The sequence below is a fragment of the Streptomyces sp. XH2 genome (assembly GCF_049725035.1).
GTDB lineage: Bacteria > Actinomycetota > Actinomycetes > Streptomycetales > Streptomycetaceae > Streptomyces > Streptomyces roseoverticillatus.
The window spans coordinates 205,083-262,753 of record NZ_JBMMMZ010000001.1; the positions used below are offsets into that span (position 1 = coordinate 205,083).

The following is a 57,671-nucleotide window of genomic DNA, read 5'->3' on the forward strand; positions in this document are numbered from 1 at the left end:
GTGGTCGCTGTAGCACAGGCCGACGACCGAGCTGGACGTGCTCGCGGCGGCGCGGATGCGCACGCCCTCGCCCGTGCAGTGGCCGTAGACGTCATCGGCGTACGCCGGCGCCGCCAGAGCCGCGCCACCGAGCGTCGCGGCGATCATCAAGCCCGCCACGGCACCGGCACGCTTGCCCGTGCTCTTCCCCCGAAATGCAGAACTCACTTGTTGCTCCTCAATGATGGTCGAGCCGAGTGCAGATGATCTTGGACTCGGCGAGACGGAAAGCTATCAGCGAGATGATCTTGAAGAGCGCCCCGAGACGATTTCAGGACATGTCCATGACCGATCGGTGACAGAGCCGCGCCGCAGGGTGACGGGCGAGCCGGACACCCCGCGGTGCACCTACCGGCGTGGTGCACCTGCCGGCGTTCGGGATGGCACCGCTGGCGCAGATGACACAGACAGCACAGGAGCGCATGAGGGCCGTCCGGGTGGTTCCGGGACGCCTCTGACGCACCGGCAGGATGTCCGCCGCCGCGCCGGCCATGTCGCACATTACGATCCACAGCATTTACTGCGTACTGCCCGTATACACATATGCACGTATGCGCTATGCGTGTGTGCACGCAACGCACTAGGGAAAGCACATGACACTAGCGCGTCCTGTCAGCTATTCACCCGATGTCGAGCCTCCCGAGCCACGATTCGAGGAAAGCCAGCAGGAAGTCATCGACACCATCATGGAGTTCGAGCGGAACTCCCTGCGCTCAGAGGGTGAGAACCGCGCCGTACGTTTCGCTCACGCCAAGGCGTACGGGCTGGTCAGGGGCGTGTTCGACATTCTGGACGGGATCCCGCCGGAGTACGCCCAGGGCGTCTACGCCCGCCCCGGGACCCACGACTGCCTGGTGCGGTATTCCAATGGCCTCTCTCACCTGGGATCCGACGGCGGCCTGGGCAATGTGGTCGGCATGGCGACCAAGGTCTTCGGCATCGAGGCGGAAACCGCGCTGGAGGACGAGCCGCGGACCAGGACCATGGATTTCAACATGATCAACGCCCCGGTCTTCTTCTGCAATACCGCCGCGCACTACCGGTTTCTGGCCAAGGTGTTCATCGACCTTCCGAAGTACCGGGCGGGCGGGAAGAAGGGCAACCACCAGTTGTTCCACGACTGGGTCACCGGTTACGGAACGCTCCCGCCGGAGGACTGGGCGTGGGACGAGCTCGGCGCCCTGCTGCGCGTCGGCATGCAGGCGCGCTGGCAGAACCTGCTGCTGTCGACGTTCTGGTCGATGGGAGCCGTGCGCCACGGGGACCACATCGCCAAGCTGCGCATCAGACCCACCGACGCGTCCGCGGCCGCGATCGGGCTCCGTGACCTCAACCCGTCGGACGATGCCGAGGTGTTCCGGCCCGCGCTGGTCGGGGAGCTGGCCCGGCACGGTTGCGAGTTCGACTTCCAGGTGCAGCTGTGCAGGTCCCTGGAAGACATGCCGATCGACGACCTGACCGTCGAGTGGCCCGAGCATCTGTCGCCCTTCGTCACCGTCGCCCGTCTGCGCTTTCCGCAGCAGGACATCGGCGGTGACGACAACCTTGCGGCAGCCGACGGCATCTCGATCACGCCGTGGCGGTGCGCTGCCGAGCACGCCCCGGTCGGGAGCATTCAGCGACTCCGCAAGGAGGTCTACCGGCGGTCGTCCATCGAACGGCACCGCCTCAACGGACAGGTCCGCGCCGAGCCGGCCGATGCCTCCGATCTGCTCGCGCCGCCCGCCGGCGCAGCGCACGCAACGCCGAACGAAGGAGGATCCTCATGACCGAGCCGGACTACGTTCCGATCTCGCCCGACGTCACGGCGGCGGAGATCGGCAAGTGGACGCAGCCCGCTCGCCGGCAGACCGACGGCATGGGCTTGCGGGTCGGCAACAAGGCCGAGTTCACGCTGGTGGCGCCGATCCGGCCGGGCGGGGCGGAGATCTTCCGCGAGCGCGTCGGGAAGGCCCAGGTCGAGGCCGCCTACTGGGAGGGCCGGCTGGGTACGGTGCACGATCTGCGTGTCTGCCTGATCAACGACGACACGCAGATCCTGTTCGCCGCGACGTACAGCGACGAGTTCAATCCGTACGTGGTGGACGTCATCAACTTCGCGACGCCGTGGATCGACCACATGTTCACGGACGTCGCCGAGGGCTATCCGGGCCTGAAGTCTCCGGATGCGCTCGCCTACATCGCCAAGCACCAGGTCGAGGCCAGTGTCTGGTACGGGTCCAACGAAGACGCCACCGTGCGGGACATCGCCCGCGGGCAGAAGACCCTGACCGCCTTGGGCGACCTTCTTGACGCCGCGCAGGCATGAGCGACAGCGCACCGGAGGAGCGCCAGGCGCCCCGCCTTGACCTCGGGGACATCCAAGGGACGGTGCTGAGGCCTCCGCCGGGGGCGTGCCACGGGGTGTACCAGCTGTACCGGATCGACGACCCCGCAGCGGCCCGGCAGGCACTGCGCGACGTGATTCCCTCCGTCACCCCGGCCACCGATTCGGACGCGCCGCGCCCCTTCACCTTCAACATCGCCTTCACCTACACCGGACTGGCGGCGCTCGGCGTTCCGGAAGAGTCCCTGGCGAGCTTTCCGCAGGAGTTCCGGGCCGGCATGGCCGCGCGCAAGGACGTTCTGGGCGATGCCGGTGCCAGTGATCCCGCCTCCTGGGTGCGGCCGATGGGAAGCAAGGACGTGCACATCGGCATCGTGATCATCACCACGGCGGAGGAGGAGCTCGAAGAGCCGCTCGCCATCGCCGCCGGGCTCACCGGCGTCTCCCGGATCTATCAGCGCGATGTCTACATGCCGTCCAGCGGCCGCGAGCACTTCGGCTTCCGGGAGAGCATCGGCGGCCCGTACGTCATCGGCAGCGGCACCGAACCCCTGCCCGGCCAGGACCACGTGATGCCCGGCGAGTTCCTCCTCGGCCACGAGGACGAGTCGGGCCGGACCTCCCCCATGCCGTCCCCGGAGGTCCTCGGGCGCAACGGAACCTACGTCGCCTTCCGCCAGTTCGCCACGGATGTCGCGGCGTTCCGCAGCTATCTGCGAGAACACGCCCGCTCCCCCGGCGACGAGGAACTGCTCGCGGCCAAGATGGTCGGCCGCTGGCGCAGCGGTGCGCCCCTCGCGCTGACGCCGGAAGCGGACGACCCCGAACTGGGCGCGGACCCGCGGCGCAACAACGACTTCGCCTATCACGAGAGTGACCCCGACGGTCTTCGGGTGCCGCAAGGTGCGCACATCCGCCGGGTCAATCCGCGTGACTCCCTCACCGGGGGCATCGTCGACACCAAGATTCACCGGATGGTGCGGCGCGGCGCCCTCTACGGCCCTCCCCTGCCTGAGGGCCTGATCGATGACGACGGGGTCGAGCGGGGCCTGTTCTTCATCTTCATGGGCGCGGACCTCGCCCGCCAGTTCGAGTTCATCACGCAGGTCTGGATCAACAACGGCGATTTCGCCGGCCTGGGGCATACCAAGGATCCGTTCGTCGGCAGCAACGACGGAACGGGAACCCATGTCATTCCGGCCAGGCCGGTACGCCGTCGCCTGACAGGACTTCCCAGCTTCGTCGCCGTGCGGGGCGGCGAGTACTGCTTCATGCCCGGCCTGAGGGCACTTGAGTGGCTCGCCGCCGAGCGCTGAGCCGGTGAAGAGCGCTGATCCGTTGAAGCGGGCAGGACGGGCCACCCCGAACGGCTGAAGCGGGGTCGGAGATCGGGGAGCCGGGCTCAGTACGCGCCGCCACGGAAGTACATGCTGCGGTGCGCTCCGGGACGGTCGTCGTGCTCGTGCGCCGCGTCGGAGCGGTCCGCCGGGGACGACCGCTCGGCCAGGGCCCGGAGTCCTTCCAGGCCGGCCAGGACCTTGTCGCGGTTCTCGGCCCGCTTCATCCACGCCGGCAGCCGGGCGAGCATCGCCATCGTCGGACGGTCGGGGCCGCGCTCACGCAGGCGGGCCCCGACGCAGGCGGGCCCCGACGCAGGCGGGCCCCGACGCAGGCGGGCCCCGACGCAGGCGGGCCCCGACGTAGGCGGTCAGCTCGTGCAGGTGCGCCTCGTTGTTGCAGGTGAGCCCGGCTCAACGCGGCTTCCGGCCCGCCGATTGTCCTCGCCCCCTGACCGGCCTCGCCGCCCCAGCCCCTGGTCACGGCGTCACCGGACAGGTTTAGGGTACGGCGATGGAGATCTTCCATCTGCGCTACTTCGTGGCGGTCGCCGAGAACCTCAGCTTCTCCCGGGCCGCGCGCCAACTGCACATGGCCACCTCGCCGTTGAGTCAGCGGATAAGGGACCTGGAGCGCGAGCTCGGCCGGCGGCTGTTCGACCGGGATTCGCACCACGTGGCCCTGACCAGTGCCGGCGCGGCGCTGCTGCCCGTCGCGAAGGACGTCCTCGGCCGGTTCGACGACATTCCCTGGCAGCTGCGCCGGGCCCTGGGGTCCGAGCGGCAGAAGGTGTACGTGGGGGTGGTCCCTGCTCTGCACCCGCGGCTGCGGGAACGGCTGGAGCGCGTCGAGGAGCGCTGTGCCGAGGGGTTCGACGTCAAGCGCTGGCCCGGCAACAGCGCGAACCTCGTGAAGGCGGTGCAGCGCGGCGACCTCGCCATGGCTCTGGTGCACCTGCCGGTGCACGCCGAGGGGATCGAGGTGCTGGAGCTGCTGCGCGAGCCGCTGGGCGCGCTGCTGCCGGCCGCCGAATTCGGTGCGCGGAGTTCGGTGGCGCTGAGCGAGCTCACGGACCACACCTACGTGGCCTCGGCCACCGGGACGCTCCCGACGTATTTCGACCAGCTCCGGGTGCGTCTGAAAGCCGCGGGCATCCGAAAGGAAATAACTCTCAACATCGGGGATTACGCGAGCGTCCGCGAGATCGTGGCGAACGGCTCAGTTTTCGGCATCACTCTGCTCAGCACGAAGGACGACGAAGGCGAAATCGGAAGCGGAAGTGGAAGTGGAATCGGAAGTGGAATCGGGAAGAGAAAGGGAAAGGGCGCCAGCATCGTCCTGCCTTTTCGGGACTTCTCCCCCGCCCTCGCGACCGGGCTGATCTGGCGCCGGGACCGCGCCGAGCCGGACGGTGACCTGCACGATCTGGTGGCGGAGGCCGGAGCCGCGTTCACCGAGACAGCCTGAAAACTCGCTACCCCTCAGAACCAGCGACATCCTGAAAGCCCGTTCCAGAAAACGGCGTGACCGCTGCGGTCACGCCGTTTTTCGCGTATTGGTGTCGCTGACCGCTTGGGTTCCGACACGCCGCCGGACTAGCGTTTTCCCCAGGGCGCGGCAACACCCCACAAGGGTGCGAGTCTCCCCTTTCCGTCCCGTTTTCCGTAGTGGAGTGGTAATGGAATCAGCAGAATTCGCAGAGCCCGCGGCAGGGACAGAGCCGTCGGCCGGCCCGCTGGCCGGAGTGCGCGTCATCGACATGGCCACCGTCGTGATGGGGCCCTACGCCGCGCAGATCCTCGGCGACCTCGGCGCCGACGTCATCAAGATCGAGTCGCCGAACGACACCGTCCGCGTCGGCGCCCTGCACCGCACGCCCGGCATGACGCCGCTGAACCTCAACGTCAACCGCAACAAGCGCAGCGTGAGCCTCAACCTCAAGGACGGGGGCGAACACGCCAGGGCGCTGGAGCTGATCGGCACCGCCGACATCCTGATCACCAACATGCGCATCGACGCCCTGCGCCGCCTCGGCATGGACTACGACAGCCTCGCCGCGGCACACCCCCGCCTCGTGCACGTCCACGCCCAGGGGTTCCGCCCGGACTCCGACCGGGCCCGGCTGGCCGCGTACGACGAGACGGTGCAGGCCGCCTCCGGGCTGCTGGATCTGGCGCAGCGCGCGGGCGACGTGGGCGCGCCGGTGGTGCTGCCGAGCATCATCGCCGACAAGGTCGCCGCACTGACCATCGTCTACGCGGCGCTGGCCGCCCTCGTCCACCAGCGGGCCACCGGCCGGGGGCAGCGGGTGGAGGTGCCCATGGTGGACACGCTGCTGGCGTTCAACCTGGTCGAGCACCTGCAGGGCCGCACCTTCGAACCGCCGATGGGCCCGACCGGTTTCCCGCTGTCCATGAACAAGGGGCACCGGGCCCGTCCCACCAAGGACGGCCTGGCCATGGTCATCCCGTACAGCCCGCAGAACTTCCGCGACCTGTTCGCCGCCGCGGGCCGTCCCGACCTGGCCGAGGATCCGCGCGTGAACGGTGAGTTCATCGACACGCAGCGGGACGGCGAGGCCCTCGCCGCGCTGCTGGAGACGGTGACGCCGCGGCTGACCACGGAGGAGTGGACGGAGGTGTGCACCAAGTACAGCATCCCCGTCGGTCCCGTCCTGCGGCTCGACGACGCCCCCGAGGACCCGTACGTCCGCGAGGGGCATCTGCTGGACGTCGCCGAGCACCCCAGCGAGGGCGCGTACCGGGTGGTCGGCATACCGCTGACGTTCTCCGCCACGCCGGCCTCGGTGCGCCGGCACGCGCCGCTGCCCGGGCAGCACACGCAGGAAGTGCTCGCCGAGCTCGACCGCGGTGAGGTGCGGCGATGAGCGGCGTCCGCACCGAGACCATCGGCGGCACCCTCGTCGTCACCATCGACCGCCCTCGGGTCCGCAACGCCGTGAACGCCGAGGTCGCCCTGGGCATCGCCGCTGCCGTCGACCGGCTGGAGTCCGACCCCGGGGCGCGGGTGGGCGTCCTCACCGGCGCGGACGGTACCTTCTGCGCGGGCATGGACCTCGAGGCCGCCGCCCGCGGCGAGCAGGTGACCGTGCCCGGCAAGGGCTTCGGAGGACTCGCCGAGGCGCCCACGACCAAGCCGCTGATCGCGGCCGTCGAGGGCCACGCCCTGGGCGGCGGCTTCGAACTCGCCCTGGCCTGCGACCTGGTGGTCGCCGCCGAGGGCGCCCGCTTCGCCCTTCCCGAGGTCCGGCGCGGGCTGATCGCCGCCGGCGGCGGGGTCGTACGGCTCCCCCGGCGCGTCCCCCACCACCTGGCGATGGAGCTGCTGCTGACCGGCCGTACGGTCACCGCCGGACGCGCCCGCGAGTTCGGCGTCGTCAACCGCCTCACCCCGGACGGCGGGGCCCTGCCGGCCGCGCTGGAGCTCGCCGAGGAGATCGCGGCCAACGCGCCGCTGGCCCTGGCCGCGGTGAAGAGGACCGTACGGCTTTCCGACGGCGCGCCGGAGCCGGAGGCGTTCACCGCTCAGGCCGCCGAGGCCGGAGCCCTGCTGCGCTCGGCCGACTTCGCCGAAGGCGTGCGTGCCTTCACCGAGAAGCGCGCCCCGCAGTGGAGCGGACGATGAACCGCACCCGCGCGACGATGGACCGCGCACGCGTCCTGAAGACCCTCACCACCCCCGTCACGGCGCCCGCCTACGCCCCGGTCGTGGCCCGCTTCACCGATCGCGAGTACCTCAGCATCGTCTACCGCACCGACCCCGAGGCGCTGCGGGCCGTGGTGCCCGAGCCGCTGCGCGTCGACCCCGGCGAACCGCTGGTCCGGTTCGAGGTGATGAAGATGGGGGACGTCACGGCCTACGGCCCGTACGTCGAGGCCGGGCAGGCGATCCCGGTGCGGTTCGGGGACGAGCGCGGCGAGTACCTGCACGCGATGTACCTGGACAGTTTCGCCGCCACCGCCGCGGGCCGCGAGGTGAGCGCCTATCCGAAGGCGATGGGCACGCCGGCCCTGTTCGCGGAGCACGCCGCGCTGGTCGGGACACTGGACTACGGCAGTGTGCGGGTGGCCACCGCGACGATGGGCTACAAGCACCGGCCGCTCGACCCCGAGCTCGCCCGCGAGCAGATCGCCGTGCCCACGTACATGCTCAAGGTCGTCCCCGGCTACGACGGCACACCGCGCGTCTGCGAGCTGGTCCGCACACGGATCACCGACCTGGTGGTCAAGGAGGCGTACACCGGCCCCGCGCGACTGCAGCTCTTCGCGCACGTACTGGCGCCGCTGGCGGACCTGCCGGTGCGCGAGATCGTCTCGGCCAGCCACATCGTCACTGACCTCACGCTGGACAAGGTCCTTCCCGTCCACGACTACCTCGACCGCATCGGTCGCTTCGACCCCCTCGCCCCCCTCGACCACCTCGACCACCTCGACCACCTCACCGAGGAGGACCCGTCATGACCCCAGAGTGGAAGACCGTCACCGTCGTCGGCGCCGGCACCATCGGCCTCGCGTGGGCCGCGCTGTTCGCCTCGTACGGCATCGAGGTGACCGTCACCGATCCGCGCGAGGACCTCGACGAAGCCGTCGACGACGCACTGCCGATGCTCGCCGCCGGGCTGCCCGGCAGCGACACGACCGGACTGCGCGACCGGATCCGCTCCACCCACGACCTGGCCGAGGCCGTGTCCGGAGCGCGGCTCGTCCAGGAGAACGGCCCGGAGAACCTGGAGTTCAAGCAGCGGTTGTTCGCCGACATCGCCCGGCACGCCCCGGCCGACGCGGTGCTGGCCACCTCCAGCTCCGGGATCGTCGCCTCCCGGATCGCCGCCGGACTGCCGGACGAAGTCGCCGCCCGGTTGCTGGTCGCGCACCCCTTCAACCCGCCGCACCTCGTACCGCTCGTGGAGATCGTGCCGGGCGAGCGCACCACGGAGGACGTCGTCGAGGCGGCCGCCGCCTTCTACCGGGCCCTGGGCAAGGCGCCCGTGCGGCTGCGCAAGGAGATCCCCGGATTCGCGGCGAACCGGCTGCAGAGCGCAGTGCTCCAGGAGGCGATCCACCTCGTCCTCGCCGGGGTGGTGGACGCAGAGGAGCTCGACACCGTGATGCGGGCGTCGCTGGGCGGCCGTTACGCGGCCGTCGGCCCCTTCGAAAGCTTCCACCTGGGCGGCGGCCCCGGCGGCATCCGCCACATGATGCGGCACCTGGGCCCCGGTCTCGCCGAGGGCTGGCAACGCCTCGGCCGCCCGGAACTGGACGACGACGCCGTCGCCACGATCGTCCGCCAGACCGAGGCCGCGTACGGACACGGCCCCGAGGCGTACCGGGCACGCGCCCTGCTCCGCGACCGCAAACAGCTCGCCCTGACCGCCGCGCTGCGCCGCGCCGACCACGGCTGAATTCCTGACGAGGAGACACCGATGCCCAAGCCCGCCAACCCCACTCCCGACTTCTTCGGCTTCGCCGACCTGCTCAGCGATGCCGAGCGGGCCGAACTGGCCACCATCCGGGATTATCTGGAGAGCGAGATCAAGCCGCTGGCCCAGGACGCCTGGGACCGGGCGGAATTCCCCTTCGAGGCGGTCGGGAAGATGGCCAAGCTCCGGCTGGCCGGTTACGCCTACCCCGAATTCGGCGACGGCCGCCCGCGCAGCGAGCTCTTCTCCGGCTTCCTCAACCTCGAACTCAACCGCGTCGACCCGTCACTGGCGGTGTTCTCCGGCGTCCACACCGGTCTGGCGATGGGCAGCATCCACGGCGGCGGAAGCCCCGAGCAGCGCGAGCGCTGGCTGCCGGACATGGCCGCGATGAACAAGATCGGTGCGTTCGCCCTGACCGAGCCCGAGGGCGGCTCCGACGTCGCGGGCGGCATGCGCACCACCGCCCGGCGCGCGGGCGACACCTGGGTGCTCGACGGTGCCAAGCGGTGGATCGGCAACGGCACCTTCGCCGATCTCGTCGTGGTCTGGGCGCGCGACGTCGCCGACGGCAACGTCAAGGGATTCGTGGTGGAGCGGGGCACCCCCGGTCTCACCGCCACGAAGATCGAGGGCAAGATCGCGCTGCGGGCCGTGCAGAACGCCGACATCGTCCTCGACGGGGTACGGGTTCCCGAATCCGACCGCCTGCAGCGCATCGGCAGCTTCCGCGACACGGCCGCCGTCCTGGCGCACACGCGGGGCGGGGTGGCCTGGCAGGCGCTGGGGATCGCGGTGCGCGCCTACGAGCTCGCGCGGGAGTACGCCGTCACGCGCGTACAGTTCGGCCGGCCCATCGGCTCCTTCCAGCTGATCCAGGACCTCCTGGTGAAGATGCTCGGCAACATCACCGCGATGTTCGGCATGGTCGTCCGCCTCAACCAGCTGGTCGCCGCAGGCCGGGGCGGCGCCGAACAGGCAGCGCTCGCCAAGGCGTTCACCACCGCCCGTATGCGCGAATGCGTCGCCTGGGCCCGTGAGCTCTTCGGCGGAAACGGCATCGTCCTCGACTACGAGATCGCCAAGTTCTTCGCGGACGCCGAGGCCGTCTATTCGTTCGAGGGCTCCCGCGAGATGAACACCCTCATCGTCGGAAAGGCCGTCACCGGGCACAGCGCCTTCGTGTGACGTGTGGCGCGTGACGTGTGACGGGCGGGCGCGGTCGAGTGGGGCCCTGGCGGGAATGCCGGGGCCCCGGCCGCGCGGTCGGCGACTCGGACCGGCTTACGGACGGCGCCGTGAAGCCGGCCCGAGGGACGGCGTCGGTTCCGGGGCTACGGGGCTACGGGGCTACGGGGCTACGGGGTGACGATCGGGAACTTCGGGTCGGGGAGGGTCAGCGTGCCGAAGACGGCGTCCGCAGCCGCCTGGGCGTTCTCGCCCTCCAGCGTGATCGTCTTGCTCTCCACCGCCTGATCGAAGTTCCTCTTGAAGCCGGGGGTCTCGGCCAGCTCGTTCAGTGTCCGGCGGCTCAGCTTGATGGTGGCGTGCGGTGCCTCCAGGAGACGGTCACCGCCCTCCACGAACACCAGCACACCGTTGCGGAGCGTCGTGGTGCACTTGTCGCCGGTCTCGGCACCGGTGTTGTCGTCGATGAAGACCCAGTTGAGCGCGATCGGGCCGGTGTGCTGCGCGGCGGCCGCCGGCCCGTCCACGCTGCGGGCGAGCGCGGAGAAGTACTGCTCCAGGGTCGTGCTGCGGATCAGGTCGGCGGAGGTCTGGCTGGTGATCAGCGGCTGCGGACCGCTCACGACCTCCTGGGCACCGGTGAGGTAGGCATTGCGCCAGGTGCCGTTCGCGCTGCCGTAGCCGAGCTGGGTGAGGACCTTGGCCTGGAGCTCCCTGGCCCGCGTGACCTGTGGCTCGGCGAGCGTGCTGCCGTCTTCGGCTGCGGCCGCGAAGATGACGTGGTTGAGGAGCTCGGCGGCCCAGCGGAAACCGTCAGGGGTGTCGGTGTCATAGGCTCGCTGGGCCATGTCGACGACGGCCTCGGCGCCGCCCATCGCCTCCACGTAGCCCGCGCCGGCCTTCGTGGGCGGCAGCTCCCACAGGTGGGCCGGGTTGCCGTCGTACCAGCCCATGTATCGCTGGTAGACCGCCTTGAGGTTGTGGCTCATCGAGCCGTAGTAGCCCTGGTCGTACCAGTGGTCGTTCAGGCCGGCCGGGAGGGTCCGGAGCTGTTCGGAGATCTCGATGCCCGTGTGGCCGGCGTTGATCATCCGCAGCGTCTGGTCGTTGAGGTAGCTGTACATGTCGCGCTGCTTGCCGAGGAATTCGAGGATGCGCTCATTGCCCCGCTCGTCCCTCCACATCGGCCAGTGGTGCGAGGCGAAGAGGACGTCGGTGTCCTTGCCGAAGGTCTGGATCGCCTCGGTGAGGTACTTCGACCAGGCATGCGCGTCCCGCACCTGGGCGCCGCGCAGGCTGAGGATGTTGTGCATGGTGTGCGTGGCGTTCTCCGCGATGCACAGGGCCCTCGCATCGGGGAAGTAGATGTTCATCTCCGCCGGCGCCTCTGTGCCCGGCGTGAGCTGGAAGATCAGCTGAACGCCGGCCAGCTTGAGCTGGTACAGGCCCGGCCGCCACGGGATGACGTACGCGCTCTGGTTCCAGCCGTCCTCCGGGACCGGCGCCCGGTCCAGTCCGCCGATGTACGTGGTCGGCGGGATCAGGGTCACCTCGCCGGTGGATATGGTCGCGCCCAGGCCCGAACCGACCTGCCCCGTCGGGCTCTTGTCCAGCTGCGCCGCGTACATGTACTGCGCGCGCCGCGCCATCGCCGGACCCGCGTAGATGTTCTCGCTGACCGCGTGCTCGAGGAATCCCTCGGGCGCGACGACGTGCACGTCCTTCGGCTCCAGAGGGTCGCCCAGCTCGTGGAAGAGGCCGCGGGAGCCGCCGAAGTGGTCGACGTGGGAGTGGGTGTAGATCAGGCCCCTGACGGGCCGCTCCTCCTTGCCGCACTGCGCCTTGTCCCGGAACAGCCGCAGGGCCGCCTGCGCGGTCTCGTAACAGGCCAGCGGGTCGATGACGATCAGGCCCTCGGTGCTCTCGACGATCGTCATGTTGGACAGGTCGTAGCCGCGCACCTGGTAGATCCGGTACTCCGTACAGCTGTGGACCAGGAACAGTCCGGCAACGGCGGTCAGCCGGCCCTGCCGCTGCAGGCTGCCGTTGACCGTCGGCATTTCCGTGCGCATGCCGGGGTCGAGGAAGTCGTACGCGGTGAAGTCCCAGACCATCCTGTCCGGGTCTTTGCGGGACCGGATCGCCGTGGTGTCGGGCGGGGCGATCATCTGCCGCATGGCGTCGGCGAAGTCCTGGCCCTCCTTCTCGTCGGCGGCCACGACGGCCTGCGCGGACTTCCGGTTCGCCTCGGCGACCGCGGCCGAGGGCTCGATGGGGTCGATGGGGCCGGTACGCTCGGGCATTTCGGGCATGGCGAAATCGCCTCCACATCGCTGCGCGGGAACCGTTCCACAACGATCATGACGCTATGCACGCGCCCCATTACTCACAAGAGCGCGATCGAGTCAACGCGCTGGGCTGCTGGGCGGACCGCTCGGCAGCCCGGAAATCCACCGGGCCCGGCAGGCGCCCGGGCGCCGGGCGCGGCCCCGGCCCGGCCTTGTCTTCCTTGCCGGCGGACATGATCACCACCCTGACCCGCGTACACACCCGTCACGAGAGAAACAGGCGTAACGGAGACACGGGTGGCCCGTATCAGGGCGGCGTCAGGAAAACGGCACACCGGTTGTACGGGGGCGCGGCGTCCCCTTGGATGAATGACGTGAACAGCTCTCCGCGCCATAACGACCGGCCGCCTCATACGGCGTCGCCGAGTTCTGCGCGCTGTTCGCTTCCCGTGCTGTAAGCACGCACGCCCGAAGCACTCGGCGCAGCCCTCCGACACCGGGCTGCGTCCTCTTTTGCGCACCCCTTTCATCAGCTCATGCGCGCTCTTCGAGCCAGAGCCGGAGCCGGTGAACAGCGCATTCGTTCGCACGGCAGTCCCGCCTCCGGCGGGCCGCTGCCGCCTTTCCCAATCCCGGAGTGGATCACTATGTCTTCTGCTGTCTCGCCCGCCTCCCTGACGGTGCTGGTCACCGGTGCCAGCTCGGGCATCGGCTGGGAGACCGCGCGATTGCTCGCCGAACGCGGCGACGCGGTCACCGTCATCGTGCACGCGCCGGACCAGGCGTCGGGCCAGGACGCGATCGCCCGCCTCGTGGCGTCCGGCATCGACTCCGGGCGGCTGGAGCTCGCCACCGCGGACTTCTCCCGGCTGGACGAGGTGCGGGCCATGGCCGCCCGCATCGCCGACCGGCACCCCGTGCTGGACGTCCTCGTCAACAACGCGGCCGTCGCCGCCCCCGAACGCCGCACCCTCACCGCCGACGGCAACGAGCTGTCCCTCCAGGTCAACTTCCTCGCCGCCTACCTCCTCACCCACGAGCTCTCCGGCCCGCTCAGCGCCCGCCCCGGCAGCCGCGTCGTCAACGTCACCTCCTCCATGCACCGCACCGCCTCCATCGCCTGGAACGACCCCCACCGCGCCAAGCGCTACTCCCGCCTCGCCGCCTACGCACAGTCGCAGCTCGCCTTGACGATCTTCACGCGCGAGAGCGCTCCCTGGACGTCGGTCAGCGTCCACCCGGGCGTGTGCGACACCGAACTGCTGCCGCTCTACGCCCACGAGGGCGACTCCGCGGCCGAGGGGGCGGCGCACGTGGCGCGGCTGTGCGACCCGGCCACCGAGGTCGAGTCCGGCGCGTACTACGACCGCACTGCGCCCTCACCCGCCGCGCCGGTGGTGCTGGAGGAGCGTACGGTCCGCCGACTGTGCAAGCTCGCCGACCAGCTGGTCGCCCAGCACGTCTGACCACGTCTGACCATCCGCCCCCACCCCCCGCACCAGCAAGCGAAAGGAGAACCACCGATGTCGAAGCGAGCCCGCAAGAAACGAGCCCGCCGTAAGAAGGGCGCCAACCACGGCAAGAAGGCCTGCAGCTGACGGCCTGACGGCCTGATGCCCCTGGCAGGCGGGCGGTGCGGAGCCGGGGGACGGCTTCACACCGCCCGCCCTCGCAGGTCTGCCTCGTGTGTCTACGGAGTGGTTGTCTGTGATCAAAGAGCTTGCGCGCCGGCGCGCCGCGACCGGTGCGGGAAAGTGGATGGCTTGGTTCCCAGCGGGCATGCCCGGTCTGGGGGCGATGCCCGACCACGCGCGGTTCACCCGGACCGGGCGCTGGTGGGCCGACCGTCCGTCCGCGCCCCGGGCCGCGGCGGTCTCCTGCGCGGGGTACACCCTGATGGGCGGCGACCCGCGCGCCGTTCCTCCGGGGGCACTGGCCCCGCTGGCGTACGGCTACTTCGCGGTGCCGGACCGGTTCCTGCCCCTGCTGGGAGAAGCCTTCGAACGGATCGTGCCCTGGGAACGGATGCTCTGGGTCCGCGGCGACGACGCGCTGACGCCTCCATCGGTGACGGGCATGAACATCACCGTCCGCCGGCTGACAAGCGCGGACGCCGCAGCCGTCCATGGGCTCGGCCCGGAGCTGAGCTGGATCGCGGACACCTGGGGCGGACCGCACGGGCTCGCCGCGTCGGGCCACGGCTGGGGCGCCTTTCGCGACGGGCGGCTGCTCTCGCTGGCCTGCACCTACTTCCGCGGCAGCAGCTACGAGGACATCGCCGTCGCCACCCGCCCCGAGGAACGCGGCCGCGGACTCGCCACCGCCTGCGTACGCAGCCTGTGCGCGGACATCACCGCCCGGGGCACCCTCCCGACCTGGACCTGCTCGCGCCACAACGAACCCAGCCGCCGGCTCGCCGCCACCACCGGATTCCGCCTGCACCGCCAGTACGTGCACTACGCCGTGGGATCTCACAACTCCTCCTGCAGCCAGCAGCAGGGCGTCCACGGTCAGTTTCCCGGGCGTTGACGAGAACGCGTTCCTCTTCCTCGGACAGCTGGTCCACGATCCCCCGATCGGGGCGGGACCCGGCGGCGGGCAGGCGCCGCGTGACGGCGCGTATTTGCACTGGCACTATGCGCGCACGGTCCGTGAATGCGCCACCCCATCGAACGCCCCGCGCGTGTAATTGTCTGATCACAGTGAGTTGACGCCGGGGGCCCGGAGGGTGAGGGTCCGCACGTGGGCCCGATCACATACGATGCCGGATCGTAGCACCAGAGGTGCAAAATGGGGCATTCCAGCCATTAGCTGGGGGTGTTTTACGGCGTTACCTCGTAGGTCACACCCTTTGTCAGGCGGGTTTCGCGCCGCTAACAATGGCTGAGTCGCAGGGCGCCGTCGTTCGAGACGCGGCGCTTTTTCCGTGCCGAAGAGGCCCGGTGCGACGTCCCCGACTGGAAGAGGTTCTGCTCAGCCATGCGTTCCACCATCTCCGGCTATACCGCTCTGCCCAAGGCTCACAAGTTCTCCGCCGCCGGTCTCGTCACCGTCGCCGGTGCCGCCGCTCTGACGTTCGCGCTGGTGCCGCAGGCTTCCGCCGCTGACGTCTCCAGCGTCGGTGTGAAGCCCGTCGCGCAGAGTGCCCAGGAGTTCGGCGTGACGCAGGACGGCGAGCTGGCCAAGGCCGCCGACAAGGCCCGTGCCGACGCCAAGGCCGCCACGAAGACCGCCGCCAAGGCGAAGGCCGATGCTGAGCGTGCGAACCGTTCCACCGAGCGCAAGGCCCTCAAGCCCGCCGCTCCGGCAGCTCCGGCGAAGAAGGCTTACGCCGACAACCTGGACGGCTGGATCCAGGAGTCCCTGGACATCCTGCGCGCCAAGGGCATCCCGGCCTCCTACGACGGCATCAAGCGCAACATCATGCGCGAGTCGACCGGCAACCCGCGTGCGATCAACGACTGGGACGTCAACGCCGTCAACGGTGTCCCCTCCAAGGGCCTGCTGCAGATCATCGACCCGACCTTCAAGGCGTACCACGTCGACGGCACCTCCTGGGACATCTACGACCCGGTCGCCAACATCACCGCGTCCTGCAACTACGCCGCCGACAAGTACGGCTCCATGGACAACGTCAACTCCGCGTACTGACCGGGTTCCGACAGCGCAGAGTGCGCATCCCGCACAACAGATGGCGCATGACATGTAAAAGGGCGCGGCACCCTCGCGGGTGCCGCGCCTTTTTACATGGTCCGGGCGCAGCCAGCGAACGGACCGCTCGCATCCGTCCAGGGCAGTGACACGCCCCCTCCCTGCAGGGCCCGGGCAGGACCGGAGTCCCCCCGGGGCGGTCGACGGACCGAGAAGGTCATGGTCGTCGTAGTGAAACCTTGAGTGCCGTCCGTACGGCCACGGTTCGGTGTGACGCGTGCGCAACTCGCCGACGACGAATAGGGGTCTGTCGAGACGCTCCTGCCGGTCGGCAGGTTCGCTCCTGCCCCGCGGAGGAGGACTCGGGCCCGCCAACTGCCCACCCGTAAGAGCTAGTGGGAAACCCTCCAAGCCCGGCTGGACATCATTGTGTCCACCAAGATCACCGTGTTCATCCGCACCGCCGCAGACTTGCAGGAAGCGGCGGCCGAGACGGCCGCCGCTTCCTTGTCCGTGACGACACCTGGGACACAACACCGTGAGCGAACGCGTCATTGCGCCCAAGAGCCGGGGCTTCCTGTTCCTCGACTCCCATCCCGGCGGCTGCCGGCAGCAGGTCGACGAGATGTGGCAGGCCGTCCCCGCCCCGGTCACCGCCGTAGGCGAAGGGCCGGTGGCTCTGGTCATCGGTTCGTCCGCCGGGTACGGCCTGGCCGCTACGATCGCGGGCCTGGCACACATCGGTATCCGTGGCGTCGGCGTGTGCTTCGAGAAGGCGCCCGCCCGGCGCACCGGCACGGCCGGCTGGTACCGCACCGCCGCCACTGCCCGACTCGCCCGGCAGCACGGGCGGGACATGGTCTTCCTCAATGGCGATGCGTTCAGCGACACGGTGAAGGAGCAGGTCGCCGACCTCCTCGCCGAGCGGTTCGGGGGACGGCTCGACTTCCTGATCTACTCGGTGGCCGCGCCTCGCCGCACCGACCCGGACACCGGCGACGTGCATGCCTCGGTCCTCAAGCCGATCGGCTCGCCGTCGACCACCAAGACCCTCGTCTTCGACGAGCACGGCGCCCCGGAGGTGAAGGAGGTCACCACCGCGCCGGCCGAGGGCGACGACATCGAGCAGACCGTTGCGGTGATGGGCGGCGCCGACTGGGAGCGGTGGATCACGTTCCTGGCGGACCGGTCCCTGCTCGCCGACGGCTTCACCACCGCCGCCCTGTCCTACATCGGCTCGCCGCTCACCGCGGCGATCTACCGCCGGGGCACCATCGGCGCCGCAAAGGCCCATCTGGAAGCCACCGCACGCAGGTTGGACGAGCGCCTCGGCAAGGCCCTGGGCGGCCGGGCCGTAACCTCGGTCAATGCCGCTGCCGTCACCCAGTCCTCCACCGCCATCCCCGGCATAGCCCTGTACGTCGGGCTGCTGCGCGGCGTCCTCGGCGACGCCATGGTGGCCCCGATCGGTCAACTGGTGGAGCTGTGGGACCAGCTGACCGGCGCCCGCCCCCTCGACCTCGACGACGAGGGACGGGTCCGCCTCGACACCTGGGAACTCGACCCCGCCGTGCAGGACGCCATCGCCGAACGCTGGAGCACCGCCACCAGCGACACCATCACCGAACTCGCCGACCTCGACTGGTTCAGCGACGAGGTCCGCCGCCTCTACGGCTTCTCCGTCCCCGGCGTCGACTACACCGCCGCCGTCGAAACCGACGTCCCCTGGCCCGCTCTCACCATCTGACCCGCGCCGCGAACGCCCCCGATCGCGTCGTGAAGCGAGGTCGCCGCGGCGCCGGCCTTGGTGACCTGGGTCGTTGGTGCGTCGGCAGTGGCCGAGCGGTGGACGCCGCGCTGGAGCTTCTTGCAAGCGGGCTCGGCGAACCACCTGCTCGGCCGGAGGACAGCGCGCCCGCCCGCCGCCCGCCGCCCGCACACAGGCTGATCGACAGTGGGTCATCGCGGCGGGGAACCGCGCGTGATGGTCGAGCCACCGGCGGCCGCGACGTCGCACGTTCCCGGTTCAGGCGAACTCAGCCGGCCAGCTGGTCAAGTTGGCGGGCCAGCAGCTCCACGGTTTCCGTTGCCGCGGCCCGGTCCCCGTCGATACCCAGTTGCAGCAGCACGCCGTCCAGGGCGGCTGATGCGAGGCGGGCGGCGCCCGGGGCGACGGCGGGAGACATTCCGGCACCGACAAGCCACTGCTCCGCAGTGCGGAGGTAGGACGACGTGGCCGGCACCAACCGTTCGCGCCACAGCTCGTCCGCTTCGGCCAGTGAGGCCGCTTCCAGGTACAGCCGCATGGCCACGCGGGCCCCTGGTTCCGCGAGGGCCTGCCACAGGGCGCGTACCAGGTCGGACGGCTTGGTGACCCGCTGCCCCCGCCACATGACGGCCAAGTCCGCGAACGCCCGGTCCAGCAGTGCCACCACCAGCCCCTCGCGACTGCCGAAGTGGTACACGAGCATCCGGTCACTGGTGCCCAAGGCGGCCGCGAGGGGCCGCAGGGTGAGCGTTGCGAGGCCGTGTTCCCCTACGTAGGGCATGGCCGCGTTCAGCAACTCCTCGCGACGGGACACGTGTCTTCTCCTCGGGTGCCGTGTAGCGTATGTAGCGATCGCTACATACGCTACATACTAGGTGAACGGCGGTGCGGCTCGATGGGAAAACGACGGCTCGTGGACGTGTGGCCTGAGACTGCAGGGGCTTTCGTGATCTGGGTGGTCGCCTCAGCAGGGGTCACGGCCCTGGCGCCCGCCCTCGCGGACGCTCCGACCGCACCGGCTGCAGCGGCGGTCGCGACCGCCTTCACGGGCATCGGCGTCCTCGCCGGCCGGCTGCTCCCGACCGGACGCGGGATACGTCTCGGCATCGCCGTCGTGATCGTCGGGCAACTCCTCGACGTCGCCCTCGTCCTGGCCGCCGACGGACTCTACCCACGGACCGACGAGGGCGGTAGCGGACGCATCCTGCTGCTCCTGCTGGCCGGATACGCCGGGTTCCTGCTCGGCGCACTTGCGGGCGACCGCTCCTTCAAGGCGGCCATGGCACCGTCGCCGCCCCGGGAAACCACCCCCTGAGGACTGCCGGGCGGGTCACGGACGAAGCCCGGGGGCGAATGGCGATTCAGCGCGGCAGGGGTGCCATAAGGCCTTCGCGAGGCCGACCTCCGGGCGACCCCACACCCATCCGCACACATGTCCGGTTCTGGACGTGCGGAATCCAGGGCCTGCCGCATAGTGGCCATGTGTCAGATTTCAGTTGTGCCTCCTAGTTGTGCCTCCTGACGAAAGGCGTGTCATGAAGTTCGCGGTCATCGGCGGTACCGGGCTGATCGGATCGCAAGTCGTCGACAAGCTGAATGCCTCCGGGCACGAAGCCGTACCGCATTCGCAGTCCACCGGAATCGACGTCATCACCGGCCAGGGACTGGACGAGGCGGTGGCGGGGGCCGACGTCCTCGTGAACCTGACGAACTCCCCGACCTTCGACGAGGCGTCCCGCGCCTTCTTCCAGACCTCGATGGACAATCTTCTGGCCGCGGGCCGGAAGGGTGGTGTCCGGCACTTCGTCATCCTCTCGATCGTCGGCGTGGACCAGGTACCCGAGCTGGACTACTACAAGGCCAAGGCGCTCCAGGAGGACATCCTCACGGCCGGACCGATCCCTTACTCGATCGTCCGCGCGACGCAGTTCATGGAGTTCGTCGACGCGATCCTGTCCTGGACCGCCGACAGCGACACCGTCCGCCTGCCCGCCACGCCGATCCAGCCGATCGCCGCCAAGGACGTGGCCGACGCGGTGGCGCAAGTCGCCGCGGGCACCCCGCTCCATGGCATTCACAGCATCGCGGGCCCCGAGATCTTCGCCCTGGACGAGCTCGGCCGCCTCACCCTGTCCCACAAGGCCGACGCCCGCACCGTTGTCACCGACCCCACCGCCGGCATGTTCGCCGCCGTCAACGGCGACGTCCTCACCGACAAAAACGCCCATCTCGCCCCCACCCGCTACGCCGACTGGCTTTCCTGAACCGCTGGCGCAGCGGGTATCGAGCACCTCCGGCGCGCGATCTGGGCCACCGCCGCCGGGCTCACCGGCTTCTACACCCTGCGCTACGGGCTCGGCGCGCCCGACATGGCCCTCTACGCCCTGTTCGGTGCGCTGCCGCTGACGTTGTTCGCGCAGGTCCCAGGGCCTGCAAGGCAGCGGACGCGGACGTTCCTCGCGGTGCTGCCCGCCGGCTGGGTCCTGGTCACCGCGGGCACGCTGCTCGCAGCGCACTCGTGGAGTGCGGCCTGCGGCCTGTTCGTGCTGGGTCTCACGGCCTCGTTCCTGGGGACCGGCTGCTCGCCGGTGCCGAGGGGCCGGACCCCGGCGCCGCGCATCTGCTGGACCGTGCGACTCCTCCCTGGGAGACGGCCATGCAGCCCGGTCACCACACCGTCAGTGGCGGCGGGCTGCTCTTCGCGGCCCGCCGGGACGGGGAGGGGCCGGACGGGGAGGGGCCGGACGTGCCCGCGGAGGCGACCGCCCTGCTCATGACCCTGGCCGATCGCGTGGCGGACGACTGCCTGCGGGCCACCGATGTCGTCCGCTCGGCCGGGGCGGACGTGCCGGAGCTCTCCGGACCGTATTCCGGCGGCGGAGTCGGCGCCGTTGCGTTGTGCGGTCGCGCAGGTGCAGGAGCGCGGGCCGGACGCGGATCCTGCCGCGGTCCTGCTGATCGCCGACACCGAGGCGTGGCTGACCGGGGCCGCGCACGACGCTGCCCGGGTCGTGCGCACGGCCGCTCACTGAGCTCGACGGGCGGCTGCCGCCGCCCTCTCCCCCGCTCCGGCGACGTACCGTGGGCAGCATGAACGATCTTGCTGCCCCGTACGTCCAGGTCGACGGCCGTGCCGTCGACGCCGATCCGCTGTTCCTCGCCTTGATGGGCGGCTACGGCCACATGACCGCCATGCAGATCCGGGACGGCCGGGTGCGCGGCCTGGACTTCCATCTCACCCGGCTGGACACGGCCACCAAGGAGCTCTTCGGCGAGGGGCTGGACGGCGAGCTGGTGCGGGAGCGGATCCGGAGCGCCCTGGACGCGGCGGGAGTGCGCGATGCGTCGGCGCGGGTCTACGTGTACGCGCCGGAGCCGGGCGACCGGACGGTGACCGCGGTGATCCTGCGGCCTGCCGTGCCGGAACCCGGCCCGCAGCGGCTGCGCAGCGTTCCGTACGTCCGGCCCACCGCCCACCTCAAGCACGTGGGGGTCTTCGGGCAGGCCTACCACCTGCGGCAGGTGAAGGCGGCGGGCTTCGACGAGGCGCTGCTGGTGGAGCCGGACGGCACGGTGGCCGAGGGTGCCATCACCAACGTGGGCTTCCTCGAAGGCGGCACGGTGGTCTGGCCGTCGGCCCCCGCCCTGGACGGCATCACCATGCTGGTGCTGCAGCGGGAGCTGGACCGGGCGGGCCTGCCGTGGCGGCGGCAGGCGGTGCGGCTGGACGAGGTGGCGCGCTTCGACGCGGCCTTCGTCTGCAATTCCGTGGGCGTCTCGCCCGTACCGCTGATCGACGACGTGCGGTTCCCCCCGGAGGCGGAGCCCGTGCGCACGCTGAAGCGGCTGTACGAAGCCGCGGCGTGGGACACGATCTGACCCACGGCGGCCCAGGGGCCGGGCCGAGCCGGACGGTCGACGGGCCGCGCAGTCGGCGCGGCCCGGGGCTCGTGGCCGTCGCGCGGGTGCTCTACACACACGGTGCTTCGTCCGAGGACCATGCGCCGAACCACTGCTCGGCGCCGTACTCCTCGAACCGCTCCACCTCGGTGAACCCCAGCTTCGCCGCGAGGCGCATCGCGCGGTCGTTGGCGGTCCGGGTGCAGAGCACCACCGGCTCACCGGGGAGTACGCCGGCGAACCAGTCGAGTGCCGCTGCGCACGCCTCGGCGGCGTACCCGCGTCCCCACGCTTCCGGCAGGACCATGTAACCGAGCTCGGCCTCCCCGCCCTCCGGACGGACGTGGCCCGGACGCTCCGCACCGCGCCGGTCGAGCGTGACCATGCCGATCATCGCTCCGTGGAGATCGATCACGAACAGGCCGGGGCGCCGCCCGGGTATCTCAGGCACCCCGTCCTCGAGTTCATCACGCGATCGAGGGCCGCCGATATAGGTGCCCACCTCCGGTGATGCGAACAGCTCGATGAACGCCGCACGGTCCCGGGCCTCGGACTCGCGGAGGGCGAGCCGTTCGGTCCTGATCGGGGCAGGTGGCCAGGCGACGGGTCCGGGTCCAGTCATGGCGGGCAACTTATCGCACGCCTGCGAGAGTGATCCGGGAGACGGGAGCGAAAACCTCGCCCTGAGGATCTCGGGCGCCTCACACCGGCAGACCCGTCGCGAAATCAGGCGTTGATCGTTTGTCGGTCTCCGGGTGCTGTGCTGCAGGTGATCCACCCCACCGAGACCCCGGAGGCCTCGTGCTCGGGCACATCGCCGTTGCCGTCATCACCGCAGCGGCTCGCGCCGTGACTGCTGTCTCGACGGGTGAGCAGCCCGCGGCTCACTGACAGGCCGAGGGGAATACCCCGTTTCTTTCGTCCCTTCGGGTGGCGATGGGGAGGCACCGGGCGCCGCGCACGCCGGCCGAGGACATCCGGCGGGTCTCGAGTGCCACGATGGGCGGTCGTCAAGAGGAGTTGCCGTGGGTGACCGTTGCACCATGCCGTCCGTGCCGGCCGTGCCGTCCCTGCCTTCCGGCGCGATTGCCGTCGTGGGGGCCGCCTGCCGTCTGCCGGGTGGGATCCGCGATCTGGGCGGATTGTGGGATGCGCTGGCCGGCGGGCGGGATCTGGTGTCGGCTGCGCCGCCTGACGGGCGGTTCGACGTGGGGCGGTTTTTCGACCCGGATCCGGCGTTTCCCGGGAAGAGTTACACCTTCGCCGGCGGATATCTCGATAATGTGACGGATTTCGACGCGGAGTACTTCGGGATCTCTCCGCGTGAGGCCCAGCGCATGGATCCGCAGCAGCGGTTGCTGCTGGAGATGACGGCCGAGGCGTTCGATGACGCGGGCATCGACCCGGCGGGGCTGGCCGGTTCCGACACGGCGGTGTTCGTCGGGGTGGCCGACACGTCGTACGGGGTGCTGCAGATGCTCCGGTCCGAGGACATCGATCCGCACACGATGACGGGCGGGGCGGCCTCGATCGCCGCGAACCGGCTGTCGTACGCCTTCGACCTGCGCGGGCCGAGCATGGCGGTGGACACCGCGTGCTCGTCGTCCCTCGTCGCGGTGCATCAGGCGTGCGAGGGGCTGCGTGCGGGGCGCAGCCGGGTGGCGGTGGCGGGCGGGGTCAGCCTGCTGATCAGTCCGCAGGCTTATGTGGGGTTCTCCCGCGCGAGCATGCTCTCGCCGCGCGGGCGTTGCGCCGCCTTCTCCGCCGCGGCGGACGGGTACGTGCGCTCCGAGGGCGGTGGCGTCGTCCTGCTCAAGCGGCTGTCGGACGCGCTGGCCGACGGGGACCGTGTGCACGCCGTCATCGCGGCGAGCGGTACGAACGCCGACGGGCGGACGCCGCACCTGCCGGTGCCGAGTGCGGAAATGCAACGGCAGTTGCTGGCGGACGTGCACGCGCGGGCCGGTGCGGGTGCGGACGACCTGGTGTACTTCGAGGCGCACGGTACGGGGACCCCTGTCGGTGACCCGCTGGAGTGCCTGGCCATCGGGCAGGCCGTGGCCGCGCGGCGCAGCAGCGGTCCGCTTCCCATCGGGTCGGTGAAGTCCAATCTCGGGCATTCCGAGCCCGCTTCCGGCATGGCCGGCCTGTTCAAGGCCATGCTCGTGCTGCGGCACGGCCGGATTCCCGCCACTTTGCACAGTGTTCCGCCCAACCCGGCGATCGATTTCCGGGGGCTGAATCTCGAACCGGTCGGCGCGATGCGCCCGGTGGCCCGCTGCGGGGGTTTCGTGGGGGTGAACAGCTTCGGGTTCGGCGGCGCCAACGCGCATGTGGTGCTCGCAGGGGCTCCCGCGCCGGTTCCGCCGCCGGACCGTGCGGACCGTGCCCGGCCGGATCTGCTGCCGGACCGGATGCCGGGTCTTCTGCCGCTCGTGATCAGCGCGCGCAGCCGGCGGGCACTGGCGGAGACCGCCCGCGCTCTGGCGGACCGGCTCGCCGCCGTCTCCTCGGAGGATTTCTACGACCTGTGCTGGACGGCCTGCAGGCGGCGGGCGCGGCACCCGTACCGTGCCGCTGTGCTGGCCGGTACGCCGGAGGATGCGGCCCGGCAGCTGACGGAGCCGGCACTGCACGAAGGGGAACTGCGCGCGCCGGACGGGGCGGTGGACGGTGGCCGCGTGGCCTTCGTGTTCTCCGGCAACGGGAGCCAGTGGCCCGGCATGGCCGCCGACCTGATGGCCGCGGAGCCGGTGTTCCGGGCGGCCGTCGAGGAAGTGGACGCCCATCTCACGCCGCGGCTGGGCTGGTCGGTGGCCGGACTGCTCGCGGCCGGGGCGCAGGAGTCCGGTCACGTCTCGCGGATGGCCGACACCCGCTACGCCCAGCCCGCGCTCTTCGCCGTCCAGACCGGCCTGGTGGTCCTGCTGGCTCATTACGGGGTGCGGCCGCAGGCCGTCGTGGGGCACAGCGTGGGGGAGGTGGCCGCCGCGTACGCCTGCGGGGCGCTGGACCTGCCCGCCGCGGCCAGGGTCGTGGCCGAGCGGAGCACGGCCCAGGCTGCCACGGCCGGGAAGGGCCGGATGGCCGTGGCGGCCCTGACGCCGCAGGAGGCGGAGAAGGAGATCGCCCCGTACGCGGGGCTGCTGGAGATCGGTGCCGTCAACAGCGGCCGGGACGTGACGGTCTCCGGGGACACGCGGTCGTTGCGCGAGCTGGGTGAGCGCCTCGCCGGCCGGGGGATTCCCTTCCGCGAGCTGGACGTCGACCACGCCTTCCACAGTTCGGCCATGGACGGGATCGAGGGGCCGCTGCGTGAGGCGCTGGCGGGGCTGTCGTCGGCCGGGCCCCGGGTGCCCATGTACTCCACCGTCACCGCCCGGAGCGTGCGGCGGGGACAGCTCGGCGCAGCGTACTGGTGGGACAACGTGCGCCGCCCCGTACGGTTCGACGCGGCAGTGCGCCGGATGGCCGAGGAGGGCGGCGGGCTCGGCGCGGTCGTCGAGATCGGGCCGCAGCCGAGCCTGCGCGGCGCGCTGGCGCGGATCGCCGCCGAGTACGGGGGAAGGGCCTTCCCCGTCGTGCCGACGCTCGGCCGGGGGTGCGGGGGCGTCGACGCGGTGCGCCGGGCCGTGGCCCGGCTGGCCGCCGCCGACGTGGGCACGGACTGGGGCCGGTGGTTCCCCCGGCCCGGACGCGTCGTGGACCTTCCTGCCTACGCCTGGCAGCGGAAGCGGCACTGGTCCGGCACGCCGGAGCACTGGATCCGTACCAGCGGTGACGGCATCGTCGTCCACCCGCTCCTGGGCGAGCGGGCCCCGGTCCTCGAACCCACCTGGCACACCACGCTCGAACGGACCCGGTGCCCCTGGCTGGCCTGCCATCGCGTGGGCGGTGCCGCGGTGATGCCCGCCGCCGCGTATCTGGAGATGGCGCTGGCGGCCGGCCGCGAGGTGTTCGGCGACGCCGTCGAGCTCGACTGCGTGGACATCAGCCGGATGCTTCCCCTGGACTGGGACGCGAAGGGCATCCGGCTGCAGACCTCCCTGTCGGACGAGGACGGCGTCTTCCGGGTGGCCAGCCGGGCCGCGGACACCGACGGTTGGCGGCTGCACGCCCGCGGCCGCTCCCGCCGGCTCGCCGGGGCCGCGCCGCCCGCCCTGGACGTCGCGCGGACGCGCGAGCGTACGGCCCGGGCGGTTCCCGGGTCCGAGCACTACGCGGCGGCGGAGCGCAGAGGGCTGGACTACGGGCCGGCGTTCCGGGTGCTGCGTGAACTGCGGGTGGGCGACGGCGAGATCCTGGCCTCCTACCACCACGAGGTACCGGACGAGGGGTATGACGCCCGCGGCGGGTACGGCGGCTACGTCGTCCACCCCGCGCTCCTCGACGGCGCCCTGCAAGCCGGGATCTTCCTCCTGCCCGGGACCACGGACACCTATCTGCCGGCGGCCGTCGGCCGGCTGCGGATGTGGCGCACGCCGGACCCCGCCGGTCTGGTGCACGTCCGCGAGCGCTCCAGGACGCCGCGCGAGGTCGTGTGCGACATCACGGTCACGGACGCCGGGGGCCGGGTCTCGGTCGAGCTGGAAGGCTGCCGCCTGCACCGCTCGGCCCTGCACGACGACCTCCCGCGGGAGTACGCCACGGTCATGCGGGCGGCGACCCTGCCGGGGCGGCGCGCACTGCCCGCCTCGGCGCCCCCTCCCCCGGCGGTCCTGGCCGCGGCACGTCCGGACATCGGCACGATCCTCGGGTCCTGGGACGGCCGGCGGCACGCGCAGTGCACGGACGCGCTCGCCCGTGCCGCGGCGCACGGCGCCGCGGAGGCCTTCGCCGCGATCCTGCCGGAGCGGTCGCCCGTCGCCTTCGGCTTCGGCGACCTGGCGGCCGCCGGCGTCCTGCCCGGCTACCGCTCCTACGTGGGCATGCTGGCGCGCATGGCACAGCGGTACGGGTTGCTGGAGGAGTCCGGCGCCCAGGAGTCCGGCGGCCGGCGCTGGACGTTGCTGCGTCCGGGGGACTTCAAGGGCGCCCTGCGGGACGTGCTGCGGGAGCACCCGGCCTACCCGGCCACGGCGGCCCTCCACGGCCGGGGCGGGCTGCACCTCGCCGATGTCCTGACCGGTCGCCGCGATCCCGCGGAGCTGCTGTTCCAGGACAACGGCCCGCCGCTGATGCGGCAGTTCCACGACACCGAACCGGCCTGTGCGGTGCAGTACCGGATCGCTGCGGCCGTGGTGAGGTCCCTCGTCCGGGCGGCGCCCGAGGACGGTCCGCTGCGGGTGCTGGAAGTGGGAGCCGGGGGCGGCGGACTCACCGCCCGGCTGCTGCCGCTGCTGCCGCCGGAGCGCACGGAGTACGTGTATACGGACGTTTCCGGGGCGCACTTCTCCGCGGCACAAGAGCGCTTCACCGCGTACGACTTCGTCGACTACCGCACCTTCGACCTCGACCTCGACCTCGACCACGGCCCCGGCCTCTGCGACCACGCCGGGAACGACCCCGCCGGGAACGCACAGGGGATGCCGGCGGAGAGCTTCGACCTGATCGTTGCCGGGCATTCCCTCCACGCGGCGCGTGACGTGGCCGCCGGGGTGCGGCGGCTGGCGCGGCTCCTCGCTCCCGGCGGGAGCCTGCTGGCCGTGGAGGCCCACGACCCCGAGGCCTTCGCGCTCAGCACCGCGATGCTGCCGGATTTCTGGCGCGCTGCGGGCCCCGGCCGGCGAACCGGCTCCGTACTGCTGTCCCGCTCCCAGTGGTCGGCCGTCCTCCAGGCGAACGGATTCGGCACGCCTGCACAGGCCGGACCGGCGCACAGCCCGGCAGGCGACCGGTTCTCCGTCTTTCTGGCCCGCCGGGATGCTTGTCCGCCGCGCGAGGACGGCGGAGCACCGGCCGGGATCCGGGGCCAGGAGACACCGGCCCAGGAGGTACCTGTCCAGGAGACGCCGATCCCGGAGACGCCGTTCCAAGGAACGCCGAACGCTCACTGGCTCGTGATCGTCGAGGACGGCTCCGAACCGGCCCTGATCTCCTCCCTGGCCGCTCAGCTGTCCGACGCGCCCGGGTCCGTACGCACCGTCACCGCCGGAGAAGTGCGCGAGGGCCTGCACGCCCTCGGGCCTGCGGGGGCCGACGCCGTGCTCGTCCTGAGCGAGCAGCAGGACCGGGCCGCATCCGACGACCCCGGCGCCGCGGTCGGCCTCGCGGTGCGCCGGGTCGCCACCCTGCGGGAGCTCGCGCGTGCCTGCCCCGGGCACGGCCAAAGCGCGCTGCGGCAGCTGACGCTCGTCACCCACCCGACCGGCGCCCTCCCGTCCCCGGAGCGCGCCACGTGCCCCGGCCAGGCGGCTGCGTGGGGTGCCGCGCGGTCCCTCGCCAACGAAGTGACGCACCTGCCCGTGCGGCGCGTCTCACTGGAGCGCGGTGCGCAGCCGGAGCGGGACGCCCGCAGGCTGGCCGAGGAGTTGCTCGCGCAGGCGCCCGGGGAGGACGAGGTCGCTCTCACCCGCGGCGGCCGGTTCGTGCCCCGGGTGGTGCGGGCGTCCGCACCCGTGGTCCCGTCCCCGGCCCGTACGGATTCCAGCTACCGCCTGTCGGTGGCCGGCCTCGGACTTGGTTACCGGCTCCACTGGGACGAGGTTGCCGTGCCCCGGCCGCAGGCAGGCGAGGTCGTGGTCGCCGTCCGGGCCGCGGCGCTGAACTACCGGGACGTGATGGTCGTCACCGGTCTGCTGCCCGCGGTCGCCGAGGACGCCGTCCCCTCCGAGCAGCTCCTCGGTCTGGAGTGCGCGGGAGTGGTCACCGCGGTGGGTCCGGACGTGGAGGGTCTCTCGGTCGGTGACCGGGTCTTCGGGACGGCGGCGGGGGCCTTCGCCGGTCACGTCCGTGCCCGCGCCTCGATGGTGCGGCGGATCCCCGGGCGGCTGGCCTTCACCGAGGCCGTCACCCTGCCGACGGTCTTCCTGACCGTCCAGCACAGTCTCGAACACCTGGCCCGGCTTCGCCGCGGTGAGCTCCTGCTGGTGCACGGCGGGGCGGGAGGGGTGGGGCTGGCCGCTCTGCAGTACGCCCGGCGCGTCGGGGCGCGGGTCGTCGCCACCGCCGGTTCCCCCGCCAAGAGGGACCTGCTGCGCGTGCTCGGCGCCGACCACGTCCTGGATTCGCGCGGTGCGGACTTCGCCGACCGGGTCCGGCAGCTGACGGGCGGGCACGGGGCCGACGTCGTCCTCAATTCCCTCAGCGGTCAGGCCATGGCCCGGGGCATGGAGGTCCTCGCCCGGGGCGGGAGGTTCGTCGAACTGGGCAAGCAGGACGTGTACGCCAACCGCCGTGCCCTGCTGCGCCCGCTGGCCGGGAACACCTCCTTCTTCGTCGTGGACGTCGCGCAGATGACGGCCTCGGGCTCCGGGGCGGCCTCGGCCGCGTTCGGCACGGTGGCACGGCGGGCGGAGCGCGGCGAGTACCGGCCGCTGCTGCACCAGGTCTTCCCCGCCCACCGCATCGACGAGGCCTTCCGTTCGATGCAGCACTCGCGGCACATCGGCAAGGTCGTGGTCGCCTTCGGGGAACCCGTCCCGGTGCGGCCCGCCTGCGAGCCGCACCGCCTGGACCCCGAGGGCACCTACCTCGTCACCGGCGGCCTCAGCGGGCTGGGGGCCTCCACCGCGCTCTGGCTCGCCGAACGCGGCGCCCGGCACCTCGCGCTGACCGGGCGCCGGGGCAGCGCGACGCCGGGAGCCGCCGCGCTCCTGGCGCGCCTCGCCGCGCAGGGGGTGACCGCGGGCGCGTACGGCGTCGACGTCACCGACGCCGGAGCCATGGGGGCGCTCGTCCGGGATCTCGACGCCGGCGGCCGGCCCCTGCGCGGGGTGGTCCACGCGGCGATGCACCTGGAGGACGACAAGCTGACCGGGCTCGACGACGAGCGCATCCGTGCGGTCCTGGCCCCGAAGCTGGGCGGCGCCCTGGTCCTGGACCGTCTCACCCGGGGGCGCGACGCCGGCTTCCTCGCCTACTCCTCCCTGAACGTCTGGGCGGGCAGCATCCAGCAGGCCGGTTACTCGGCCGGGAACCTCTTCCTCGAAGCGCTGGCCCGCACCCGGCTCCAGGCCGGTGAACCCGCCCGTGCGGTGGCGTGGGGCGCCATCGGTGAGACGGGCTACGCCGCCCGCCACGGGCTCAATCCGGCGCTGGCGAAGGCCGGCCTGCGCCCGGTCACGCCCGGCGAGGCGTGCGCGGCGCTCGACACCTTCCACTCCTGGGGTACGGAGGTGGCCGGTTTCGGGCGGTGCGACTGGGCCCGCATGGCGATGATCATGCCGTCGCTGACCGCTCCCCGCTTCCGGCAGGTGATGCCGTCGGGCACTGCGGAAGCGGATCACCGGCTGGACGAGCTCCTGGTGCAGCTCGCGGCGACCCGTCCCGACGAGGCGGCCGAGCGTCTGGAGCAGGCCATCGCCACCGCGACCGCCGGCATCCTGCACATGCCGGTGGACAGCCTCGACCGGGCCAGGCCCCTCCAGGAGTACGGCCTCGATTCGCTGATGAACATGGAGCTGCTGGCCGAGCTGCGCGGACGGTTCCCGTGCGAACTGGCCGCGATGGACCTGCTGCACAGCGACGGGTCGATCCGGAGCATCGGCACGACGCTGCTGCGCCGGATGGCGGAGGCGCCCGTGGACCGGCCGCTTCCCGTGCCCCGGCCCCGGGGCTGACGCGGACGGCGGCCGGGGCCGCTCACCAGGTCCCGGGTTCCGGCCGGAGGAAGTCCGGCGCCCACTCCCCCGGTTCCGTCTCCCCTTCGTCCTCTTCACCGGCCGGGCGGGCCAGGGCTCCGTCGCCGGGAAGGGGGCTGACGGGGAGGTGGATCACGGAGTGCCGGATCGCGTCGTGGAAGATCTCCTGTTCGGCTGCCAGCAGGATCCCGCCGGTGTCCAGCAGTGCGGCGCTTCCGGTGTGCCGTGCGACGCGGGGATGGCCGCCGCTGCAGACGTGGACCCGCAGCCGGTGCCCGGCGGGGAACCGGTGTGCCGTCGGCCACAGGTCGACGGACACCTTCGTCACCCCGTCCGCGTCGCAGGGGCTGCCGGCGCCGGGTGAGACGCGGCGGATGCCTTCGCAGACGTTCATGGAAGCGCCGTCGGGATGGACGTCGCAGATCCGTACTCCGCAGTCGGTGTGGGTCCGGGAGGAGCGCAGGTGGATGTCGGCCGTCACCGGTCCGATGAGCTCCATGGGGGCGGGCAGCGGGTCGCTGGTGTAGGTGAGGACGTCGGCGCGTTTCTCCAGCGGCCTGCAGTCCTCGGGCCGGGAGTCGCCGAAGATCACCGGTCCGCGCGGGACGGGCGTGGGATCGGCGGGGTCGTAGCGGTAGCGGCGCGGCTCGCCGTGCGCGGGCGGCACGGGGCGCAGGCCCCCGTCGGCGTGCAGGTACCAGGGCCGTGCCGACGTCCCGGGTGGTGGCCAGTCGGGGTACTCGCGCCATTCCTTGGCCCCGGTGACGTGGATCCGTACGGGCTGCCCGCGCAGGGGCGGGGCGCCGGTGAGGTGGGAGCGGAAGAATTCCGCGGCTTCGCGCAGGGCGACGGGGAGCAGGCGCCGGTCGCAGTGGTACCAGGGGCCGATGGTGAGGTGGGGCCGGTGGCCGGCGGCGCGCAGAGCCTGGTAGTCGCGGAGCTGGCCGGGGAGGAAGACGTCGTGCCAGCCGGCCAGGAAGTGGACGGGCAGGGTGGTGCGGCCGAGGTGGTGGCGGGCGTCGAGCCGGGCGCGCAGGGGGCTGCCGGGTTCGCCGTTCGCGAGGAGTTCCTGGAAGAAGGGCATGGGCATGCCGCTGACCACGGTGTCGAGTTCGTGGACGGGGCGTCCGGAGTCCAGGGCGCGCTGTACGCGGCGGGGCAGTGTCAGGAGGCGGGAGCGGTCGCGGCTGGCGCACCAGTAGAGGCTCGACTCCAGGGCGAAGGCTCCTCCGGGGTAGACGGCGTCGGCGAGGGAGGAGGCGGAGATCTGCACGGACATGGCCTTGCACTCGGGCACGCCGTGGGCCAGGGCCCACTGCACGTAGCCCGTGGCGCTGGCTCCGTACATGACGAAGGTGCCGTCGAACCAGGGCTGTTCGCGCAGCCAGGCCACCGTGGACAGCCCGTCCTCCCGTTCGCTCGCGGGGTCCTGGACGGAGTAGCCGTGGGCCACGTCGCGGGTCTCCTGGACGATGACGTGGAAGCCGCGGCGGGCGAAGTACTGGCCGTAGATCAGGCCCATGGGGATGCGTCCGACGGGTGAGCGGACGAGGACGGTCGGGGCCGGGCCGCTCCTGGAGGGGTGGTAGTGGTCGGTGGGGAGGACGGTGTTGTCCGCCATGGGCACGGGGATGCCCCGGCGGCCGCCGGCGTCACCGCCCCGGTCCGTGGCGGCAGCGGTGCGGCGTCGGGTGAAGGACATGGCGGGACCGTTCACTTCAGCCAGTGCAGGCAGCGGCGGGCGAGGTCGGTGACCGAGGTGCTGTTGACGATCTCCAGCATGGGCAGGGTGCAGCCGAGCCGCTTCTGGAGGGCCGTCATGAGTTCGGCGCCCATGAGGGAGTCCACGCCCAGCTCCGTCAGGGAGCGGTCGAGGGCCAGCCGGTCGGGGGACGTCTGGAGGATGTCGGCGAGGGTGTGGGTGAGGACGTCGGTGATCAGGGCGAGGGCGGTCTCGGGGGTGGCCTCGGCCAGCCGGCGGGCGAGGGTCTCGTCGCCGTCGCAGGTGCCGTGGTCCGCGGGCAGGACGGTGCTGAAGCGGGCGGCGGCCGGCACCAGTTGCCGTGCCCGGTCCCAGTCGATGTCGGCGAGGACGGCCACGTCGTCGCCCCGGGTCAGGAGGGTGCCCAGCGGTTCGAGGAGTTCGGCGGCCGGTACGGGGGGCAGGCCGATCGTGCTGAGGTAGGCGGTCATGTCGTTGCGGGCGGCGTGGCCGGTGTCGGCGACCGCGCCCCAGCCGACGGCCAGGGCCGGCCGCCCGGCCCGGCGGCGGGCTCTGGCCAGGGCTTCCAGGTAGACGTTGGCGGCCGCGTAGTTGCTCTGATGGAGGTTGCCGGTGAGCCCGGTGACGGAGGAGTGCAGCAGGAACAGGGTGAGGTCGCGGTCGCGGGTCAGCTCGTCCAGTACGGACGCGCCCGCCGCCTTGGGGGCCAGGACGTGGCGCAGGCTCTCGTCGGTGAGGTCCATCAGGGGTCCGTCGTCGTAGACCGCCGCCGCGTGGACGACGCCGCGCAAGGGGTGTTCGCGGGTGTCGGCCTCGGCCAGGACCGCGCGCATCGCATCGGCGTCGGCGGCGTCCGCGGCGTGCGTGGTGACGTGCACGCCCTGCCGGTGCAGTGTGTCGAGGAGTGCGGGCGCCTCGGGGGTGCCGGCCCCGCGCCGGCCGGTCAGTGCCAGACGGCGTGCTCCGTGCCGGGCCAGCCACTGGGCCGTGGCCGCGCCGAAGCCGGCCAGGCCGCCGGTGACGAGGTAGGTCGCCTCCGGGTCCAGCGCGGGCGGCTCGGGCTGCTGCTCGACCTGCGGGGCGGACTCCAGGGAGATGACGACCTTGCCGATGTGGCGTGAGTGCTGGAGGGTCTCGAAGGCGTCGGTGATCCGGTCGGCGGGGTAGACGTGGTGCAGGATGGGCCCGTAGACGCCCTCGCGCACCCGCCGCGCGATCTCCGGGCCCTCGACTGCGGCGATCTCCGGGTGCTGGGTGAGGAGTTCGTGGATGTCGCCGACCGCCGACAGCGTGAGGTTGTTGAGGAAGGGTCGCAGCAGCAGCGGGGTGTTGCCGTAGAGGTCGCGTTTGCCGAGCTCGATGAAGCGGCCGCCGCTGCGCAGGGATTCCAGTCCGCGGCTGATGGCCTCGCCGGCGAGCGAGTTGAGGACGACGTCGACTCCCCGGCCGCCGGTGAGGTCCTTCACCTGGTGGGCGAAGTCCAGGGACCGCGAGTCCAGGACGTGCCGGACGCCGAGCAGGCGGAGCAGGTCCCGCTTGGCGGGGGTGCCGGCGGTGGCGATGACGTGGGCGCCGGCGTGGGCGGCGTACTGCAGGGTGGCCAGGCCGACGCCGCCGGCCGCGCCGTGCACGAGGACGGTCTCGCCGGGTTCGAGGCGGGCGAGGCGGTGCAGGCTGTGGTGGACGGTGAGGTAGACGCCGGGCAGCGTGGCGGCCTGGCAGAAGTCCATGCCGTCGGGCATGCGGCCGGTGAGGTGTTCCTGGACGGTGGCGTGCGAGGCCAGCATGTCGGCGCCGAAGCCGAAGACGCGGTCCCCGACCGCGAACCGGGTGACGCGGGATCCGACGGCCGTGACCACACCCGCGCACTCCAGGCCGAGGCCCGGCTCCTTGCCGCGCGCCTCGCCGGCGCGCGGGGTGCTCAGCGGGATGAGGTCGAGGGACTGCAGGACGTCCCGGTAGTTGAGCGCGGCGGCCCGTACGGAGACGAGTACCTCGTCCGGTCCGGGCCGGGGCGCCCGGGCGGGAACCCAGGCCAGGCGGTAGTGGCGGCCCGGTGCGCGCAGCCGCAGGGCGAAGGAGGTTCCCCGGGGTGCGGGTGCGGTGGTGGTGAGGGCGGGGCGGGCGTGGATCCGGGGCACGAAGCGTCCGGAGGGGGTGAGCAGGATCTCGTCCTCGGTGGTGGGGTCGGCGAGTTCCGCGGCCAGGCGGGCGGCGTCCGCCTCGGGGTTGCCGCCGCGTTCGAGGGAGATGCGGCGTACGGCCAGTTGCGGGTGTTCGCTGCCGATGCAGCGGGCCGCTCCCCACAGCGTCGCGGCCTGCGGGGCGAGGGGGCGTTCGGGGGCCGGCAGGGCTCCGGTCGGGGGTGTGGCCAGCCACAGGGCGATGTCGCTGCGCCGGGCGGCGGAGGTGACCAGGGCGCGCAGCGCCGCGAGACGGTGCACGGCACGGCCGGTGTCCAGGGGGGCGGGTTCCGTGCCGTCTGTGCCGGGGCCTTCGGCGTCGAGGAGCAGGACGACCCCGAGGTCACCGGGGTGCTCGTCGAGCAGGGCCGACCAGTGGGCCGGTTCCGTGGCGGGCGCGGCACGGCGGGCCCCGAGCTGCGAGGCGAGGGCGTCGGCGAGCGGGTCGCCGTCGGATTCGGCGGCGACGATCCAGGAGCCGGACGGCTGGGCGGGCACGGCTGCGGGGGCCGGTTGGGGGCGGTGCGGCCGCTGGGCGAGGAGCAGGAAGGAGTCGCCGTGTCCGATGGTGAGGGGGTGGGCGTATCCGGCTTCCGAAAGGACCTTCTTCCACGCGCCGGGGGCCAGCAGTGGTCCCGAGGGGCGCAGGCCGGTGTCGTGGCGGGTCCAGAAGCCGGGCAGGAGGCCGTAGAGCAGGGCCCATGCGGCGGGGTCGTGGGTCTCGGTCGCGAGGAGGTGGCCGTCGTCGGCGAGGAGCGTGCCGAGGTGGGCGAGTGAGCGGCGCAGGTCGCTCGCGGTGTGCAGGGCGTGTCCGGCGATCACGAGGTCGAAGCCGGCTTCGGGCAGTCCTTGCTCCAGGGGGTCCTGGTCGAGGTCCAGCGTCCGGTAGGTGACGAAGTCGTGGGGGCGGAAGTGCCGTTGGGCGCGGGGGAAGAAGGTGTCGGAGACGTCGGTGCAGACGTACTGCGTGCGGTCGGGCGGGAGGAGGGGCAAGAGGGACGCGGTGGTGCCGCCGCTGCCGGCGCCGACCTCCAGGACGCGCAGCGGCCGGTCGGCGGGCCAGCCGGCGACGACGCTCTCCAGGGCCGCGCGCAGGGCCTGGAGCCCGAAGCGCACCATGCCTCCCCCGGCGTGGAGTTCTTCCAGCAGCGGCCGGTGGGTCGCCGTGTGGAGGACGTCCGCGGCGTCGAGGCGCCCGCGCAGCACGTCGGGCAGCCGTGAGCCGCACGTGCCGAGCAGGGCGATCTCCACGGCGAGGCCGGGGTGACGGCGGCCGAGTTCGCGGACGCGTTCCTGCGGGGCCGGGGTGCGCACGATGCGCCACCGGTCTTCCTCGGTGCCCGGTGACGCCACGGGCGCGGCCAGGCCGTGGGCGCACGCCGTGTCCAGCAGCGTGTCGAGCAGCTTCGCGCAGGGGGCGATCACGCCCGCGTCGAGGAGCTCGGTCTTGGTGAAGGCACCGGGTCCGGGAAGCAGGCCCTCGACGGCGGCCGCCCCGAAGTGCGCCGTCAGTTCCCTGGCCGCGTCGAAGACATGGGCGGTCCCGTCCGCATCGTGCAGGAGGTCGCGGCACGCGTCGGCGACGGCGGCGGGGCCGGGCAGCGGGCTGGGGCCGAGGTCCTGGCCGGGGCGGCAGGCCGCCCTCATGACGGTGAGGTGGTGCCGGGCGCCGGTGGCCCCCGGCCGGTCGAAGCGGCGCAGCCGCACGCCTTCCAGGGACAGGCAGACCTGGCCGTCGGGGTCGAGGACGGTGAGGTCGAGGAGCGATTCGCGCGCGGAGCGGGCCCGGAGGCGGGCGTGGAAGTGTCCTTCGGCGGGCAGCGGCCGCCAGGCGCGTACGCGGTCGAGGGACGCGGGCAGGCAGGGCTCGCCCTGGACGGCCAGGTCCTCCAGCAGGACGAGGCCGGTCTGGACCGCTCCGTCCAGCAGGGCGGGGTGCGCCTCGTAGCCGGACAGGTCGGCGCGGGTGGTGTAGCGGGTCAGGGACTCGTCCGGGCCGATGTGCAGGTCCTCGCCGAGCACCAGGAAGTCGGGGCCGTAGGAGACGCCGACGCGTTCGATCATCCGGTAGAACTCCTCGGCGGTCCACCGGTCCGGCAGGCGGGCGGCGACGCGGCCGATGTCGACCGGTTCCGGGCGGGGTTCGAGGAGCCGGCGGACGCGTCCGCGCGCGTGCTCCTGCCAGGCGTCGCCGCCCTCGCCGCGGCCGGCGATGCGGATCAGGCCGTCGTCCGCCGACAGCGTCGTCTGGATCCGCAGCTCGCGGTCGTTCTCGAACGGCAGGACCAGCGCACGGGGGATGGTGAGGTCGGTGACCTCCACGGCGCTGTCCCAGGCCCGCCGCCCGGCTGCCAGCGCCATCTCCGTGAAGCCCGTCGCGGGCATGAGCACGGCGCCGGCGATGCGGTGGCCTTCGAGCCAGGGGGCGCGTGCGGGGTCGAAGAGGCCGTGCCAGGAGGGGTCGGCCAGGTCCGCGCGCTCGCCCAGCAGCGGATGGTCGGCGGAGCCGTCGCCGCAGCGGCGGGCCCAGGCGCCGGGTTCGCCGTTCCAGTGGCGCTCGCGCTCCCAGGGGTAGGCCGGCAGGTCCACCACCCGGCCGGGCCGGGGGAAGAAGGACGCCTCCGTGCCGGTCCCCGCCGCCACCAGGTGGCTGAGGGCGGCGCGCATCGCGGACGGGCCGGGGGCCTGCCGGCTCAGGGTGGGCACGACGGTGGGCCGGGGGCCGGCCCCCCGCCGCCGGAGGTAGCCGCGGAGCACGGGGGGGGGGGCGACCACGACGAAGACCTCCCACCCCCCGTCCCTCAGGTGGGCGACGGCCGGCGCGAACTGCACGGTCCTGCGCAGGTTCTGCCACCAGTAGTCGGCGTCCATCTCGGTGCCGGTCAGCACGGTGCCCGTGGTGGCCGACGCGTACGGGGTGTGCGCCCGGTGCGCCTTGACCCCGGCCAGGGCCGTCACCAGCCGGTCCGCGAGCCCGTCCATGGCATGGCTGTGGAAGGCGTAGTCCAGGCCCAGGTCCTGGAAGAAGATCCCCTGCTGCGTCAGTTCCCGCCCCAGCTCGGCCAGGGCGGTCTTGTCGCCGCTGACGGTCACGTCCCGCGCGGTGTTGACCCCCGCGATCTCCAGCCGCCCGGCGTACGGCTCCAGCAGCCGCCCGGCGCTGCGCTCGTCCGCGCCGACCGCCGCCATGCCCCAGTCGCCGGCCGTCGACTGCTGTGCGCGCGAGCGCTCCACCACCACCTGCGCCGCGTCGTCCAGTTCGAGCACGCCCGCGGCCCAGGCCGCCGCCATCTCGCCGGAGCTGTGCCCGACGACTCCGGCCGGACGGACGCCGCACGCCCGCAGCAGCTCGACCAGCCCCACCTGCACGGCGAACATCAGCGGCTGGGCGACGTCCGTGCGGTCGGGCGGCCCTCCCCGGGCCAGTTCCTCCCCCACGGACCAGCCGAGGAGCGGGCGCAGCGCGTCGTCCGCCTCGGCCACCGCGGCCCGGAAGACGGGCTCGGCCGCCAGCAGGTCCGCGCCCATGCCCGCCCATTGCGCGCCGTTGCCGGAGAAGGCCAGCGCGACGCTCCCCCGCTCGGCGGCGGTCGCCGTGGCGCCGGCGAAGTGCTGCTCTCCGGTCACCAGGCCGCGCAGCAGGGATGCCGCCTCGGCGGGGGTGCCGGCCAGGACGGCCGCGCGGTGGGCGTGGTGGCCGCGCCGGCAGGCGGCGGTGTAGGCCAGGTCGTAGAAGTCCCGGTCCGTGCAGGTGTCGAGCCGCTGTGCCATGCGCTCGGCCGCGGCGGCGGCCGCTTCGGGGGTACGGGCGGACACGACGACCGGCAGGGGGCTCGTAGCCGGCGCGTCTTCCCGTACGCCGTCCTGCACCCCTTCCCGTACGGTTGCGGTCTCCTGCGCGCCTTCGCGTACGGTCTCCCGCGCGCCTTCCCGTTCGCGTACGGTCTCCTGCCCGCCTTCGCGCTGTCCGGGCAGCGTGGTGACGATGACGTGCGCGTTGGCGCCGCCGAAGCCGAAGGAGTTCACGCCGGCCACGGCCCGTCCGCTGGGGGGCTGCTCCAGCACACGGTGCTCGGTGGCGGGGGCCAGCTGCAGTCCGTCGAAGTCGATCGCGGGGTTGAGCGGGAGAGCGTGCAGGTTCGCCGGGACCCGGCCGTGCCGGAGGACCAGCATGGCCTTGAACAGTCCCGCCATGCCCGATGCGGGTTCCAGGTGGCCCATGTTGCTCTTGACCGATCCCACGGGCAGCGGCCGGCCCGGAGCGCGCCGGGTGCCCAGGGCCCGCCCGACGGCCCGGCACTCCGCGGGATCCCCGATGGGGGTGCCGGTGCCGTGCAGCTCCAGATAGGCGACGTCGTCGGCGTCGACGCGCGCCCGCTCGTACACCTCGCGCAGCAGCGCTTCCTGGGCGTCCGCACTGGGCTGTGCCAGGCCGGGGGTGCGGCCGTCGGTGTTGACGCCGCTCCCCAGGATGACCGCGTGCACCCGGTCGCCGTCCGCCACGGCGCGGGACAGCCCCTTGAGGACCACCAGGCCTCCGCCCTCCGCCCGCGCGTACCCGTCCGCCGCGGCGGAGAACGTGCGGCAGCGCCCGGTGGGAGAGAGCATCGACGCCTTGGCGAACCCGACGTACTCGAAGGGGCTCAGCAGGGCGTGAACACCGCCGGCCAGGGCCGTGTCGCACCGGCCGGTGCGCAGTGACTCGCAGGCGTGGTGCAGGGCGACGAGGGCCGAGGAACAGGCCGTGTCCACCGCGAGGCTGGGGCCGCGCAGGTCCAGGAAGTGCGAGACGCGGTTGGCGACGTTCGACGTGGCACCACCCGTCATGGTGTAGGCGTCGGTGGACCGCTCCTCCAGCCCCTGCAGCACCGCGAAGGACGGGCTGGAGACGCCTGCGTAGACGGCGGTGCCGGATCCGGCGAGCGACGCGGCCGCGATGCCCGCGTCGTCCAGGGCCTCCACCGCCATTTCCAGGAAGATCCGTTGCTGGGGGTCCGTGCGGGATGCTTCACGGGGCGACATTCCGAAGTAGGCGGCGTCGAACCCGTGGATGTCGTCGAGGAATCCGCCCGCGAGGGTGTAGGTCTTCGCCGGACGCCAGGGCACCGGGTCGAACCACCGGCCCGGATCGAACCGGTCGGCAGGGAGTTCCGCGACCAGGTCCCGCCCTTCGGTGAGCGCGGACCACAACCCGTCCAAATTGGTGATCCCGCCCGGCAGCCGGCATGCGGCGCCCACTACGGCGATGGCGCCGGACGTGTCGAAGTGCGTCATGGAAAACTCCTCGCCGAGGGTGCGCATGAGATGTCCGGAGAGCGCCCGGAGGTAAATCGGGTTATCCCGGCTCACTCTCGTAGAGAAGTCAACGATTCAGAAGCGTGAGCGTTTCGGATCAACTCATCCCGATTCGGCGTGCCATTCTGTCCTGTGTTTCACGGACGGCAATCCGGGCGACGCGCGGGCCCGGTGACCCCGCATCAACCGTGCATCAACCGCACATCAGCCACGCGCCAGCCGCGCGTCATACGAAGAAACCGGAAACCGGATACGGGATACCCGGTGCTGCTGCCCGACGTCTGAACGGTGAAGCACATGCCAGCCTCCACGAACACCACGGCGAGGGAATACGGCCCGACGGGGCGGATCGGCGCCACGGCCGCCCGGCACGGCCGGCTGGTGATGTGGGTATGGGTCGCGCTCATCGCGGCGTCGGCCGTTCTTCTGCCCCTGCAGCTGGGCCGGCTGAGCATTCCGTCCACCGCCATGGGGGATTCCCCCGCCCTGCGGGCCGCCGAATTGATTACCCGGGGATTTCCGCGGCTGGGCTCCGAGCAGATGATGCTGGCCTTCGACTCACCGCGGTGGCAGAGCACCGACCCCGCCTATCAAAAGGCGGTGTCCTCGACCGCCCGCGCGCTCGTCGACCGGGCAGGGGTGGGCACGGTGTTGCCGGTGCCCACGGTCACCGGGCAGAACTCCCATCACGTCTATGTGTCCATCGGTGTCACGGGGGACGAATCCGTGCGCCAGCGGCGGCTTCCGCACGTGCAGGACGTGGCCTACCGCACGGCACGCGAAGCGTCCGGCGGCCGCGTCACCGTGGCCGTCGTGGGACTCACGCCCGTACTGGCCGAACTGATCCACGCCGATGTGCGGGACCTGCGGTTCGTGGAGATCGTCACCGTACCCACGGCCGTGCTGCTCCTCGCCTTCGGCCTCGGGTCGCTGGGGGCCGCCGTGGTGCCCCTCGTGGTCGCCGTGTCGACCATCCTGGTGAGCACGGGCGCGCTGATGGCGATGAGCCTGGTGACACAGGTCGACACGACGATGCTGACCCTGGCGTCGAGCGTCGGCCTGGGTCTCGGGCTCGACTACGCCCTGCTGATCCTGCTGCGCTACCGGCAGGCCCGCTCGCGCGGCCGGACTCCTCTCGAAGCGACCGCCCGTGCCACCGCCACGGCAGGCACCACCGTCTCCTGGTGCGCGCTGGTGGTCGTGACCACCAGCGCGGCCCTTCTGATCATTCCGGCGCGGAACGTGCGCCTGCTGGCCCTCGGCGCGATGATCGCCACCGGCATCACGCTCTGCGCCGCACTGACCTTGCTGCCCGCCCTGCTGCCGCGCCTCGACCCCTGGCTGGACCGGGGCCGTCTGCGGCGGCGGAACGGGCCCTCGCATGCGCCGAAGCCCGGGGTACGGGGAACGGCCGGGCCGCCGGCGCATCCCGGGACGGGAGCGAAGACGACCGGTGCGGAGGCGCGGACCGGCACGGACGGGTGGTGGACCCGCTGGACGCTGCATCTGATGCGACGGCCGTGGCCCTACCTCCTCTCGGCCCTCACCGTGCTGGTCCTGGCCGCCACCCCCGTCCTGGGCATCCGCCTGGGACTGCACTACGACCGCACGGCCCTCGCGCACACCACGACGGGCCAGGGCCTGCTCCGGATGGAGCACGACCACCTGGCCAGCGTGACCGTCCTCGCCCTCCCCCACCCGCCGGGTGCTCCCCCCGTGGACACCACGGCCCTGGCCACCGCACTGCACGCCGACCCACGCGTCGCTCTGGCCAGCGCGCTGGACAACGGCAAGGACCTCACCGTGCTCGCGGTCGGGGAACGCAACGCCCCCGACAGCACGGCCTCCACCTCCCTGCTGAACGACATCCACCGGCTCGCGCCGCGGCTGCTCCCCGCGGGGCAGCGCGTGCTCGTCGCCGGGCCCACCGCCGCGCTCGCCGATCTCAAGAGCGCGGCGGTCACCGGCCTGTGGCAGGTGATCGGAATCGTCCTGGCCGCCTCGTTCGTCCTGCTCCTGGTCGTCTTCCGGAGCGTACTGATCCCCCTCAAAGCGATCGCCATGAACGTCCTGGCCGTCGGCGCCGCGTTCGGTGTGCTCACCCTGGTGTCCGGAGGGACGCCGGCGGGGGGCGGGGGCACGGGGAGCGGGACGGCAGGGGACGGGATCGCAGGCGGCGGGGTCAACGTCCTGATCCCGCTGCTGGCCTTCGCCCTGGTCTTCGGCCTGTCCATGGACTACGAGGTCTTCCTCGTCCACCGCATCGCCGAGCACTACCACCGCAGCGGCGACAACGCCCGTGCAGTCGCCCACGGGTTGCAGCACACGGCGCGGACCATCACGCTCGCCGCAGCGGTCATGGTGGTCACGTTCGCAGGCCTGCTCACCACCCACCGCCAGGACTTCCAGCAGATGGGCCTGACCGTCGCCGCCGCCATCGCCATCGACGTCACCGTCATCCGCATCGTCCTGGTGCCCTCCCTCATGCGGCTGCTCGGCCACCGCAACTGGTGGCTCCCGCACGGGCTGACACGCCTGCTCCCCGCCCCGAGACGCACCGGAGCGCACGTGTTCCCGGACTCCGCGGCCTTCCCCCTCGTCTCTCCCCGCACGAACCACGCGTCACGGACAGGGGCACTCACAGAGGAGCAAGGATGACCTTTCGCGTTCCGGCCGGTCTCACCGGTCTCACCCGCAGGCCCTGGCGTACGCCGGTGGCGGTCGCCACCGCCGCGGTCGTGGCCACGGCCCACCTGCTGCTGACCACACAGTCCGCGGACGGCGCCGGCCCCCGGGCCCGCCTGCCCGAACAGCACCAGCGGCCGGCCGCCTTGACCTGCGCCGTCAGCACCCTTCGGGATCACCCGGTGACCTTCACCCCTCCCCTGAGCCAGATCCCGCGCACGGTCACCGTGAGCGGCGCGATGGCGCTGACCGACTGTGCGGCGCACGACAGGTCCGTGGCGGGCGTGCGCTCGGGCCTCTTCACCTTCCACGGCAGCGCCCAGGCCGTCTGCACCGGGGCACAGGCCGTCGCCGGTCAGGGCCTGGTCACCTGGTACGGCGCGGGCGGGCGCACCATCGGCTCCTCGACCCTGAAGCCGTCCCTCCACCACATCACCAGTTACAACCCCGGCGATGCCCTGCTGGCGGGAACCGTCGCCCGGGGCACGCTGGCGGGCGCGCGCGTCTCCGGGAGCGCCACACCCACCAGTGATGTCAGCGGCTGCGTGCTGGGCGGGCTGCGCGCGCTCCACGGCAGGGGGACGGTGGCGTTCCTGCGCTGAGACGGGCTTGCCGGTGGCACTGCGCGAGGACTGAAACCAGTTCGGCGGAACGTTCGCCAATGCGCACTGGGCGGTGGCGTCCGGGGAGGGCCCCATCGAGTGGACGGTCTTCTCGAAGCAGGACGCGCCTATGACTCGGCGGCGGCCTGGACGTCGCCGTGGACGCCGGTCGCGCCGGTCGCCCGCAGTGCCGACGCGGCCCCGGCGCGGTCGCCATGCTGTCCCGGAAGGGCCGAGATCGCCTCGGCCACGCCGGCGATCACGGCCTCGTCGACCTCCGCGTCACCGAACGCCTCCCGGAGGGAGTCGAGGCGCGACCGCAGCCTGACCGGCTCCAGAGCGAGGCGCTGCCGCGGCGTATCGAGCGCCGGGATGCTCAAGACCACGGCCTCTGCTGCCGATTCCTCGGGCTGGGAGCGTGGCGGAGCGGGTGCCGAGGCGGCGTGAGAGCGGGCTTCGGCTTCGGCCAGGTACCAGAGGTTGTCGAAGTGGTTGGACACGGCATCGACCTGTGCCGAGGAGACGTTCCGCACCCGCTCGGCCAGGTAGACGACCAGCGCGTCCACCACGCCGGACATGGGCAGTCGCTTGCTGGAGAACGCGTTGTAGATCGTGGTCCGGGAAGCCCCCGGCACGTTCTTGAGCCCCTTCACCATCGTCGTCAGCGAGGGGCACTTGGCCACCAGGTGGAGCTCGTGCAGGGCGTCGTTCAGCGCCCGGTGCATCCTGTGCGGAATGTCCGGCTTGCTCAGACGTCCGGCCCGCCCCACCGTGCACCTCCATCCGCGTCCGTTCAACTGCGTTCAGCGATGTTCTCACGTGACCTCAACTTGCGTCACACCATGGCGACTTCTTGCCTGTCACAGCCCGTGCCGGCCCGCTCCATCGGCCCCGGGTACTGCCGCGCCGAAGGTGGTCACGAGCACAGCACAGCAGCCGAATCGTGAGGAGCCGCCATGCACAGGAGATCGACGCAGACCACCCTCCGCCGTCTGGCTCGAACCGCCGTGTTCAGCGTTGTACGCGGTGCCGCGTACGCCTGCGGGGCCGCGGCGATCGCCGGCCTCGAATGGTGGGCCGAAAAGATCTTCTAGGGGGCCGGACAGGATCGGTGCCGGATCGCCCGCGGACGGGTCAGAGCTTGCGCGGGGTCTCCGTATCGACCCGGGGCAGGATGAGGACGCCCCACGTGACCAGTACCGCCCCCACGGCCTCCGGTAGCAGCCACCACCCGGTGCGGGCCCGTTCCCCGTAGACGAGCATGCCGAGGGCGAGGCTGACCAGGGCCTCGCCCAGGGTGAGGGCGGGCTGGGAGGCGATCAGCGGGCCGGACTCCATGGCATTGGCCAGGAGGAAGAGCGCGCAGGCGCCGCCGGCGACGAAGCCGTAGAACTGCCAGGCAGTGAGGAAGGCCGCGCCGCCGTCCCGGGCGAAGACATCGGTGGCGGCAGTCATGAGGGCGGCGGTGAGGGCGTAGCCGATGGCCGAGGCGGAGCCGAACAGGGCGGCACGGAGCCGTCCGCGGGGTCGGGGCAGTGCGGCCAGGACACAAACGGCCATGGCCCCTGTCGTGCATGCCAGGGTCAGGGCCCACAGGCCGCCGGCGACCTGGCTGTGCCCGCCGGAGGGAGCCGCCGCTGCGAGAGCGAGGCCGAGTCCCCCGGCGACCATGACCGAGGCCGCCCAGCCCGCGGCCGGGAGCGGCCGGCGGGAATGGGCGGCGGCGATGAGGAGGGTGAACGGGAGCTCAATCACCAGGATGGGCTGCACGAGGGACAAGGAGCCGAGGTTCAGGGCCAGCGCCTGGCAGGCCGCGGCGCCGACGATCACGGCGATGCCGGCGAGCCACACGGGGCGCCGCAGGAGGTGCCCGACCAGACGGACGCTGAAAGCGTCCCCGTGCGGCACCGTCACCGCGGCGATTCTCTGCAGCACCGTCCCCGAAGCGTTGCCGGCGGCCGCCAGCAGGGCGAACACCACGGAGAGCACGGCTGACACGGGCGGCTCCCTGCATCGTCGCTTCGGGCACTGGCCATGACGATCACACGGGTTGCGCGGCGCGGGAAGAAGGCGCGCGTGCCCCGCGCCCCGTGGGCAGACTCCCCGGGCCCCGTGGGCAGGCAGATGCCGCCCGGGTGCGATTCGGATGAACCCCGGAGAACTTACGGCGGGCCCCCGGCGCCGATGTACGGGGTCCGCCGTCGTTCATGCCGCGGCCCCGGTCAGCCGTAGGCGAGCGCCTCGAGCCTGTTGTAGGAGCCGTTGAAACGGTCGTGGTCACCGACGGTGGGTCCGGTGCTCGTGTGCTGCCAGAAGGTGTAGAACTCCCAGCCGTTCGGAAGCTCGCCGGAGGAGGAGCCGTAGTGCGGCACCCACAGCGGGTTGTACCGGCCGAATCCGCCGTGGTTGCCGGTGCACTTCTTCCACCACGCGGTCGAGGTGTAGATCGCCGCGTCACGCCCGGTGTGGTCCCGGTAGGCGTCGAGGAAGTCCTCGATCCAGTCGATCATCCGGCCCTTGCTCAGCCCGTAGCAGGCACTGCCGTAGGGGTTGTACTCCATGTCGAGCACGCCCGGCAGCGTCCAGCCGTCGTCCGTCCAGCCGCCGCCGTGGTGGACGAAGTAGTCGGCCTGTGCGCCGCCGCTGGAGTTGCCCGGCAGCGCGAAGTGGTACGCGCCCCGGATCATGCCCACGTCGTACGGGCCGTTGTACTGCTGGGCGAAGTTGGGGTTGGTGTAGCTGGTGCCCTCGGTCGCCTTGGCGTAGGCGAACCTGACGCCCTTGCGCCAGAGCTTGGACCAGGAGACGTTGCCGTTGTGGCTGCTGACGTCCACACCATCGACCGAGCCGCTCAGCGCGGAGCCCGGCAGGGAGCGGTCGCGCCGCGAGGGGTCCTTGGCGGACAGGTCGCGTTCGCCCTCGTGGGCGCGAATGGTCGAGCCCATCCAGTCCTGTTCGGGGTGGGCCGGACGGCTCTTGTCTCCTTCGACCGCGGCGGCGGTTCCGGGGAGAGTGACGAGCAGGGTGAGTACGGTCAGCAGGGAGAGGAGGATGGCCACCGCTGTGGGGGGATGCGGGCGGCCCGGGCCGGGGTGGTGCTCGGGCATGAGGTGCCTCCGAGGCCATGGTGGGGGGAGGGTGAGGGGATTCAACGGTCATCGCATGGGTATGACCACGTGATCTGTCCAGCTGCGGGAGTGGACGCAGCCCGTGGGAGAGGCCCGGGGCCGGTGGGTCACGGTGCCTCGCACTTGCCGCTCTTCTTCGTCAAGGCCTTGATCAGCCGGTCGCGGTTCATGGGGGAACGGCCGCTTATGCCTCCCTTGGAGGCTCGTGTGCCCGTCCACGGCGCCGTACAGGCTCACCGACTCGCTGACCAGGCCGGATGTGAGAACCCCCGACCAGACCGGTCCGGCCACGGCGGTCACCTCCTCCGGCATTCGGCTTTTCGGTGTACTGCACCACGCTCACACCTGGGCCCCGGCAGCGCACGAGGTGACAGGCAGCCGGATGACCCGTGGGGCACGCGCATCGTCGAGATCCTCGCGCGCGCATCACGCGATCACCTTCAGCAGCCGCTCGGCGAGGCTTCCAAAAGCTCGTGGGACTCGCGGGAGATGTTGCGACCTTGTGAAGAGCGTGCGAGAACTTGAGCACCGGGGTGAGGCCACGGCGTCCCTCCTCGATGAGCTGAAGAACAGGCCGCGCCGACTCGTTCGCCGATCATGTGCTCCACCATGCCCTACGGGGCGAAGGCGCGGCTCTCCACCACACCGGCGCCGCCCACGGGTGGGCAAGTCTGCTGTACGCGCTCATGACGTGGTGGGACGTCGCGAACCGGGACGCGGGGATCGGACGCAGGGTGGAACCACAGCCGCGTGGCGACGGCGCGGTGCCTCTCGAGACGGTCGATCCCGCACTCGACCGCGTGGTGCTCGCAAGTCGCTGTGCTGCCCGGCCTTCGCCACGATCGACGTGCGCTTCCGGCCCTGCTTGACGGCCAGGTGCAGGCCGATGGGCACGGCGCGCCGTGGAGTCAACGCCCAGCTCCCACGTGACCACCCCCTCCGCACCGGCCAGGGACCGGAGCCTGGTGAGGCCCCTGTGCCAGGTGCCGTCCCGCTGCCGTCGACGGAGCAGGCCGTAGCTCCGGCCCCAGGGCCCGTAACGATCCGCCGCCACATCATCCGGCGGAACAACCACGCCGCCGGTCAGCGCCTGCGCGAGCGCGTCAGCAGGGCGATGAGCGTTGCCTGATGCGGCAGGCTGGTTCACACCCGCGGTGAGCTCGCCGAACAGGCGTTTCGCCGTCGGCGAGGTGAACGCACGCTCCAGTTCCGCTCGGGCGATCCGCTTGCGGAACTCCCCTTCGTAGGAGGCGTCTCCGGCGTTGTGCATCATCTCGGTGATCCAGACCGCGAACGCCTGGTAGTTCCAGACGTGGCGCAGACAAGTCTCCGAGTAGTGATCGAGCAGGGTCGAATCGCTCTCCCGGATCCGGCGGATGACGGCGCGGGCGAACACGTCGGTGTCGTGGAGGGCGAGGTTGATCCCTTTCGCGCTCATCGGAGGGACGATGTGCGCCGCGTCTCCGAGCAGGTACAACCTGCCGTGGCTCATGGGGCTGTACACCACGCTCCGCAACGGCACGATCCGCTTGTCGACGATCGGGCCGGTCGGGACGGGGGTGCCGAAGCGGGCTTCGAGTTCGCTCCAGATGCGCTCGTCCAGCCATTGCGCGAGGGTGTCGCCGGTCGAGCACTGGAGGTGGAGCCGGCCGGCGTTCGCGCCGCGGGGGATCAGCCCGGCCAGGCCGCGGGAGTGTATCGCCATGGCTGCGGGATCGGCCGGCACGTCGGCCAGGACGCTCAGCCAGGCGTACGCGTACTCATGGGAGTGACGGGTGAGCGCGCCGGCGGGGACGCGGCCAGGGTCGCGGTCCGGCCGGGATCGGCGTGCAGGAGGGCGGTGACGGCTCGCAGCCGGTCGTCGCGCGGTTCGGGCAGGTGCAGGGACGGTTCGGGAGCCTCGGCAAGCTCATCGACCACCACCGTGAGCAGCCGCCGGTCGGCCCCGGGGCGGAACTCCGGCCGGTCGGTCCATGCCAGGAGCGCCTCCCTCAGCTGCGGGCTCACCTCGAACACGCCGGGGTACGCGGTGAGTTCGTCGCACATGTCGAGGGGGATGCCGAGCAGGCGGACGTCGGTTCGGCCGGAGAAGCGATGGGAGTGGCCGAATCCGGGCGGCGTCCACGTCACCCGGTTCGCCGGGGCGATCCAGGTCCCGCGTTCGGTCGTGGTGGCGAAGGCTCCGGCGGCGGCGTACACCAGCTGACCGTGGGTGTGGGAGTGGGCGTCCAGGTGGTAGCCGTGCGGGATCCAGGCCGCGCCACGAGGCATCTCCGCCGATGGCGTCACGGGCGCTGGAAAAGGCAGGGAGCGCTGGCGGGTTTCCGGCATCGGCCGCCAGCCCACCGGCGGCCGGCGCCCGCTCCCCGGAAATGGCCGGCAGAGCCGTTGAGACGGCCCTCGAAGCGGCAGGTCCGCCGGACGACGCGACGAGCACACCGCAGCGGGATCGACATCCGGTGCAGGCGCTCCCGCCCCGGGGCCGCAGATGCAGCCGGCGGAGGCAGAGCGATCAGCATCGCGACGCCGGGTCGGACTGCCACCGCGTGTTAACCTCAAACGTTTGAACGACCGTACCGGTCGGCGATGCGATCCTGCCCGTCCGGTCCCCTCGTTCATCGGGCTACTCGTTCCTGCCGGGCCTTCCTCGGTACGTTCCCCCTACGGAAGGCTCTTCGTGAACCACCCGGACCGCCCCGGCACCTCGCACGGCGACCCCACCCAGCCGCTGACCCCCACCCCGGCGGTGGACCCGATCGCTTCCTTCGCCGACCTGGCATTGCCGGCCGAGGTGCTCCGCACGCTCACCGGACTCGGTCTGCACCAGCCCTTCCCGATCCAGGCAGCCACGTTGCCGCACTCCCTCGCGGGCCACGATGTCCTGGGGCGCGGGCGCACCGGATCCGGCAAGACGCTCGCCTTCGGCCTGCCGCTGCTCGCCCGGACGGCCGGGCGGCGCGCGGAGCCGAAGCAGCCCCTCGCCCTGATCCTGGTGCCGACCCGGGAGCTGGCCCAGCAGGTCACCGAGGCGCTCGCGCCGTACGCCGACGCCCTCCGGCTGAGGACGGCCACGGTCGTCGGCGGCATGTCGATCGGCCGGCAGGCCGCTGCGCTGCGTGACGGTGCCGAGGTCGTCGTCGCCACTCCCGGCCGCCTGCACGACCTCATCGAGCGCAAGGCCTGTCGCCTGGGACGGGTACGGATCACCGTGCTCGACGAGGCCGACCAGATGTGCGACATGGGCTTCCTGCCGCAGGTCACCGAGGTGCTCGACCAGGTCCACCCCGACGGCCAGCGAATGCTGTTCTCGGCCACCCTGGACCGCGATGTCGATCAGCTGGTCCGCCGCTACCTCCACGACCCCGTCGTCCACTCGGTCGACCCTTCCGCGGGCGCGGTCACGACGATGGACCACCACGTGCTGGTCGTCCACGGTCCCGACCGGTACGCCGTCACCACGGAGATCGCCGCCCGCGACGGCCGCGTCCTGCTGTTCCTGGACACCAAACACGGCGTCGACCAGCTCACCCGGCATCTGCGGGCCTGCGGAGTGCACGCCGCGGCCCTGCACAGCGGCAAATCCCAGCCGCAGCGCACACGGACCCTTGCCCAGTTCAAGAACGGCCAGATCACCGTCCTGGTGGCGACCAATGTCGCGGCCCGTGGTCTGCACGTCGACGACCTCGATCTCGTGGTCAATGTCGATCCGCCCACCGATCCCAAGGACTACCTGCACCGCGCGGGCCGCACTGCGCGGGCCGGTGAGTCCGGCCGCGTCGTCACGCTGGTGCTGCCGGGCCAGCGCCGCGAGACGAGCCGGCTGATGACCGAGGCCGGCATCGAACCGACGATCACCAAGGTGCGCTCGGGCGAAGCGGAGCTGAGCCGGATCACCGGGGCCAAGGCCCCCTCCGGCACCCCGCTGGACGGCGGGCCCGCCATGCCCCGGGCCAAGAACACCAACGCTCCCTTCCGGGGCCTGGGCACCAGCAAGGACGTCTCCCGCGGCACCGGCGGCAAATCCCGCAAGGCCGCCGAGGCCCGCAAACTCGCCGAAGCCCGCAGGGCGGCGCGGGTACGCCGCGGCGCCTGAGAACCGCTGCCTGCTGTCGTGCAAGGGCTCACCCATGAGGTGAGCACCCACGGAGCCGCCGCACCATCGAAGGCAAGATCGATTTCTTTCCTTCGTAACGAAGACGCCGGGGCGCGGCGCCGCCTTCGATACCCGGAGTCCTCCGCCACTCCGTCGCTCCGCCCACGACGGCTCGGCTGTGTTGTTGGACGCCGGCCGACAACCTGGCCCGTCACGTGTCACTGCTGCGCGAAGTGCTTCTTGAGCCAAGTGAGCAAGGCCGCGAACGCGGGGGTCATCGCGGCGTCCGACTGCTCAAGGACCGTCACACGGTCGCCGTTTCCAGTGGCGCGGTCACGCTGATATCACCAGTCTCCTGGCGTCCGTGGTGACCGGCAAGGCAACACGAGGCAACGAGAACCGTTCCCGGACGGCGAGAAATGAGGGGCGCTTTCAGCGCTTTTACAGTGCCTGGCCTCAGTCGCCGGAGCCGAGCAGATCGTTGACGTCGTCATACTCGCCGTCTTCGTCGTCGGAGACGGTCCGCAGCAGCGTGATCAGAGGGGGTTCAGCGGGGTGAGACCGGTTCCCGCGTACAGCCCGGGTTCCAGCGACAGAACGGTGACGGGCTCTCCCGCCCCGGCCGCCTGCCAGGCGATGGCAGCCGTGTGCGCCACGGGCCAGTCGGCGCCCGGCCAGCGCATCGCTGCTGCGGCGTGCGCCGTCGTGAAGGGGATGCTTTCGGCGAACCGCAAGGAGATTGCGTGCCGGCCCGCACCAGGATCCTCCCGCTCCGCGGCGAGCGCGGCCAGTGACGGGATCAGGACGCGGCCGGTGCCGCGGGAGGCTTCGACGTACAGGCTCGTGAAGAACGAGTCCGTCCGGTACAGGGCAGCCAGAGCAGTGTGATCCAGGACAGCCGCCGTGCTCATCCGGCGGCGCCGCCCTGATGAGCACGGATCTTCGCCCAGGCCTGCCGACCCGCCTGCTGTACTTGATCGGTGTATTCGACCCCGAGCTCCCGGGCGGCCCGCAGAGCGCGCTCCTCCCGCTCGGCCTGCGTCAGCTCACGGGCCGCAAGCTCCTCCAGCAACTCCGTGATGGTGGTGCCACGCTCAGCCGCAAGAATCCGCAGTCGGTCACGGACTTCTTCCGTGGTCTTGATGCTCGTCGGTTTACCCACACCGGCGATTCTACCGCCGGTAGAATCGCCTGCGCGAGCCCTTGCCCCTGCCGGGCCTGCAGTGAGCCCGGCGAGCTGGGGCCGCACCCCTGCGCGCGCAGGAGGCAGGCAGCCCACCTGCCGGCAACCAGCCTGGGCACAGGCCCCACGGAGGTCAGTCTCGAAGCGGACCCGCCTCCGTGACGGCGGCAGTCAGTCCATCGCCCCGCGAATGCCCGCACGCCCACGTCGCACCGCGACGACCGCCGCGCGCCGGCACTCGCGACAACACGAGGGCAACCCCGGTAGAACCATTGGCAACCCGCGATCGAACGGCCTTCCTTCACACCACCCACGACCAGCGAAACCCACCCAGACCCACTCCGATAGCATGTTCGACCTCGTGGTGATCGCCCCGATCGCCCGCCCTTCACCGGAAATCACGCCACCCAACACAAATTGACCCATTTACCTCAAAACTAACAAATCGGCCAAACAATTGATATCTGAAACCTCGCGAGAGTCTTCGCGAATAGACAGCAAAACCACGTTCGCCGCGTGGCGTCAACCACGAGTAATGCTGTGGGTCGCGGCGAGTGTGGTAGCCCTCGGATTCCTCATAGCCCTGGAGATCGCCGCGCGTCACTACGGCCTGCCGGGGCCGATGACCAACCAGGCGAAAGAGGTGATACTCGCCCCCAAATCAGGGCCGCTGCTCTACGCCGGTATGGCGCTGATGATGGTGGTGCTCACCTGGCGGGAACGGTTCATCGCGGCTGGTGTCGCGGTCGGCATCGACGTCATCTTTTTTCTGGTGCGGTGGGCGATCGACGCCAAGATGATGTTCGGCAACGGCGCGTTGTGGGTGACTTTGGGCTACGCGGTCATCGCCGTCACACGCCGCACCGGCCGGGAACGCATCCTGCTGCTGAAGGGCGTCGGGCTGGGCCTCCTGCTGGTCGCCGGCCGCAAGACCGGCGACACCTGGCTGCTCATCACGTCGAAGACCCGCCCGACGGTGCTCGACCAGTACGTGGCAGTCGCCGACCACGCTCTGGGCAACCCGTCGTGGGTGGCAGGCCAGATCGTCAAGGCCACCGGCACGATCGGCGACCACATCCTCGACTACGTCTACATTCAGCTCGCGGTGGCCGCAGTCATCGTCGCGCTGTACCAGCTGCGCAACGTGGCGGCCGAGCGCCGCTTCCCCCGCCATCACCTGGTGCGCACCTTTCTGACGATCGGCCTCCTCGGCCCGGGCATCTACATGATCTTCCCGGTGGTCGGGCCGATCTTCGCCTATGGCGCCGACGGCACGCACTGGGCGGTGGCCGACCTGTGGCCGAACACACCGCCGCCGCTCGACGCGCCGCACCTCATGCCGTTCGACGAGATCACTCCACGCAACTGCATGCCCAGCCTGCACACGGCGTGGGCTACCGCGATCTTCATTCATTCCCGCAAGGGTCCACGCATTCTGCAATTCTTCGGCGCGTTCTGGCTGATTTCCACGCTCGGCGCAACGCTGGGATTCGGCTACCACTACGGCACGGACATCATCGCTGGTGTGGTGTTCACGCTCACGATCGAGGCAGCGTTGCGCTCGCAGGAACGCGGCTGGGACCGGTCGGGAATCCAGCTGGTCGCCTACGGCGCGACGGTCTTCGCCGCACTGCTGGTCTCGTATCGCTATCTGCCGATGGAGATGGCCGAACATCCGTGGGTGTTCGGACCGCTTCTCATCCTGGCGATGATCTCGGTGATCTACAGCTACGTACGGACCACCAAACAGTGGGATAAGCGGGTATCGAAGACCGCACCGGCGCGGCAACCGGAATCACAACCCGAATTGGTTTGAGCCATGTTGCATCAGGTTGTGGGCCGAGCGCTTCCCGAAGCCTCCCCGCACATGCCCAGCGGCTCCAGCAGCGCAGCGTAGGCAGTCGGGGCCGTGACAGCGGCCCACGACCCGATGCAGGCCACGGAAACGCCGGGCGCGGTCGACCGGGACCCCGCCGGCCGGTGCGGGGGCCAGGGGGACCAGGCCGGCCCCGCCACACCGAACCCGTACCCCCGGGCCACCCCTGCCCGTGCGGCGGGCAGGACAAGCCCGTGCCGGCGCCACCGTGCCGCCCTTCCGCAACCTCACCGCCACCAGTCTCCGGGCGCCGGCGTCCGAACAATGCCGATGCGCCCCCACGGCGGCGCGTCGCCCCACGCCGCATTCCCCTATCGCATCACCCGTACCGGACGCCACCACAGCAAGCCCGGACCCTCAGCGCCGGCTCTGAGAGGCGTAGGTTGGCCTCCGATCGCTACCACGAGGAGGACCTGGTCGCCGTGGCGGAGCAGCGCGGCGCCGGGAGAAGTGGTGCCTCAGGACGCATCGCATGCCGCGATGCGCCGAACCCGGCCACAGACATCGCCGGCTCCGCTGTGCGCCCTTCAGTACCTTTTGGGCTCTGCCTGTGCCGGGGCGTGAAGGCGGCTCTCCGAATGCTGGGCCGCGTGTGTCCGTTCCGGGGTCAGTGGGCGGGCCGCCCGGCGGCGGGTCGTTGTTCGAGGGTGATGTCGACGCCGCGGGCGCTGTGGTGGAAGGCCGGGGAGAAGCCTGCGCGGATGAGGGCCTGCTCCTGGGCCGCGGCGGTGCGGGCGGCGGCCTGGCGGGCGCCGGCGGAGAGGTGGTTGCAGGTGATGTGCCAGACGCGGGATGTACGGGTCAGACGCTGCTGCAGAACGGCCGGGTCGGCGGGCAGGTTGTCCAGGGAGCCGAGCTCGGCAGCCGTCTGGGCCCTGCCCAGGGCGGGGCGGCCGGTGAATGCCTCCTTGAAGGCGGTGGCGATCAGGCCGCACCGGGCACCGTTGAAGAGGACGGCGTCGCCGGGAGCGTCGTGGATGCGCAGGGTTCTGATCACGGCGCGGGTGTCCCACTGGCGGCTGTCCTCCTGGCGTATGGCGTAGTGGGACGTCGCGATGGGGACCGCCGCCAGGAGCACGGCCAGCAGCCGCAGACGCAGGGGGACGACAGTGGCGGCCGTCGCGAGCAGCAGGGCCAGGGCCGGCAGGCAGAACAGCAGGTAGCGGTAGGCGAAGATCGGGTGGCCGAGGGAGACGGCCATGAGGAGCAGCGGGGGGACGGTCAGCCAGGGCACGCCGACCGCGAGGGCCAGAGGCGGGGCCTTGTGCCGACGGATCACGAGGAGGGCAAGGGCGGTGAGAGCGGTGAGGGTGAGCAGGAGTTTCAGTGCGGTGGGGAGGGTGTCCTGGCCGGGGGTGAGGAGCCAGGTGAAGTAGCCGAACGGTGTGCCCGCGGTGACCGGCGCGGCTTCGCCCACGGCGGAGCTCTGGGCGGAGCCGAGGATCAGCAGCGGGACGACGGCGGCGATGCCCGCGGCCTGGGCCAGCAGCAGGCGCACGATGACGCGGCGGCCGGGGCGCCGCAGGGCCACGGTGATCGCGTGGGCGGCCACCAGCAGCAGTCCCAGCAGGTTGAACCAGCCCAGTAGGGCTATCAGCACGGCATAGCAGGCCGGCCACCGGCCTCGGGCCTGGCTGGGCAAGGCTTTCACCAGGGCCCCCGTGGCCAGCACCGCCACCGCCATGACGAAGGCGAACGAGCGGGCTTCCTGCGCGTACCGCGACGCGGTCGGAAGAACAGCGAGCAGCAGCCCGGCGCACATCCCGAGTCGCAGACCGCCGAGCAGCCGTCCCAGCCAGGTGACGCCGGCCGCCGCGACGGCCACCGCCATTGCGGAGGGCACCCGGGCGGTGAACTCGTTGAGCCCACCGTTCACCTGCCCGACCAGGTACATCAGCACGTAGTGCAGGCCGTGCACCGCGTCGACCTGCCCCAGCAGCTCCATCATCTGCGGCCAGGACCGCCGCGCTACGTCGATGGTGACGATTTCGTCGGTCCACGCGGAGGGGTTCGTGTTCCCCCACACTCCAAGGACGAGCGCAAGGATCGACGGCGCCCACCCGGCCGCACGCTTCCAGGGGACATGGGCGGCGAACTCGCCGGGTATGACAGGCACGGTGGGGTGGGGTGAGATGGCTGTCACAGTGATGCTTTCGTCGCTGGCGCTCCCGCACCGGGTGGTGCTGGGACGGGCGGCGAACCGCATCGTGTGTGACACCGAGCAGATGCACCCCCAAATTCAGTACATTATGCGAAATGCGGATCTAATGTCCAAAAGGGGCCTTGGTGGGCTGCCCCGCAGTCAATCCGTAGACGCACGCGCAGATGTCGTCGGCTCGCTGTGCGCCTGACCATCACCGCCGCCCTGCGAACTCCCAGTCGTGGACCTCTGTCTCCGCGTACCGGTCCGGGGGCAAGGCAGCACGTGCCGTGACCCGGTCGGGGGCCCGTACCAGCGCCGTCGTTCCCAGCCGAGTGGCGCCGTCGCCGGACAGCAGCAGTCCGAACGCGATCAGCTCGTCCCGGTCGGGCGGCACGGTGAGGTCGGCGGCCGGACGAGGCCGAGGCCGAGCACCAGGTACCGGTTGCCACCAGCCCGACCGCCGGGGAAGTCCCCATCACCCCACCCGCGTGCGCCGTCCTCGAAACCGCAACCGTACGGCAGGTCCGTCACCGTCTGGTGGCGGAAACGAGGAGACGTCGGAGGCACCACCTCAAGCGCCCGGTGTGCTCATATGCGCCGAACACCCGCCACGGTGCCGGCATCGTGCCGGCTCGGGTGACAGGCCGTCACTCACTCGAGGGGTGGGGCTGTGTCCTTACTGCTGCGCGTCGGCCACGGGCTGCATGCTCTGCTCCATGACCTCGCCCCTCCGGCTGCCGAGCCGCCTGCTTGCCGTCGCCGGCGTCGGCCTCCTCACGATGGCCGCGTCGGCCGCTCCCGCTGCCGCACTCACTGCCCCTGCCCCTGCCCCTGCTCTGCCGGAACCGCCGCGCGCGCCGGTCGTCGAGCAGGCCGTCAGCGTGACCTGCAATGCCTTCGGGCCGACGCTGTTCGTCCGGCTTCCCTCGCAGCTCTCCTCTGTTCCTTCAGCGGTCACCCCGGAGCTCAAGGGCTTCCCCGAGTGTCTTCACGGCATGAACCCGTCCAGGGAGCAAGACGCGTCTGTAGGTGACTGAGCATGTCTGCCCTGCGTCACATCCCCGGGCGCCGTGCGCCGTGCCCTGCGGCGGGTCTTCCTACACGTCCCGGCCCGCCCCAGCGGTGAGCTCAACCGACTCCGGGTCAGCCATCAGCACCACACGGTGTGCGCCGGGATCGAACCCGAGCACCGGGTTCCCGTAGTCACCTTCGGCGGACATGGTCACCGCCTTGCCCAGCCGCCGGCCGAGCGCGGCCAGGAACTCGCACAGGACGTTCACTCCTTCCTGGCCCTGCAGTTCCCGGAGGTCGACATCGAAGTCGATCTCCTCGGCAGACATCGGACGGAAGATCACCAGCACGCCCGGAACCGGCCGGACCCGCAGATCGACCGTCTCGGCATCAGCCGGACGCGTCAGCACCTCCACCGCAGGAGGCAGGGGCCCGGCGACGCCGCCTTCCGAGTACTCCCACGCCCAACCGCTCGACCGGACGAGATCGAACACCCTCTGCCAGTCCCCCACCGAGCTGCCCTGCACAGACACGTCCGGCAGAGCACCCATCATGTCAGGGTCGAAGAAGTTCCTGACGTCATCCCACAGCAGATCCGGCATCCGGCCATGTTGCCTGCCGCGGCTGTCAAACGCACCCCGATTCCCTTGGCGATCCAACAAAACGAACAGACGGCGGGACACTCCGTCCCCTACCGGTCGTGCTGCGATCACGCTCGGCGTGTGCGGAGGACCATGAAGGGCGGCAGCCCCGCGCGCCAAGGCTGCGCGGCAGCAACGCGGGCATCCGGTGCCGGCTCGTCGAAGGCTTCGACGGTGAAGCCATGACGTGCCAGTGCGGTGAGATAGGTGGAAAGGGTCCGGTGCTGGTTTCCCGCCCGGCGGGCGCCCTTGGGGTTACCGGAACGCCAGAAGCCTTCGGTGAGGTAGTCGCCGACGACTCTCCGCACGGTTCCGTCCTCGGCTTCCGCCCAGGTGGCATGGGGCGCCTCGAAACAGGGGTGCGGGATCGTGAAGACCAGGAAGCCGCCGGGAACAAGGACCCTGTACGCAGCCGTGAATGCGGCGTCG

General features: G+C 71.5%; 39 protein-coding genes and 2 pseudogenes (2 of these 41 cut by a window edge). 23 read left to right on the forward strand and 18 right to left on the reverse strand.

Going from position 1 to position 57,671, the window contains the following annotated elements:
- Positions 1-207 carry the 5' portion of an SH3 domain-containing protein gene (locus ACOTKD_RS00945; RefSeq protein ID WP_424886864.1) on the reverse strand. It extends 105 nt beyond the left edge of the window, so the window shows 207 of its 312 coding nt (coding positions 1-207); it begins with the start codon at positions 205-207; its stop codon lies off the left edge, out of view.
- A 425-nt stretch (positions 208-632) separates the two neighbouring features.
- Here ACOTKD_RS00945 and ACOTKD_RS00950 point away from each other — a divergent pair, with 425 nt between their 5' ends.
- The 3 genes from ACOTKD_RS00950 to ACOTKD_RS00960 are packed head-to-tail and all read left to right on the forward strand — an operon-like array spanning position 633 to position 3,681.
- Positions 633-1,808: a catalase family protein gene (locus tag ACOTKD_RS00950; protein ID WP_424886865.1), complete on the forward strand. Its 1,176-nt coding sequence runs from the start codon at positions 633-635 to the stop codon at positions 1,806-1,808.
- Positions 1,805-2,347, forward strand: coding sequence for a hypothetical protein (locus tag ACOTKD_RS00955; protein ID WP_424886866.1), 543 nt, complete (start codon positions 1,805-1,807; stop codon positions 2,345-2,347). The genes ACOTKD_RS00950 and ACOTKD_RS00955 overlap by 4 nt, the downstream gene beginning before the upstream one ends.
- Entirely contained in the window at positions 2,344-3,681 is a 1,338-nt protein-coding gene (locus ACOTKD_RS00960) for a Dyp-type peroxidase (protein WP_424886867.1), read from the forward strand. The genes ACOTKD_RS00955 and ACOTKD_RS00960 overlap by 4 nt, the downstream gene beginning before the upstream one ends.
- Positions 3,682-3,767: 86 nt before the next feature.
- On the opposite strand, the gene ACOTKD_RS00965 is transcribed toward ACOTKD_RS00960, so the two are convergent.
- Positions 3,768-3,959, reverse strand: a complete 192-nt coding sequence (locus ACOTKD_RS00965; protein WP_424886868.1) for a hypothetical protein — start codon at positions 3,957-3,959, stop codon at positions 3,768-3,770.
- A gap of 257 nt (positions 3,960-4,216) precedes the next feature.
- Here ACOTKD_RS00965 and ACOTKD_RS00970 point away from each other — a divergent pair, with 257 nt between their 5' ends.
- From ACOTKD_RS00970 to ACOTKD_RS00995, 6 genes are all read left to right on the forward strand, one after another.
- Positions 4,217-5,170, forward strand: coding sequence for a LysR family transcriptional regulator (locus tag ACOTKD_RS00970; protein WP_424886869.1), 954 nt, complete (start codon positions 4,217-4,219; stop codon positions 5,168-5,170).
- A 211-nt stretch (positions 5,171-5,381) separates the two neighbouring features.
- Positions 5,382-6,590 (forward strand): CaiB/BaiF CoA transferase family protein, encoded by a 1,209-nt coding sequence (locus tag ACOTKD_RS00975; protein WP_424886870.1) that lies wholly within the window; start codon positions 5,382-5,384, stop codon positions 6,588-6,590.
- Positions 6,587-7,348: a crotonase/enoyl-CoA hydratase family protein gene (locus ACOTKD_RS00980; protein ID WP_424886871.1), complete on the forward strand. Its 762-nt coding sequence runs from the start codon at positions 6,587-6,589 to the stop codon at positions 7,346-7,348. The genes ACOTKD_RS00975 and ACOTKD_RS00980 overlap by 4 nt, the downstream gene beginning before the upstream one ends.
- A 17-nt stretch (positions 7,349-7,365) precedes the next feature.
- Positions 7,366-8,184, forward strand: coding sequence for an acetoacetate decarboxylase (locus ACOTKD_RS00985; RefSeq protein WP_424887351.1), 819 nt, complete (start codon positions 7,366-7,368; stop codon positions 8,182-8,184).
- Positions 8,181-9,125, forward strand: a complete 945-nt coding sequence (locus tag ACOTKD_RS00990) for a 3-hydroxyacyl-CoA dehydrogenase NAD-binding domain-containing protein (protein ID WP_424886872.1) — start codon at positions 8,181-8,183, stop codon at positions 9,123-9,125. The genes ACOTKD_RS00985 and ACOTKD_RS00990 overlap by 4 nt, the downstream gene beginning before the upstream one ends.
- A gap of 21 nt (positions 9,126-9,146) precedes the next feature.
- On the forward strand, positions 9,147-10,331 hold the full coding sequence (locus ACOTKD_RS00995; RefSeq protein ID WP_424886873.1) for an acyl-CoA dehydrogenase family protein: 1,185 nt from the start codon (positions 9,147-9,149) through the stop codon (positions 10,329-10,331).
- Between the two features lie 170 nt (positions 10,332-10,501).
- Here the strand turns inward: ACOTKD_RS00995 and ACOTKD_RS01000 are convergent, their stop codons facing one another.
- Entirely contained in the window at positions 10,502-12,634 is a 2,133-nt protein-coding gene (locus tag ACOTKD_RS01000; protein ID WP_424886874.1) for an alkyl/aryl-sulfatase, read from the reverse strand.
- 632 nt (positions 12,635-13,266) lie between these two features.
- Between ACOTKD_RS01000 and ACOTKD_RS01005 the strand changes: the two genes are divergently transcribed.
- The 5 genes from ACOTKD_RS01005 (at position 13,267) to fabV (ending at position 18,017) form a co-directional block, all read left to right on the forward strand.
- Positions 13,267-14,085: an SDR family NAD(P)-dependent oxidoreductase gene (locus ACOTKD_RS01005; protein WP_424886875.1), complete on the forward strand. Its 819-nt coding sequence runs from the start codon at positions 13,267-13,269 to the stop codon at positions 14,083-14,085.
- 57 nt (positions 14,086-14,142) lie between these two features.
- Positions 14,143-14,217 (forward strand): 50S ribosomal protein bL37, encoded by a 75-nt coding sequence (locus ACOTKD_RS01010; RefSeq protein ID WP_424887352.1) that lies wholly within the window; start codon positions 14,143-14,145, stop codon positions 14,215-14,217.
- 160 nt (positions 14,218-14,377) lie between these two features.
- Positions 14,378-15,148 (forward strand): GNAT family N-acetyltransferase, encoded by a 771-nt coding sequence (locus ACOTKD_RS01015; protein WP_424886876.1) that lies wholly within the window; start codon positions 14,378-14,380, stop codon positions 15,146-15,148.
- 450 nt (positions 15,149-15,598) lie between these two features.
- Positions 15,599-16,270 carry a transglycosylase SLT domain-containing protein gene (locus ACOTKD_RS01020; RefSeq protein ID WP_424886877.1) on the forward strand — a complete coding sequence of 224 codons (672 nt, stop codon included), beginning with the start codon at positions 15,599-15,601 and terminating at the stop codon, positions 16,268-16,270.
- Positions 16,271-16,808: 538 nt separating this feature from the next.
- Positions 16,809-18,017, forward strand: coding sequence for an enoyl-[acyl-carrier-protein] reductase FabV (fabV, locus tag ACOTKD_RS01025; RefSeq protein WP_424886878.1), 1,209 nt, complete (start codon positions 16,809-16,811; stop codon positions 18,015-18,017).
- Positions 18,018-18,306: 289 nt separating this feature from the next.
- Here the strand turns inward: fabV and ACOTKD_RS01030 are convergent, their stop codons facing one another.
- Complete coding sequence (locus ACOTKD_RS01030; protein ID WP_424886879.1) at positions 18,307-18,852, reverse strand: TetR/AcrR family transcriptional regulator; 546 nt, start codon at positions 18,850-18,852, stop codon at positions 18,307-18,309.
- Between the two features lie 132 nt (positions 18,853-18,984).
- Between ACOTKD_RS01030 and ACOTKD_RS01035 the strand changes: the two genes are divergently transcribed.
- The 3 genes from ACOTKD_RS01035 to ACOTKD_RS01045 all read left to right on the forward strand — a co-directional run bounded on the left by ACOTKD_RS01035 (position 18,985) and on the right by ACOTKD_RS01045 (position 21,917).
- Positions 18,985-19,353 carry a hypothetical protein gene (locus tag ACOTKD_RS01035; protein WP_424886880.1) on the forward strand — a complete coding sequence of 123 codons (369 nt, stop codon included), beginning with the start codon at positions 18,985-18,987 and terminating at the stop codon, positions 19,351-19,353.
- Positions 19,354-19,573: 220 nt separating this feature from the next.
- Complete coding sequence (locus tag ACOTKD_RS01040; protein WP_424886881.1) at positions 19,574-20,302, forward strand: SDR family oxidoreductase; 729 nt, start codon at positions 19,574-19,576, stop codon at positions 20,300-20,302.
- Between the two features lie 826 nt (positions 20,303-21,128).
- Complete coding sequence (locus ACOTKD_RS01045; RefSeq protein ID WP_424886882.1) at positions 21,129-21,917, forward strand: aminotransferase class IV; 789 nt, start codon at positions 21,129-21,131, stop codon at positions 21,915-21,917.
- A 91-nt stretch (positions 21,918-22,008) separates the two neighbouring features.
- Here the strand turns inward: ACOTKD_RS01045 and ACOTKD_RS01050 are convergent, their stop codons facing one another.
- The gene (locus tag ACOTKD_RS01050; protein ID WP_424886883.1) at positions 22,009-22,560 is read right to left on the reverse strand and encodes a GNAT family N-acetyltransferase; all 552 of its coding nucleotides are present in this window, start codon (positions 22,558-22,560) and stop codon (positions 22,009-22,011) included.
- A 421-nt stretch (positions 22,561-22,981) separates the two neighbouring features.
- On the opposite strand from ACOTKD_RS01050, the gene ACOTKD_RS01055 reads away from it, so the two are divergent.
- Positions 22,982-30,658 carry an SDR family NAD(P)-dependent oxidoreductase gene (locus ACOTKD_RS01055; protein WP_424887353.1) on the forward strand — a complete coding sequence of 2,559 codons (7,677 nt, stop codon included), beginning with the start codon at positions 22,982-22,984 and terminating at the stop codon, positions 30,656-30,658.
- 22 nt (positions 30,659-30,680) lie between these two features.
- Here the strand turns inward: ACOTKD_RS01055 and ACOTKD_RS01060 are convergent, their stop codons facing one another.
- Positions 30,681-32,381, reverse strand: a complete 1,701-nt coding sequence (locus ACOTKD_RS01060; protein ID WP_424886884.1) for a CocE/NonD family hydrolase — start codon at positions 32,379-32,381, stop codon at positions 30,681-30,683.
- Between the two features lie 11 nt (positions 32,382-32,392).
- Entirely contained in the window at positions 32,393-39,859 is a 7,467-nt protein-coding gene (locus ACOTKD_RS01065) for an SDR family NAD(P)-dependent oxidoreductase (RefSeq protein ID WP_424886885.1), read from the reverse strand.
- A 318-nt stretch (positions 39,860-40,177) separates the two neighbouring features.
- On the opposite strand from ACOTKD_RS01065, the gene ACOTKD_RS01070 reads away from it, so the two are divergent.
- Complete coding sequence (locus ACOTKD_RS01070; RefSeq protein ID WP_424886886.1) at positions 40,178-42,538, forward strand: MMPL family transporter; 2,361 nt, start codon at positions 40,178-40,180, stop codon at positions 42,536-42,538.
- Positions 42,535-43,167, forward strand: a complete 633-nt coding sequence (locus ACOTKD_RS01075; protein WP_424886887.1) for a hypothetical protein — start codon at positions 42,535-42,537, stop codon at positions 43,165-43,167. The genes ACOTKD_RS01070 and ACOTKD_RS01075 overlap by 4 nt, the downstream gene beginning before the upstream one ends.
- A gap of 128 nt (positions 43,168-43,295) precedes the next feature.
- On the opposite strand, the gene ACOTKD_RS01080 is transcribed toward ACOTKD_RS01075, so the two are convergent.
- The 5 genes and pseudogenes from ACOTKD_RS01080 to ACOTKD_RS01100 form a co-directional block, all read right to left on the reverse strand.
- Positions 43,296-43,892, reverse strand: coding sequence for a hypothetical protein (locus tag ACOTKD_RS01080; RefSeq protein WP_424886888.1), 597 nt, complete (start codon positions 43,890-43,892; stop codon positions 43,296-43,298).
- Between the two features lie 409 nt (positions 43,893-44,301).
- Positions 44,302-45,165, reverse strand: coding sequence for a DMT family transporter (locus ACOTKD_RS01085; protein WP_424886889.1), 864 nt, complete (start codon positions 45,163-45,165; stop codon positions 44,302-44,304).
- Positions 45,166-45,389: 224 nt separating this feature from the next.
- Positions 45,390-46,274: a lysozyme gene (locus ACOTKD_RS01090; protein ID WP_424886890.1), complete on the reverse strand. Its 885-nt coding sequence runs from the start codon at positions 46,272-46,274 to the stop codon at positions 45,390-45,392.
- Between the two features lie 1,162 nt (positions 46,275-47,436).
- Positions 47,437-48,090, reverse strand: a pseudogene (locus tag ACOTKD_RS01095) (FAD-dependent monooxygenase); the annotation flags it as partial.
- Positions 48,036-48,584, reverse strand: a complete 549-nt coding sequence (locus tag ACOTKD_RS01100) for a hypothetical protein (protein WP_424886891.1) — start codon at positions 48,582-48,584, stop codon at positions 48,036-48,038. The gene ACOTKD_RS01100 and the pseudogene ACOTKD_RS01095, both read right to left, overlap by 55 nt.
- A 388-nt stretch (positions 48,585-48,972) precedes the next feature.
- Here ACOTKD_RS01100 and ACOTKD_RS01105 point away from each other — a divergent pair, with 388 nt between their 5' ends.
- Positions 48,973-50,388 (forward strand): DEAD/DEAH box helicase, encoded by a 1,416-nt coding sequence (locus tag ACOTKD_RS01105; RefSeq protein WP_424886892.1) that lies wholly within the window; start codon positions 48,973-48,975, stop codon positions 50,386-50,388.
- Between the two features lie 536 nt (positions 50,389-50,924).
- Here ACOTKD_RS01105 and ACOTKD_RS01110 read toward each other — a convergent pair.
- Both ACOTKD_RS01110 and ACOTKD_RS01115 read right to left on the reverse strand, forming a co-directional pair.
- Positions 50,925-51,299 (reverse strand): PIN domain-containing protein, encoded by a 375-nt coding sequence (locus ACOTKD_RS01110; protein WP_424886893.1) that lies wholly within the window; start codon positions 51,297-51,299, stop codon positions 50,925-50,927.
- Positions 51,296-51,550 (reverse strand): ribbon-helix-helix protein, encoded by a 255-nt coding sequence (locus tag ACOTKD_RS01115; RefSeq protein ID WP_424886894.1) that lies wholly within the window; start codon positions 51,548-51,550, stop codon positions 51,296-51,298. Before ACOTKD_RS01115 ends, ACOTKD_RS01110 begins: the two co-directional genes overlap by 4 nt.
- Before the next feature lie 556 nt (positions 51,551-52,106).
- Between ACOTKD_RS01115 and ACOTKD_RS01120 the strand changes: the two genes are divergently transcribed.
- A complete protein-coding gene (locus ACOTKD_RS01120) occupies positions 52,107-53,387 on the forward strand; it encodes a phosphatase PAP2 family protein (protein WP_424886895.1) in 1,281 nt (426 codons plus the stop codon).
- A gap of 667 nt (positions 53,388-54,054) precedes the next feature.
- On the opposite strand, the gene ACOTKD_RS01125 is transcribed toward ACOTKD_RS01120, so the two are convergent.
- Together ACOTKD_RS01125 and ACOTKD_RS01130 are read right to left on the reverse strand one after the other, a co-directional pair.
- The gene (locus ACOTKD_RS01125) at positions 54,055-55,563 is read right to left on the reverse strand and encodes a glycosyltransferase family 39 protein (protein WP_424886896.1); all 1,509 of its coding nucleotides are present in this window, start codon (positions 55,561-55,563) and stop codon (positions 54,055-54,057) included.
- Between the two features lie 238 nt (positions 55,564-55,801).
- Positions 55,802-56,061 (reverse strand): annotated as a pseudogene (locus ACOTKD_RS01130) (YciI family protein); the annotation flags it as partial.
- A 245-nt stretch (positions 56,062-56,306) separates the two neighbouring features.
- On the opposite strand from ACOTKD_RS01130, the gene ACOTKD_RS01135 reads away from it, so the two are divergent.
- Positions 56,307-56,627, forward strand: a complete 321-nt coding sequence (locus ACOTKD_RS01135; protein WP_424886897.1) for a hypothetical protein — start codon at positions 56,307-56,309, stop codon at positions 56,625-56,627.
- A gap of 60 nt (positions 56,628-56,687) precedes the next feature.
- On the opposite strand, the gene ACOTKD_RS01140 is transcribed toward ACOTKD_RS01135, so the two are convergent.
- Positions 56,688-57,203 carry a hypothetical protein gene (locus ACOTKD_RS01140; RefSeq protein WP_424886898.1) on the reverse strand — a complete coding sequence of 172 codons (516 nt, stop codon included), beginning with the start codon at positions 57,201-57,203 and terminating at the stop codon, positions 56,688-56,690.
- 107 nt (positions 57,204-57,310) lie between these two features.
- Positions 57,311-57,671, reverse strand: partial view of a hypothetical protein gene (locus ACOTKD_RS01145; RefSeq protein WP_424886899.1) — the 3' portion only. It continues 11 nt past the right edge of the window; only the last 361 of its 372 coding nucleotides appear in the window; its start codon lies off the right edge, out of view — the gene reads right to left on this strand; it ends in the stop codon at positions 57,311-57,313.

Coding starts and splice junctions, on each gene's coding strand:
- ACOTKD_RS00950 (WP_424886865.1), top strand. CDS start 633: ATGACACTAGCGCGTCCTGTCAGCTATTCACCCGATGTCGAGCCTCCC.
- ACOTKD_RS00955 (WP_424886866.1), top strand. CDS start 1,805: ATGACCGAGCCGGACTACGTTCCGATCTCGCCCGACGTCACGGCGGCG.
- ACOTKD_RS00960 (WP_424886867.1), top strand. CDS start 2,344: ATGAGCGACAGCGCACCGGAGGAGCGCCAGGCGCCCCGCCTTGACCTC.
- ACOTKD_RS00965 (WP_424886868.1), bottom strand. CDS start 3,959: ATGGCGATGCTCGCCCGGCTGCCGGCGTGGATGAAGCGGGCCGAGAAC.
- ACOTKD_RS00970 (WP_424886869.1), top strand. CDS start 4,217: ATGGAGATCTTCCATCTGCGCTACTTCGTGGCGGTCGCCGAGAACCTC.
- ACOTKD_RS00975 (WP_424886870.1), top strand. CDS start 5,382: ATGGAATCAGCAGAATTCGCAGAGCCCGCGGCAGGGACAGAGCCGTCG.
- ACOTKD_RS00980 (WP_424886871.1), top strand. CDS start 6,587: ATGAGCGGCGTCCGCACCGAGACCATCGGCGGCACCCTCGTCGTCACC.
- ACOTKD_RS00985 (WP_424887351.1), top strand. CDS start 7,366: ATGGACCGCGCACGCGTCCTGAAGACCCTCACCACCCCCGTCACGGCG.
- ACOTKD_RS00990 (WP_424886872.1), top strand. CDS start 8,181: ATGACCCCAGAGTGGAAGACCGTCACCGTCGTCGGCGCCGGCACCATC.
- ACOTKD_RS00995 (WP_424886873.1), top strand. CDS start 9,147: ATGCCCAAGCCCGCCAACCCCACTCCCGACTTCTTCGGCTTCGCCGAC.
- ACOTKD_RS01000 (WP_424886874.1), bottom strand. CDS start 12,634: ATGCCCGAGCGTACCGGCCCCATCGACCCCATCGAGCCCTCGGCCGCG.
- ACOTKD_RS01005 (WP_424886875.1), top strand. CDS start 13,267: ATGTCTTCTGCTGTCTCGCCCGCCTCCCTGACGGTGCTGGTCACCGGT.
- ACOTKD_RS01015 (WP_424886876.1), top strand. CDS start 14,378: ATGGCTTGGTTCCCAGCGGGCATGCCCGGTCTGGGGGCGATGCCCGAC.
- ACOTKD_RS01020 (WP_424886877.1), top strand. CDS start 15,599: ATGCGTTCCACCATCTCCGGCTATACCGCTCTGCCCAAGGCTCACAAG.
- ACOTKD_RS01040 (WP_424886881.1), top strand. CDS start 19,574: ATGAAGTTCGCGGTCATCGGCGGTACCGGGCTGATCGGATCGCAAGTC.
- ACOTKD_RS01045 (WP_424886882.1), top strand. CDS start 21,129: ATGAACGATCTTGCTGCCCCGTACGTCCAGGTCGACGGCCGTGCCGTC.
- ACOTKD_RS01050 (WP_424886883.1), bottom strand. CDS start 22,560: ATGACTGGACCCGGACCCGTCGCCTGGCCACCTGCCCCGATCAGGACC.
- ACOTKD_RS01055 (WP_424887353.1), top strand. CDS start 22,982: ATGCCGTCCGTGCCGGCCGTGCCGTCCCTGCCTTCCGGCGCGATTGCC.
- ACOTKD_RS01060 (WP_424886884.1), bottom strand. CDS start 32,381: ATGTCCTTCACCCGACGCCGCACCGCTGCCGCCACGGACCGGGGCGGT.
- ACOTKD_RS01065 (WP_424886885.1), bottom strand. CDS start 39,859: ATGACGCACTTCGACACGTCCGGCGCCATCGCCGTAGTGGGCGCCGCA.
- ACOTKD_RS01070 (WP_424886886.1), top strand. CDS start 40,178: ATGCCAGCCTCCACGAACACCACGGCGAGGGAATACGGCCCGACGGGG.
- ACOTKD_RS01075 (WP_424886887.1), top strand. CDS start 42,535: ATGACCTTTCGCGTTCCGGCCGGTCTCACCGGTCTCACCCGCAGGCCC.
- ACOTKD_RS01080 (WP_424886888.1), bottom strand. CDS start 43,892: ATGCACCGGGCGCTGAACGACGCCCTGCACGAGCTCCACCTGGTGGCC.
- ACOTKD_RS01090 (WP_424886890.1), bottom strand. CDS start 46,274: ATGCCCGAGCACCACCCCGGCCCGGGCCGCCCGCATCCCCCCACAGCG.
- ACOTKD_RS01110 (WP_424886893.1), bottom strand. CDS start 51,299: ATGAGCACGGCGGCTGTCCTGGATCACACTGCTCTGGCTGCCCTGTAC.
- ACOTKD_RS01120 (WP_424886895.1), top strand. CDS start 52,107: ATGCTGTGGGTCGCGGCGAGTGTGGTAGCCCTCGGATTCCTCATAGCC.
- ACOTKD_RS01135 (WP_424886897.1), top strand. CDS start 56,307: ATGACCTCGCCCCTCCGGCTGCCGAGCCGCCTGCTTGCCGTCGCCGGC.
- ACOTKD_RS01140 (WP_424886898.1), bottom strand. CDS start 57,203: ATGCCGGATCTGCTGTGGGATGACGTCAGGAACTTCTTCGACCCTGAC.